General features: G+C 33.8%; 62 protein-coding genes and 1 pseudogene (1 of these 63 running past the window's edge). 21 read left to right on the top strand and 42 right to left on the bottom strand.

Going from position 1 to position 57,671, the window contains the following annotated elements; genetic code table 11:
* The first annotated feature begins 105 nt into the window (after positions 1–105).
* Positions 106–849: a UMP kinase gene (gene pyrH, locus MKY70_RS09250; RefSeq protein WP_002012233.1), complete on the top strand. Its 744-nt coding sequence runs from the start codon at positions 106–108 to the stop codon at positions 847–849.
* A 53-nt stretch (positions 850–902) separates the two neighbouring features.
* On the opposite strand, the gene MKY70_RS09245 is transcribed toward pyrH, so the two are convergent.
* The 6 genes from MKY70_RS09245 to MKY70_RS09220 form a co-directional block, all read right to left on the bottom strand.
* Complete coding sequence (locus MKY70_RS09245; protein ID WP_341024018.1) at positions 903–2,114, bottom strand: phospholipase D-like domain-containing protein; 1,212 nt, start codon at positions 2,112–2,114, stop codon at positions 903–905.
* Between the two features lie 129 nt (positions 2,115–2,243).
* Positions 2,244–3,389: an ABC transporter permease gene (locus tag MKY70_RS09240; RefSeq protein WP_002086373.1), complete on the bottom strand. Its 1,146-nt coding sequence runs from the start codon at positions 3,387–3,389 to the stop codon at positions 2,244–2,246.
* 1 nt (position 3,390) lies between these two features.
* Positions 3,391–4,500, bottom strand: coding sequence for an ABC transporter permease (locus tag MKY70_RS09235; RefSeq protein ID WP_341024016.1), 1,110 nt, complete (start codon positions 4,498–4,500; stop codon positions 3,391–3,393).
* Between the two features lie 36 nt (positions 4,501–4,536).
* Positions 4,537–5,475 (bottom strand): ABC transporter ATP-binding protein, encoded by a 939-nt coding sequence (locus MKY70_RS09230; protein WP_341024015.1) that lies wholly within the window; start codon positions 5,473–5,475, stop codon positions 4,537–4,539.
* Between the two features lie 136 nt (positions 5,476–5,611).
* The gene (locus MKY70_RS09225) at positions 5,612–6,712 is read right to left on the bottom strand and encodes a sensor histidine kinase (RefSeq protein ID WP_002126710.1); all 1,101 of its coding nucleotides are present in this window, start codon (positions 6,710–6,712) and stop codon (positions 5,612–5,614) included.
* Positions 6,713–6,716: 4 nt separating this feature from the next.
* Positions 6,717–7,355 carry a response regulator transcription factor gene (locus tag MKY70_RS09220; protein ID WP_002012250.1) on the bottom strand — a complete coding sequence of 213 codons (639 nt, stop codon included), beginning with the start codon at positions 7,353–7,355 and terminating at the stop codon, positions 6,717–6,719.
* 219 nt (positions 7,356–7,574) lie between these two features.
* On the opposite strand from MKY70_RS09220, the gene MKY70_RS09215 reads away from it, so the two are divergent.
* The 4 genes from MKY70_RS09215 to exsE are packed head-to-tail and all read left to right on the top strand — an operon-like array spanning position 7,575 to position 10,576.
* Positions 7,575–8,120, top strand: coding sequence for an RNA polymerase sigma factor (locus MKY70_RS09215; protein WP_307897080.1), 546 nt, complete (start codon positions 7,575–7,577; stop codon positions 8,118–8,120).
* Positions 8,117–8,560 (top strand): hypothetical protein, encoded by a 444-nt coding sequence (locus tag MKY70_RS09210; RefSeq protein ID WP_002126705.1) that lies wholly within the window; start codon positions 8,117–8,119, stop codon positions 8,558–8,560. Before MKY70_RS09215 ends, MKY70_RS09210 begins: the two co-directional genes overlap by 4 nt.
* On the top strand, positions 8,553–9,623 hold the full coding sequence (locus tag MKY70_RS09205) for a hypothetical protein (protein WP_016119984.1): 1,071 nt from the start codon (positions 8,553–8,555) through the stop codon (positions 9,621–9,623). The genes MKY70_RS09210 and MKY70_RS09205 overlap by 8 nt, the downstream gene beginning before the upstream one ends.
* Positions 9,620–10,576, top strand: coding sequence for an exosporium protein ExsE (gene exsE / locus MKY70_RS09200; protein ID WP_002189124.1), 957 nt, complete (start codon positions 9,620–9,622; stop codon positions 10,574–10,576). Before MKY70_RS09205 ends, exsE begins: the two co-directional genes overlap by 4 nt.
* Before the next feature lie 30 nt (positions 10,577–10,606).
* Here exsE and MKY70_RS09195 read toward each other — a convergent pair whose 3' ends face one another.
* Together MKY70_RS09195 and MKY70_RS09190 are read right to left on the bottom strand one after the other, a co-directional pair.
* The gene (locus MKY70_RS09195) at positions 10,607–11,854 is read right to left on the bottom strand and encodes a DUF445 domain-containing protein (RefSeq protein WP_088031589.1); all 1,248 of its coding nucleotides are present in this window, start codon (positions 11,852–11,854) and stop codon (positions 10,607–10,609) included.
* A 154-nt stretch (positions 11,855–12,008) separates the two neighbouring features.
* Complete coding sequence (locus MKY70_RS09190; protein ID WP_341024014.1) at positions 12,009–13,346, bottom strand: D-serine ammonia-lyase; 1,338 nt, start codon at positions 13,344–13,346, stop codon at positions 12,009–12,011.
* Between the two features lie 149 nt (positions 13,347–13,495).
* Here MKY70_RS09190 and MKY70_RS09185 point away from each other — a divergent pair, with 149 nt between their 5' ends.
* On the top strand, positions 13,496–14,041 hold the full coding sequence (locus MKY70_RS09185) for a helix-turn-helix domain-containing protein (RefSeq protein ID WP_002012259.1): 546 nt from the start codon (positions 13,496–13,498) through the stop codon (positions 14,039–14,041).
* A gap of 48 nt (positions 14,042–14,089) precedes the next feature.
* Here the strand turns inward: MKY70_RS09185 and MKY70_RS09180 are convergent, their stop codons facing one another.
* The 6 genes from MKY70_RS09180 to MKY70_RS09155 all read right to left on the bottom strand — a co-directional run bounded on the left by MKY70_RS09180 (position 14,090) and on the right by MKY70_RS09155 (position 17,883).
* Complete coding sequence (locus tag MKY70_RS09180) at positions 14,090–14,773, bottom strand: prolipoprotein diacylglyceryl transferase family protein (protein WP_341024011.1); 684 nt, start codon at positions 14,771–14,773, stop codon at positions 14,090–14,092.
* Positions 14,774–14,787: 14 nt separating this feature from the next.
* The gene (locus MKY70_RS09175; RefSeq protein ID WP_002031090.1) at positions 14,788–15,342 is read right to left on the bottom strand and encodes a TlpA family protein disulfide reductase; all 555 of its coding nucleotides are present in this window, start codon (positions 15,340–15,342) and stop codon (positions 14,788–14,790) included.
* Positions 15,343–15,360: 18 nt separating this feature from the next.
* On the bottom strand, positions 15,361–16,074 hold the full coding sequence (gene ccdA, locus MKY70_RS09170) for a cytochrome c-type biogenesis protein CcdA (protein ID WP_131929307.1): 714 nt from the start codon (positions 16,072–16,074) through the stop codon (positions 15,361–15,363).
* A gap of 54 nt (positions 16,075–16,128) precedes the next feature.
* Positions 16,129–16,941 carry a M56 family metallopeptidase gene (locus MKY70_RS09165; protein WP_113735570.1) on the bottom strand — a complete coding sequence of 271 codons (813 nt, stop codon included), beginning with the start codon at positions 16,939–16,941 and terminating at the stop codon, positions 16,129–16,131.
* 1 nt (position 16,942) lies between these two features.
* A complete protein-coding gene (locus MKY70_RS09160) occupies positions 16,943–17,359 on the bottom strand; it encodes a BlaI/MecI/CopY family transcriptional regulator (protein ID WP_107887733.1) in 417 nt (138 codons plus the stop codon).
* A 125-nt stretch (positions 17,360–17,484) separates the two neighbouring features.
* On the bottom strand, positions 17,485–17,883 hold the full coding sequence (locus MKY70_RS09155; protein ID WP_002031084.1) for a DUF3942 family protein: 399 nt from the start codon (positions 17,881–17,883) through the stop codon (positions 17,485–17,487).
* 543 nt (positions 17,884–18,426) lie between these two features.
* Between MKY70_RS09155 and MKY70_RS09150 the strand changes: the two genes are divergently transcribed.
* Complete coding sequence (locus MKY70_RS09150) at positions 18,427–19,125, top strand: peptidase E (RefSeq protein WP_002031081.1); 699 nt, start codon at positions 18,427–18,429, stop codon at positions 19,123–19,125.
* A 53-nt stretch (positions 19,126–19,178) separates the two neighbouring features.
* Here MKY70_RS09150 and MKY70_RS09145 read toward each other — a convergent pair whose 3' ends face one another.
* The 3 genes from MKY70_RS09145 to MKY70_RS09135 all read right to left on the bottom strand — a co-directional run bounded on the left by MKY70_RS09145 (position 19,179) and on the right by MKY70_RS09135 (position 22,112).
* A complete protein-coding gene (locus MKY70_RS09145) occupies positions 19,179–20,588 on the bottom strand; it encodes an MATE family efflux transporter (protein ID WP_002086395.1) in 1,410 nt (469 codons plus the stop codon).
* Between the two features lie 228 nt (positions 20,589–20,816).
* A complete protein-coding gene (locus tag MKY70_RS09140; protein WP_341024010.1) occupies positions 20,817–21,581 on the bottom strand; it encodes a DUF2087 domain-containing protein in 765 nt (254 codons plus the stop codon).
* Positions 21,582–21,923: 342 nt separating this feature from the next.
* Positions 21,924–22,112 (bottom strand): hypothetical protein, encoded by a 189-nt coding sequence (locus tag MKY70_RS09135; RefSeq protein ID WP_341026447.1) that lies wholly within the window; start codon positions 22,110–22,112, stop codon positions 21,924–21,926.
* 132 nt (positions 22,113–22,244) lie between these two features.
* Here MKY70_RS09135 and MKY70_RS09130 point away from each other — a divergent pair, with 132 nt between their 5' ends.
* Positions 22,245–22,667 (top strand): PH domain-containing protein, encoded by a 423-nt coding sequence (locus MKY70_RS09130; RefSeq protein WP_088291342.1) that lies wholly within the window; start codon positions 22,245–22,247, stop codon positions 22,665–22,667.
* A gap of 230 nt (positions 22,668–22,897) precedes the next feature.
* Positions 22,898–24,247: an FAD-dependent oxidoreductase gene (locus MKY70_RS09125; RefSeq protein ID WP_088031596.1), complete on the top strand. Its 1,350-nt coding sequence runs from the start codon at positions 22,898–22,900 to the stop codon at positions 24,245–24,247.
* 205 nt (positions 24,248–24,452) lie between these two features.
* On the opposite strand, the gene fumC is transcribed toward MKY70_RS09125, so the two are convergent.
* The 5 genes from fumC to MKY70_RS09100 all read right to left on the bottom strand — a co-directional run bounded on the left by fumC (position 24,453) and on the right by MKY70_RS09100 (position 30,429).
* Positions 24,453–25,841, bottom strand: a complete 1,389-nt coding sequence (fumC, locus tag MKY70_RS09120) for a class II fumarate hydratase (protein ID WP_002035171.1) — start codon at positions 25,839–25,841, stop codon at positions 24,453–24,455.
* 126 nt (positions 25,842–25,967) lie between these two features.
* On the bottom strand, positions 25,968–27,371 hold the full coding sequence (nhaC, locus tag MKY70_RS09115) for a Na+/H+ antiporter NhaC (RefSeq protein ID WP_002135474.1): 1,404 nt from the start codon (positions 27,369–27,371) through the stop codon (positions 25,968–25,970).
* 395 nt (positions 27,372–27,766) lie between these two features.
* Positions 27,767–28,426, bottom strand: a complete 660-nt coding sequence (locus tag MKY70_RS09110) for a class I SAM-dependent methyltransferase (RefSeq protein ID WP_002030981.1) — start codon at positions 28,424–28,426, stop codon at positions 27,767–27,769.
* A 112-nt stretch (positions 28,427–28,538) separates the two neighbouring features.
* Positions 28,539–29,423, bottom strand: a complete 885-nt coding sequence (locus MKY70_RS09105) for a TIGR03943 family putative permease subunit (protein ID WP_060751567.1) — start codon at positions 29,421–29,423, stop codon at positions 28,539–28,541.
* A gap of 13 nt (positions 29,424–29,436) precedes the next feature.
* Entirely contained in the window at positions 29,437–30,429 is a 993-nt protein-coding gene (locus MKY70_RS09100; protein WP_193663028.1) for a permease, read from the bottom strand.
* 170 nt (positions 30,430–30,599) lie between these two features.
* Here MKY70_RS09100 and MKY70_RS09095 point away from each other — a divergent pair, with 170 nt between their 5' ends.
* Positions 30,600–31,787, top strand: coding sequence for a GTP-binding protein (locus MKY70_RS09095; protein WP_341024008.1), 1,188 nt, complete (start codon positions 30,600–30,602; stop codon positions 31,785–31,787).
* Positions 31,788–31,825: 38 nt separating this feature from the next.
* On the opposite strand, the gene MKY70_RS09090 is transcribed toward MKY70_RS09095, so the two are convergent.
* Positions 31,826–32,137: a DUF3784 domain-containing protein gene (locus MKY70_RS09090; RefSeq protein WP_060751569.1), complete on the bottom strand. Its 312-nt coding sequence runs from the start codon at positions 32,135–32,137 to the stop codon at positions 31,826–31,828.
* Positions 32,138–32,303: 166 nt separating this feature from the next.
* Between MKY70_RS09090 and MKY70_RS09085 the strand changes: the two genes are divergently transcribed.
* Both MKY70_RS09085 and MKY70_RS09080 read left to right on the top strand, forming a co-directional pair.
* Positions 32,304–33,269: a DMT family transporter gene (locus MKY70_RS09085; protein ID WP_341024007.1), complete on the top strand. Its 966-nt coding sequence runs from the start codon at positions 32,304–32,306 to the stop codon at positions 33,267–33,269.
* A 16-nt stretch (positions 33,270–33,285) separates the two neighbouring features.
* Positions 33,286–33,957 (top strand): GntR family transcriptional regulator, encoded by a 672-nt coding sequence (locus MKY70_RS09080; RefSeq protein WP_002030983.1) that lies wholly within the window; start codon positions 33,286–33,288, stop codon positions 33,955–33,957.
* A 52-nt stretch (positions 33,958–34,009) separates the two neighbouring features.
* Here MKY70_RS09080 and fbpA read toward each other — a convergent pair whose 3' ends face one another.
* Both fbpA and MKY70_RS09070 read right to left on the bottom strand, forming a co-directional pair.
* Complete coding sequence (gene fbpA, locus MKY70_RS09075; RefSeq protein WP_002012091.1) at positions 34,010–34,180, bottom strand: Fur-regulated basic protein FbpA; 171 nt, start codon at positions 34,178–34,180, stop codon at positions 34,010–34,012.
* A gap of 193 nt (positions 34,181–34,373) precedes the next feature.
* Positions 34,374–35,273 (bottom strand): cation diffusion facilitator family transporter, encoded by a 900-nt coding sequence (locus tag MKY70_RS09070; RefSeq protein ID WP_002012090.1) that lies wholly within the window; start codon positions 35,271–35,273, stop codon positions 34,374–34,376.
* A gap of 268 nt (positions 35,274–35,541) precedes the next feature.
* Here MKY70_RS09070 and MKY70_RS09065 point away from each other — a divergent pair, with 268 nt between their 5' ends.
* On the top strand, positions 35,542–36,615 hold the full coding sequence (locus tag MKY70_RS09065) for a glycosyl hydrolase (RefSeq protein WP_088031598.1): 1,074 nt from the start codon (positions 35,542–35,544) through the stop codon (positions 36,613–36,615).
* 38 nt (positions 36,616–36,653) lie between these two features.
* On the opposite strand, the gene MKY70_RS09060 is transcribed toward MKY70_RS09065, so the two are convergent.
* Together MKY70_RS09060 and MKY70_RS09055 are read right to left on the bottom strand one after the other, a co-directional pair.
* Positions 36,654–37,799 (bottom strand): DUF4179 domain-containing protein, encoded by a 1,146-nt coding sequence (locus tag MKY70_RS09060; RefSeq protein ID WP_088031599.1) that lies wholly within the window; start codon positions 37,797–37,799, stop codon positions 36,654–36,656.
* The gene (locus MKY70_RS09055; protein WP_088031600.1) at positions 37,796–38,362 is read right to left on the bottom strand and encodes a sigma-70 family RNA polymerase sigma factor; all 567 of its coding nucleotides are present in this window, start codon (positions 38,360–38,362) and stop codon (positions 37,796–37,798) included. The genes MKY70_RS09060 and MKY70_RS09055 overlap by 4 nt, the downstream gene beginning before the upstream one ends.
* A gap of 268 nt (positions 38,363–38,630) precedes the next feature.
* On the opposite strand from MKY70_RS09055, the gene asnB reads away from it, so the two are divergent.
* A complete protein-coding gene (gene asnB / locus MKY70_RS09050) occupies positions 38,631–40,454 on the top strand; it encodes an asparagine synthase (glutamine-hydrolyzing) (protein ID WP_088031601.1) in 1,824 nt (607 codons plus the stop codon).
* Between the two features lie 46 nt (positions 40,455–40,500).
* Here the strand turns inward: asnB and MKY70_RS09045 are convergent, their stop codons facing one another.
* Entirely contained in the window at positions 40,501–41,328 is an 828-nt protein-coding gene (locus MKY70_RS09045) for a protein phosphatase 2C domain-containing protein (protein WP_088031602.1), read from the bottom strand.
* 124 nt (positions 41,329–41,452) lie between these two features.
* On the opposite strand from MKY70_RS09045, the gene MKY70_RS09040 reads away from it, so the two are divergent.
* The 3 genes and pseudogenes from MKY70_RS09040 to MKY70_RS09030 all read left to right on the top strand — a co-directional run.
* Entirely contained in the window at positions 41,453–41,863 is a 411-nt protein-coding gene (locus MKY70_RS09040) for a MarR family winged helix-turn-helix transcriptional regulator (RefSeq protein WP_002030991.1), read from the top strand.
* The gene (locus MKY70_RS09035; protein WP_002086410.1) at positions 41,847–42,176 is read left to right on the top strand and encodes a DUF3147 family protein; all 330 of its coding nucleotides are present in this window, start codon (positions 41,847–41,849) and stop codon (positions 42,174–42,176) included. The genes MKY70_RS09040 and MKY70_RS09035 overlap by 17 nt, the downstream gene beginning before the upstream one ends.
* Positions 42,177–42,195: 19 nt before the next feature.
* A pseudogene (locus tag MKY70_RS09030) lies at positions 42,196–42,408 on the top strand (alpha/beta hydrolase); the annotation flags it as partial.
* Positions 42,409–42,447: 39 nt separating this feature from the next.
* Here the strand turns inward: MKY70_RS09030 and MKY70_RS09025 are convergent.
* The 6 genes from MKY70_RS09025 to MKY70_RS09000 all read right to left on the bottom strand — a co-directional run bounded on the left by MKY70_RS09025 (position 42,448) and on the right by MKY70_RS09000 (position 45,941).
* Complete coding sequence (locus MKY70_RS09025; protein WP_000461762.1) at positions 42,448–42,819, bottom strand: hypothetical protein; 372 nt, start codon at positions 42,817–42,819, stop codon at positions 42,448–42,450.
* An 89-nt stretch (positions 42,820–42,908) separates the two neighbouring features.
* Positions 42,909–43,484 carry a histidine phosphatase family protein gene (locus MKY70_RS09020; protein ID WP_088031604.1) on the bottom strand — a complete coding sequence of 192 codons (576 nt, stop codon included), beginning with the start codon at positions 43,482–43,484 and terminating at the stop codon, positions 42,909–42,911.
* Positions 43,485–43,607: 123 nt separating this feature from the next.
* Positions 43,608–44,699 (bottom strand): serine hydrolase, encoded by a 1,092-nt coding sequence (locus tag MKY70_RS09015; RefSeq protein ID WP_002086414.1) that lies wholly within the window; start codon positions 44,697–44,699, stop codon positions 43,608–43,610.
* A gap of 100 nt (positions 44,700–44,799) precedes the next feature.
* The gene (locus tag MKY70_RS09010) at positions 44,800–45,435 is read right to left on the bottom strand and encodes a cupin domain-containing protein (protein WP_002193122.1); all 636 of its coding nucleotides are present in this window, start codon (positions 45,433–45,435) and stop codon (positions 44,800–44,802) included.
* Between the two features lie 162 nt (positions 45,436–45,597).
* Complete coding sequence (locus MKY70_RS09005; RefSeq protein WP_000109008.1) at positions 45,598–45,759, bottom strand: hypothetical protein; 162 nt, start codon at positions 45,757–45,759, stop codon at positions 45,598–45,600.
* A gap of 65 nt (positions 45,760–45,824) precedes the next feature.
* A complete protein-coding gene (locus tag MKY70_RS09000; RefSeq protein ID WP_002031004.1) occupies positions 45,825–45,941 on the bottom strand; it encodes a hypothetical protein in 117 nt (38 codons plus the stop codon).
* Positions 45,942–46,072: 131 nt separating this feature from the next.
* Here MKY70_RS09000 and MKY70_RS08995 point away from each other — a divergent pair, with 131 nt between their 5' ends.
* On the top strand, positions 46,073–46,495 hold the full coding sequence (locus MKY70_RS08995) for a YfmQ family protein (RefSeq protein WP_002011948.1): 423 nt from the start codon (positions 46,073–46,075) through the stop codon (positions 46,493–46,495).
* A 53-nt stretch (positions 46,496–46,548) separates the two neighbouring features.
* On the opposite strand, the gene MKY70_RS08990 is transcribed toward MKY70_RS08995, so the two are convergent.
* The 5 genes from MKY70_RS08990 to MKY70_RS08970 are packed head-to-tail and all read right to left on the bottom strand — an operon-like array spanning position 46,549 to position 52,340.
* Positions 46,549–47,382 (bottom strand): hypothetical protein, encoded by an 834-nt coding sequence (locus tag MKY70_RS08990; RefSeq protein ID WP_088031605.1) that lies wholly within the window; start codon positions 47,380–47,382, stop codon positions 46,549–46,551.
* 20 nt (positions 47,383–47,402) lie between these two features.
* Positions 47,403–48,665: an MBL fold metallo-hydrolase gene (locus MKY70_RS08985; RefSeq protein WP_140152323.1), complete on the bottom strand. Its 1,263-nt coding sequence runs from the start codon at positions 48,663–48,665 to the stop codon at positions 47,403–47,405.
* Complete coding sequence (locus MKY70_RS08980; RefSeq protein WP_002031009.1) at positions 48,662–50,332, bottom strand: ABC transporter permease; 1,671 nt, start codon at positions 50,330–50,332, stop codon at positions 48,662–48,664. Before MKY70_RS08980 ends, MKY70_RS08985 begins: the two co-directional genes overlap by 4 nt.
* A 12-nt stretch (positions 50,333–50,344) precedes the next feature.
* On the bottom strand, positions 50,345–51,370 hold the full coding sequence (locus MKY70_RS08975) for an ABC transporter substrate-binding protein (protein ID WP_002086426.1): 1,026 nt from the start codon (positions 51,368–51,370) through the stop codon (positions 50,345–50,347).
* Complete coding sequence (locus MKY70_RS08970; RefSeq protein WP_002141170.1) at positions 51,348–52,340, bottom strand: ABC transporter ATP-binding protein; 993 nt, start codon at positions 52,338–52,340, stop codon at positions 51,348–51,350. Before MKY70_RS08970 ends, MKY70_RS08975 begins: the two co-directional genes overlap by 23 nt.
* A gap of 161 nt (positions 52,341–52,501) precedes the next feature.
* Here MKY70_RS08970 and MKY70_RS08965 point away from each other — a divergent pair, with 161 nt between their 5' ends.
* Positions 52,502–53,395, top strand: a complete 894-nt coding sequence (locus MKY70_RS08965) for a LysR family transcriptional regulator (protein WP_002126660.1) — start codon at positions 52,502–52,504, stop codon at positions 53,393–53,395.
* Between the two features lie 40 nt (positions 53,396–53,435).
* Here the strand turns inward: MKY70_RS08965 and MKY70_RS08960 are convergent, their stop codons facing one another.
* Positions 53,436–53,960 (bottom strand): DUF4398 domain-containing protein, encoded by a 525-nt coding sequence (locus MKY70_RS08960; RefSeq protein ID WP_002086429.1) that lies wholly within the window; start codon positions 53,958–53,960, stop codon positions 53,436–53,438.
* 109 nt (positions 53,961–54,069) lie between these two features.
* Positions 54,070–55,338: an MFS transporter gene (locus tag MKY70_RS08955; RefSeq protein ID WP_002031019.1), complete on the bottom strand. Its 1,269-nt coding sequence runs from the start codon at positions 55,336–55,338 to the stop codon at positions 54,070–54,072.
* A 117-nt stretch (positions 55,339–55,455) separates the two neighbouring features.
* Between MKY70_RS08955 and MKY70_RS08950 the strand changes: the two genes are divergently transcribed.
* Together MKY70_RS08950 and MKY70_RS08945 are read left to right on the top strand one after the other, a co-directional pair.
* On the top strand, positions 55,456–56,670 hold the full coding sequence (locus tag MKY70_RS08950) for a helix-turn-helix domain-containing protein (protein WP_002086431.1): 1,215 nt from the start codon (positions 55,456–55,458) through the stop codon (positions 56,668–56,670).
* 66 nt (positions 56,671–56,736) lie between these two features.
* Positions 56,737–56,916 carry an H-type small acid-soluble spore protein gene (locus MKY70_RS08945; RefSeq protein WP_001025736.1) on the top strand — a complete coding sequence of 60 codons (180 nt, stop codon included), beginning with the start codon at positions 56,737–56,739 and terminating at the stop codon, positions 56,914–56,916.
* Between the two features lie 55 nt (positions 56,917–56,971).
* Here the strand turns inward: MKY70_RS08945 and MKY70_RS08940 are convergent, their stop codons facing one another.
* Positions 56,972–57,671 carry the 3' portion of a class C sortase gene (locus tag MKY70_RS08940; protein WP_088031607.1) on the bottom strand. It continues 128 nt past the right edge of the window, so only the last 700 of its 828 coding nucleotides appear in the window; its start codon lies off the right edge, out of view — the gene reads right to left on this strand; the stop codon is at positions 56,972–56,974.

Genomic DNA, 57,671 nt, shown 5'->3' with positions numbered 1-57,671 from the left:
AGAAGTTCATCATATCTATTTCTTTTCTATTTCATTTTCTTACGAAGGAACAAAGGCATTCGCCTTTGTTCCTTTTTTATTGCAATCTATATAGGGGGAATTGTTATGAAACCATATAAACGCGTCCTAATTAAACTAAGTGGCGGCGCACTTGCTGATCAATCTGGAAATAGCTTTAACTCCAAACGATTAGAACATATCGCAAACGAAATAATATCCATTATTGACCTAGATATCGAAGTATCCATTGTCATCGGCGGCGGTAACATTTTCAGAGGTCATCTAGCTGAAGAATGGGGAATTGATCGTGTAGAAGCTGATAATATCGGTACGCTAGGTACGATTATTAACAGCTTAATGCTTCGCGGCGTTTTAACAAGTAAAACAGATAGAGAAGTACGCGTTATGACTTCCATCCCTTTTAATGCAGTAGCTGAACCATATATTCGCCTACGTGCAGTACATCATTTAGATAACGGTTATGTTGTCATATTCGGTGGTGGTAACGGGCAACCATTCGTTACGACAGATTACCCAAGTGTACAAAGAGCCATTGAAATGAATAGCGACGCCATTTTAGTCGCAAAACAAGGAGTAGACGGTGTCTTTACAAGTGATCCGAAACATAACAAATCAGCGAAAATGTACAGTAAACTGAACTATAACGATATTGTTAGGCAAAACATACAAGTAATGGATCAAGCAGCTTTATTGCTTGCTCGAGATTATAATTTACCGGCACACGTCTTTAACTTTGATGAGCCTGGCGTTATGAAAAGAATTTGTTTAGGTGAACATGTTGGGACGTTGATTAATGATGATGTTTCGATGCTTGTGCATGAAAAATAGTATTTTTCATTAACAAAGGGTGCCTTTTATAGACACCCTTTGTTCGTTAATCGTCACAAATAAAAATCAACCCATCCAACTACTTTCTCCTTACAACGCTCCCAGAAAGATAAGTTGTCAAAAAATTCTTCTGTCATCTCTTTCGAATCATCAATGTCTTGCGTTAACGCCGCATTCACTTGCGCTATAATAGATCCACCATGAATATACAAATTCATCTCATCATTTATATAGAAGCTACGCGCAGTAAAGTTTGTAGTACCGATAACAGTTAATTCATTATCAATAAGCATTAACTTTCCATGAAACATCCCTTTTTTATAACCGTATACCGTAATCCCATTATTAACAGCTTGACGGATGTAAGGGTATGCAGCCTCTTTAATGAGAGGAATATCTGGTTTATATGACCATAGTATTTTTACTGTAACACCACGTTTTTGCGCTCCAATTAAAGCATTCATTAATTCTTTATTTTTCGCTATAAAATAAGGTGTTGTAATTACAATTGAATGCTTCGCTTGTTTTATTAACTCTACATATTTTTCAGCGACATGATGCCCATTGTAACTAACCATAGTATGTAACGTGTTCCCTTTACTAGCCTTATTCGTACTCCTCTTTATATCTTCTTTCGCATCTCGTTTCCAATCTAAAGCGAATTGCTCTTCTAAATCTTTTGCTCCTTCTCCTCTGAGTCGTACATGATAATCACGCCAGTATCCAAATTTCTTATCTTTCCCTAAATATTCATCTCCTATATTAAAGCCACCCGTATAGCCAATTTCCCCATCAATCGTCGTAATACGACGATGATTACGATGGTGAAGTGAATAAAATCCGAATGGCAATTCAGGTTTTCTACTGTATGTAAAATGAACACCACTTTCCTGTAATTCTTTTTTCATCTTTCTTTCAAATGATAAATCATTAATTAAATCAACCGATAAATATACGTTTACTCCTTCTTTCGCTTTCTCTTTTAATAAGTTTAAAAAAGTATGGCTACTTTTATCATCCGACAAAATAAAAAAATAAGTGTAAATGGAACTTTTCGCTTCCCTTATATCAGTAAACAACTGTTTATAAAACGACTTCCCTTCTACATATAATTGAAAGTCACTATAATGAGGTGCATACTCTGTCGGCATATTTTTCCCAGCTTCCATTTTCCTTCCTAAAGTAACATCGATATGCATCCAAATTAAAATAAAAACGAAAATAGCAATAATAATAGAAGTAACTCGCAATATTTTTTTAATCATTTTGATTTCCTTCCGCTCATATTACTTACTATTTCGTAGTGTTTCATTAAATTATTTTTTCATACGAAATGTCTTTCTTACTTTTATTTGCGAATACAAAAAGGCGTGGCATTACGCCACACCTTTTCATTAAATGAAGTTCCTTGCATCATTATTTCTTCCAAATTTATAAATAGCAATTAAGAAGAATGCTATCGCAAAAGCAAATAAGATTAAAATATTTAAATACAACTCAGAAAATGGAATGCCTTGCTGTAGTTTTGAAATCGTATCTAGTAACCAACGCTGCGGAAGGAAATCAGCTACTTTTTGTACTGCTTTCGGCATAATGTCGTACGGGAAATAACATCCAGCAAGTAAACATGTTGGTACTATTACTATATTTTGCATTGCATTTGAAGCAGTTGAACTTTTTGAAAAAGACACAATGACTAACGATAAACCAATTGCAATTAAAGCGAATATCATAAGCACACCAATCATAACTATGAAAGGCATATTTATAGTTGTGTGAAAAACATTCGTCATAAAGAATACTGCAATTACAATTTGTACTGTTAATATCATCATATTTACTGCGACATTAGATAATATAAATTTCTTTCCGTCAATCGGCGTTGATAATAATCTAAAATACGTTCTGTTCTCTTTTTCTTTTAAAATAAATCCTGATAAGTTCACTGCTGAAAATAACATAAACATAATAAGATAACCCATCGTTTGATTTGTCATATCTTTATTTTTTGAAGTATCTTCAAGTGTCTCAGACTTTACTTTAAATGAACTTTTTTGATAACCAGCGTACATACTATTAAACGTACTTTGATCGGCCCCTGCCACTTTACTAATCGCAGCGATGTTATCAACATAGTTATATAAATACGATTTTATAAATCCTGTTACTTGATCGCCTTTAATCGATGAAATCTCAATATGACTCGGTTTCCCTTCTCGAACACTTTCAGAAAAACCAGACTGTAATGTAATAACACCATCAAGTTTTTTTGAAGTGAGTTTATCTTCCACTTCAGATTCCTTAATTTTACTAACATTTACATGATTGAGTCCTTCTAAAAATTTCACTGTATCATTTGCGATAGGTTGATTTTCTTTATTTATAACCCCAATATTTAACGTTCCTTGCCCTACATTCCCATATATCGAAAAGGAAATGAGCGTTCCTATTATCGGCAAGCTAATAATAATGAGTAGCCCCTTTTTATTTTTCAGAAGCACAGATAACGTTTTTTGTATGAGCCATAAAATATCTTTCATACTATAGCCCCTCCCGTCTACGTAATGCAATAATCGCAATTAATAAGAAGATTGCTGAAATCCCAAGATTTAAAGATATTACCGGCAGTGCCGCTCCTACATCATTTGCATAAATGATTTTCATAATAGCTGTGTTTGCCCACGTTAATGGTGATAAATTCGTAACGGAATTTTCTTCCACTACGAAATACGCACCACCAAAAATAGAAGCTAATTGCACAACAACCATAATAATCGCTCTAGATGCCTCACCTGTTTTTGTAATATATCCGATTCCTAAACCGAAGCTAATTGCTAAAAAGACTTCTGTTAGTAAAATAATAAATATGATTCCAATATGGTCGCCCCAATTCGCTTGAAAAACAAATTTACTAAATAAAACGACAAGTAATAGACAAAGTGCATTCGCTACAAGACTACCGAGCACTTTCCCAATGAAAATTTCAGCCTTACTTATAGGTGCTGCAATTAAACGATCTCCTGTTTTACGTATTCGTTCTCCTCTAATTAAAAAACTCGCCCCCATTGCAGCGTACAGTGCAATCATCGTCGTCATTACAACCGCATAGTAATCCATAGAACCTGGTTTTTTAGCCGCTTGTAAAGATGTTTCTTTAATATAATCATTATGATTTCCGTTTGAAATAACTGCGCTAACCTTACTCGGATCTACTTTTGCAACTTCGGCCACTACGTTGTACTTATCAACAAATGTTGTAAGCATGCCTTCCACAATACTTCCCTCAATACTACTTTTGTCACTTCCATAAAATTTTGCACCATCTTTATTTAACTCTACATAAGCAGCATATTTATTTTGCTTCACTTCTTCTTTCCCATCTATACCTTCGGAAGCTTTTTTAAAATGAATACCTGATTTATCGACTTCTTTCGTAAATGCTTCAAATAATTGAGAAAACGTGCTACTTGCTTCATCTTTATATAGCACTTGTATATCCTTAAACGATTGACTATCGCTATTAAATGCATTCGTTAACGCTGTTCCTAACACAAGCATAAGTACAATCGGAAATGCTAACATAAAAACTAAAGTTCTTACGTCCCTGAAATCTCTTTTAATGTGCATCACTGCAATGTTAAAGATGTTCAATTGATGAACCTCCCTTTACCTTTTCTTCATTTACCTTTATTTATCTCGTAAGTTTCTTCCGGTTAACGTAAGAAATACTGTCTCTAAGTTTGGAGCCTGCTCCTCTAACGAACGAATTTCAATGTCATGATTAATGAAATGCTGAATAATTTTATTTAAATTATTTAATCCTGCATCCGAGTTTACCTTGATTACGTTATCTTCAATTTGAACAGCTTTCACACCATTTATCTCTTTTAAATTTTCTACATCTAAATTTTCTACTGACTTTACTTCAATCCAAATATCTTTCGTATCTGTAATAATCGCTTTTAACTGTTCTTTCGTTCCTTCTGAAATTACTTTACCGTGATCGACAATTGCTATTTTCGTACAAATCTCTTCTACTTCTTCCATGTAGTGACTCGTATAAATAATCGTACTTCCCATTTCATTTAATTTTCGGACAGACTGAAGAATGTAGTTCCTTGACTGCGGATCAATTCCAACTGTCGGTTCATCCATAATAATTAACTTCGGTCTATGAGCGATTGCACAAGCGATATTCAGTCTTCGTTTCATCCCGCCAGAAAAGTTTTTCGGATAACTTTTATGTTTATCACTAAGGCCTACAAATTGAAGTGCTTCCTCTACTCTCGCTTTTAGCTCGGCTCCTCGTAATCCATACAATCCAGCAAAGAATTTCACATTTTCATAGGCAGTTAACTCTTCATAAATCGCAATATCTTGCGGAACGATACCGATATTCATTTTCGCAAATCGATTATGTTTCTTTATATTTTTTCCTAGTATGCTAATTTCACCTTCATTACTTCTTAACAAACCAGCAATCATATTAATTGTTGTACTTTTACCAGCACCATTTGATCCTAAAAAGCCAAATATCTCTCCTTCTTTAATAGATAAAGACATATTATCTACTGCGATGAAGTCACCAAATTTTTTCGTTAAATTTTTAATTTCCAATGTATTCATCATTTCACCCCTATTTCGGTTTCTCTGCTTTTATTATAAACAAAAAGAATGAACCTGCTCAGTGCAGAAGTTCACCCTTTTCACATGAGATTATTCACTTTTTTCATATGAGATGATTCATCCTCGTCTCATCCTCTTATATCGGCAATAACATTGTTACTGAAAAACCACTTGTTCCATCTACAATAATTTTTCCGTTTACAGACGCTGTTCGCTCCTCCATCCCCATAATACCGAGACCTTTCTTAACAAGAGCTGCACCTTTACCATTATCCTTCACTTGTACTTTCACCATCTTGTTCAGTACATGAATATCGATTGAAATGACTGTCGCATCAGCATATTTCATCGCATTTGTTAACGCCTCTGTAACGTTTTCACCGATAATTTTCCACTGAATGGGAGAAATCATATCTAAGTTACCTTTATAAACGAAAGGAATATTCATATCATGCTTACCGGCAAATTCCTCTATGAATAATTTCATACGATGAATGCCAATTTGCTCAGTTGATGGCTTCATATTTTTTAATGTAATCCGAATGCTTTCAATTCCATCTTTTGAAATATGAATGGCATTTTGTAATAACTCCGCAGATTTTTCTTTATCTATTTCCATTAATCTCTTTGCTGCTTCCATTTGAATTAGTGCACCTGTCATTGAGTGACCGATTTTATCATGAATTTCTTGAGATAGTCGATTTCTTTCCTCTAATTTAAATGTGTATTCAGATTGCCTTATGTAATCTTTATTTTCATTTAAGCTTTTCGTAAGTCTTTGTATGTCTTTTCTCATTTTATCATTTTGCATTTCTAGTTTTAATAATCGTGCTATATAGCGATGAGCTATCGTTAAGGAAAAAAAACAAAATGCACTAATAAGTCCATACGTCATTTGAATACCTTCACCTATAAAAATAATAGGAAGAATCATAATGAAAAAGATTAACCATTTCTTTTTTATGTAATAATTTGCAATTTCATATAAGTTCAAAGGTAAAAACAAAATAAAAAACGGATGAACCTTCCATGTAAATAACATAACTACGCCAATTGACACACAAGTTAATATGTTTTTGTACGTATCTTTTTTAAATATAGAGATCAACACATTGACAGAAAGATATAAAAGCAAAGTAAGTATAATCCACGGTAAGTTCGTAACATTTAAATGAATGTAGCTAAACACTATATATAAAAAGACAATAAGTTTACTTACAGTTAACCAAAATTCCATAACATTAATCTACTTTCCCTGTTAAGTAATAAATCGCAATTTGCGTGCGATGTTCTAGTCCAGTTTTCCCTAAAACTGATGTAATATAATTTGCAATCGTTCCTTCAGATATGAAAAGTTGCTTCGAAATTTCTTTATTTGAGAAACCTTTCGCAATTAATGCGATAATACTAAGCTCTCTTTCTGTGAAAAGGCTCTTATCAATTTTAGATTCTTCCTCTTTACTTTCCATTAAATTAGACTTAATTTTATCAAGCACTACATCTTGCATAACAGTTTGACCGTTATAAACTCCTTTTATCGCATCACGTATACGCTCCGGATCATTATTTTTTAATAAATAACCTTTCGCTCCGTTTTTTACTGCGTCCAAAATATATTCATCATCATCAAATGTCGTTAAAATGAGAGGCTTCGTTTTTGTCTCTTCACAAATTAACTTCGTCGCCTCTACCCCGTTCATGTTTGGCATACGAACATCTAAAAGCGCAATATCAACTTCATACTTTTTACAATACGCTACAGCTTCTTTTCCATCATTTACGGTATCTAATACTTCAAACTCTTCATATGTATTTAAAATAATTTTCATACCTTCTCTAATAAAAGAATTATCATCGGCTATTAATATTTTAATTTTCATGTTTGTTAGTATGGACCTTATCCTACTAACATTCACATCCTTTCTCCATGTAGCATTTCCTCTTTGCTCATTATATACTTCTCTTTACCATTTTTTCACACCTTTTTCATATAGCCCTCCTGCTAAAAATATATTATTCTTTTTTTATAACATGTGTAGGGTGACTTATCATTTCTTACGTCTATATAATAGAATGCGTCAAAAAGGAGGGAGAGACCGATTGAGGAAAAACAATTAGTTGCAAAAGCACAGCAAGGAAGCGAACATGCTTTTCGTATCCTTGTACAAACATATCGTCATTATATTTTTCAAGTTATCTTTTCCATTTTAAGACATGAAGAAGATGCTAAAGATGTTACACAAGAAGTATTCGTAAAAATTCACGCCTCTCTCCCAAATTATCAATTTCGCGGATTAAAAACGTGGATGGCACGTATTGCCACCAATCACGCTATTGATTATAAGAGAAAAAAAGCTAGAGAAAACGAAGAACTCTCCTTATGTAAAGAAACTGCGGAAAATATAAAATCCTCTCATAATATTGAGGCATTATTATTGACGAAAGAGCAAAAATTACTCATTGCTCAAAAACTGCGAGAACTTCCCGACAATTACCGTGACGTCGTTCTCGCACATTACTTAGAAGAAAAAAGTTATCAAGAAATTGCTTTGCAAGAAAATATTGAAGTGAAAACAGTCGAAATGAAACTGTATCGGGCAAGAAAATGGATTAAAAAACATTGGAAGGAGGAAGAGTTTCTATGATGCATTATTCAAAAGAAGATTGGCGCAATTATACATTAGATGTTATATCAAACAATGAACGTGAATCTATGGAAGAACATCTTTATGAATGTGATCATTGTTTAGCACTTTATATGGAAAGTATTGATGAACAACACGAAAACCTTCCAATGATAAATGATGATTCATTTACGAACGAAGTTATGACGCAAATTAATTTTGAAACGTTACAGCCTAATGAAAATATAAAAACAAACTCACTAAAGCGCACAATTATTCACTACATAATTGCGACTGCGGCTACAATTATTTTTATGGTAAGTGGTTTATTCCAGTATATTTTCACAGCGACATCAAATTTCGAGAAATCTTCAAAACATAACGAGTCTTCTATCTCACAACAAATTGTAAACAAATCGGTAGACACATCAAAAAAGGACGGAGGTTCAAAGCATGAATAAAAATCCCTTTTTAGCACTTGTGTTAGGGCTAATTCCTGGGCTTGGACATTTATATTTAAAGAAATTCGGACGATTTATTTTATATAGCGGCGGGGCTTTATTTCTATTTATCTTTGCAGCATTTTGTACAATAGCATTAGGAGCGCGTGATATTGCTTTTCTTTCTCTATTTTTACTAGTCGTGTTATGGGCGATCAATTTATTAGATTTAGTTATCACTATTATTAATCAATCGAAAAAACAAGCAGCCGGAGAATTTACAGAGTCCTCTAAAGAAAGCGAACGATTTTATATCATTCTTCTATCAATCATTCCTGGGCTTGGTCATTTTCAATTAGGACTTATGCAGCGAGGACTTACATTTTTAGTAGCTTGTACAGGAATAGGAAGTATGATTATATTCGTTGCACTCTTAACATCTCAAGAAAGTTTTCTCATCTTCCTTATTACGCTACCTGTTTTATGGATTTATAACTTCTTTGATGTTGTTCAACAACTACAGAAAAAAGAACGCGGAGAGCAACTAGATGACCGTACTATTTTCGAAGAGTTTGAAGAGCACCGAGAACAAGGAAAGAAAAATAAAACATTCGCTTCCATTTTAGCAATGTTTCCTGGAGCAGGACATATGTATTTAGGCTTACAGCGCCGTGGTCTTCAGCTTATGGCAGCCTTTTTACTATCTATTTATTTGCTCGACTTATTAAGACTTTCTGCGTTTTTATTTTTAGTACCAATCATTTGGTTCTATAGCTTTTTTGATGCGTTACAGCAAACTGCAAAATACGGAAAAGAACGTGTAAATGACGAACCTATCATTGACTATTTTATAAATCATCAAAGATGGATCGGTATTGGGTTAATTACACTCGGTGGTTATTATTTATTAGATCAAACAGTCCTTCCTATTTTGAATGACTATTTTGCAACTATATTTAATATTCATCTTAGCGAACTATATTATCGCTATTTCCAAACATCTATCGTTGCTCTCCTTTTAATTGGTGGCGGCTTTAAATTATTACTTGGAAATAAAGAAAACAAAGGTGGTACAAACGAATGAGAACATGGCGCGTTGGAACATTCTCAATGGGGCTCTCCATTATTACATTAGGTTGCTTTTTACTATTTTCAGTCGTAAAAGGAGTTCAAGCATTAGATACATTAACAGCATGGTGGCCTGTTTTACTTATCATACTTGGCGCTGAAATTTTACTATACCTTCTATTTTCTAAGAAGGAACATTCATTTATTAAATATGATATTTTTAGTATTTTCTTTATCGGAGTTTTAGGAAGTGTTGGAATTGCTTTTTACTGCTTATTATCAACTGGATTGCTAGAAGAAGTTCGTCATTCTATTAACACAACTAGACAAACGAGTAATATTCCAGACGGACAACTTGATATACCTGAATCTATCAAAAAAATCGTAGTGGATGCGGGGCATCACCCTCTAACGATAGAGGGAAATAATACAAATCAAATTCATCTTTTTGGAACATATGAAATGACGACAAAGGCAAATGAAAAACCTAATTTAAAACAAGAGGATTTCCTTTCAGTTCAAACGGCTGGAGAAACGATGTATATAACGTTAAAACCATTACCGGTTCAGCATACGTTTTTTAACTTCGCACCACAGGTGAAACAAACACTCGTTCTTCCGCAAAATAAAAATGTAGAGATCCGCGCTTCGAATAACGAACTATCTCTTTATCCAGGTCAATTACAAAATAATTGGTTTGTACAAAACAGTTCAAACGTATCTGTTCATTTAACTAAAGAAAGTGATGTTTCTTTAACAGCCGTAACAAATCAAAAAGAAACTCACGGAAACACACCTTGGGAACAAGTAGAAGATTTAGCGAAAAAAGAAAATAATTCTTCAGAAGAAAATCCAGAATTAAATGGGCAAGAACATTGGTATAAAAACTCGATAAAAACAGGAAATGGAACGTACAAATTAAATATTGAGAAAGCTTATAATTTAAATATGAGCGTTATCGAAAAATAAGAAACCTTCCACAATTGTGGAAGGTTTTTCTCATATAATCGCTTTTATTCCTTCTAAAATTAATCCAATCATAAAACCACAAACAGCCCCGTTCACACGAATCCACTGCAAATCTTTACCGACATTATTTTCAATCATTTCGATTAATGTTTTATCATCTAACTTATCAAGGTTTTCTTGCACAAGCTTTCCAATTTTCGAATGATTCTTTTCAACAATAGTAACAACTTGTTTTTGTAACCAATCTTCTATTTTTTGAACAGTCAATTCGTCTTCTTTTATTTTATTCATTTGTGTTTGTAAGAATGGAACAACATATTTATCAGCAAATTCTTCATTCTTCACAAAAGTAACTGCCCTACTCTGTACTTGCTCTAGCATCTCTTTTATTTTGTCAGTAGCATCCCAATTTGCAATCCATTTTTCTTTCCACTTCTCTAATTCCTGTAATAAAGATTCATTTTCTTTTACATTTATAATCTCTTGACGAATTTTCGCTAATATAAGTTGCCTTGTGCTATTATCTGCATCTTGTAAGCTGTTAATATTGCTAATGATAAACTTCTGCAAAATGCCGCCGATTTTATCCTCATCAACAATATTCATAAACGATTTCAAAGTAAACTGTAGGAATCCATCTACTTTTATGTTTTCCATCGCCTTCATGCCTAAGCTTCCGAGCTGATAACGTGCTTCATCTTGAGCTGTCCAATCTTTCACTTTTACTAATATGTAATCAAGTGTTTTTTCATCATATTCTTGCACTACTAATTGATCCACGAGAACTTGTAATATGTTACTTGTATTAATTGTATGCAAATACGTTTTTAATTCTTTTTCAATAATAACTGCTAATTTTTCCGTATCTATTTGAAGAATCGCTTTCTCAGCAATTGTTACAATCCCTTTTTTCACAGCGTCAGACTGTAACTCTTTCTCAGCAATTTGCAGTACCATTTGCGCTAGCTGCATTTCTTTTACTTTACTTGTAATACTGTCTTTCGTCAGCCATTCATTTTCTAACGTAGAAACGAGTCCCTTTGTTACCCGCTTACGATTTTTCGGTAATAATGCTGTATGTGGAATTGGGATTCCTAACGGATGACGAAATAAAGCTGTAACCGCAAACCAATCCGCAAGTCCACCAACTAACCCAGCTTCAAATCCACCTTGTATAATTTCTCCAGCTACCGTTCCTTGAAAAGGGATTGAAGCCGCAAAACCTACGCCCATAACCCCAAGCGAAATACCCGCTATATATTTAGTCTGTAATGACATCGTATACACATCCTCTTATTATGTAAAATAAAGCTTTTTTGTTATATTTATTCGATATTAGCAATCCTTTATATCTATACTATAATGAACTAATGCGAAAATAACAAAGAATTTTATGCACATGAAAAAAATGAGGCTGTAAATAGCCTCATTTTTATTTTAACGTTAATTCCAAACCTTTCTTATAATACCCATTCATCACGTCTTCCGGAACCATACTCCCACCAGTTCCCCACACAATATGAGTACCTTTCTTCACCTTCTCTGTTAACTGTTGTTTTTGTAAATACTCATTTTCAGCTTTACATACATTCAACGGCCCTATCATACCCGCTAATGCAGAAGGCTCTAAATAAATATTTTCAGTATCAGCCAGTTCTTTTAATAATCTATATAACTCCTCATCACTTACTGTGTAATTTCCACTCAAAAATGGTTCCATCGTTTTACCGACAAATCCAGATGGTCTTCCTACCGCAAGTCCATCCGCATCGGTTACATTATCAATTCCGATATCTTGAACGGCAATTTTATCGTGAAGCCCTGTCATTAAACCGAGTAACATACACGGAGAGTGCGTAGGCTCCGCAAAGAAACAGTGTACGTTGTCTTTATACAATAACTTTAAACCAAATGCTACTCCGCCAGGCCCACCACCTACCCCGCACGGAAGATAAACGAATAAAGGGTATTCTTCATCTACTACAATCTCTAACTCTTCTAATTGTTTTTGTAAACGTGACGCTGCTACTGCGTATCCTAAAAATAAATCATGCGAGTTTTCATCATCAACAAAATAACAGCTAGGATCTGCATCTGCTTGCAGTCTTCCTTCTTCTACTGCTTTACTATAATCAGCTTCATATTCAATAACGTTTACACCTTTACTTCTTAATAAATCTTTTTTCCATTCTTTTGCGTCTGCCGACATATGAACAGTCACATTAAAACCTAATTTCGCACTCATAATACCGATGCTAAGCCCTAAATTTCCAGTAGAACCTACTGCAATTGAATACTTCGCAAAAAAACCTCTAAATCTATCACTATCTAAAATTGAATAATCATCTTTCCCTGTTAACATTCCATGCTGAAGTGCCAGTTGCTCTGCATGTTTCAGCACTTCGTATATTCCGCCTCTAGCTTTTATTGATCCTGATATCGGAAGCCCGCTATCACATTTTAATAGTAATTCCCCTAAAATAGGCTTCCCATAACTTTTCTCTAAAGATTGTTTCATAGAAGAGATTTTCACTAAAGGTGATTCTATAATACCGCCTGTTTCTTTCGTTTCAGGAAATACTTTCGCAATATATGGTGCAAAACGCTTTAATCTCTCTTCCGCGTCTTTTACATGTTCTTCATTAAGTGGCGAATTTTTTATTGCTGTTTCATACTTTTCCATATTCGGGTTTATCCAAAATACTTCTTCTGTTGCGATTAAGTTATTTACTAGTGGATATTGCTCTTTTAATGCCTCTATCTCCTTCATTCCTCTTCCTCCTCATATCCTTGTAGATAGCCATATAATAAATTATAATTAATTTAATTTTAATATAGTTTAACATAAATAATTCATTTTAGTTAATTTCAATTTAATTTATTTAAATATAATTTAATAATTATTAAGGAGCATTTATAATGGAAAATATAGATATTGGTAAAAAGATTGAAAAACAAAGAAAAGAAAAAGGATTAACTAGTAAAGAATTAGCAAAGATGGCCGAAATCACACCATCAATGCTTAGTCAAATTGAACGTGGTTCTGCTAACCCTTCTATTCAAACATTAAAGGTACTTGCAAAAGCTCTTGATGTTCCAACATTTAGTTTTTTACTTGAAGAAAATAATACAGACGATTTAATTGTACGTTCTCATAAAAGAAAAAAAATGATTATCGATAATTTATCATATGAATTGTTATCACCTGATTTCACAGGAAATTTAGCAACAGCAATTATGACTATCCCACCGAATACTGCTTCATCAGAAAATGTTCTAGAACATAAAGGAGAAGAATTAGCATTTGTATTAGATGGAAAAATCACATTGCACTTAAATGAAGAAGAATACACATTAGAAACTGGTGATAGCGTAAAAATACCAGCTTATTTAAAACATAAATGGGTAAATCAATTCGAGAAAAATGCGATTGTTTTATTTTCTGTTACTCCGCCGATTTTTTAATTCATATGATGATACAAAAATAGCCATGCTCTCCGTGCATGGCTACTTTTATTTTTTTGGTACTAACAAAATCCCTAAGCTAATAACAAAAAAACTGAGTATTTGCTGTATTGAAAGACCAAATAGAACTGAATTTTGTTCACTAATAAGTGAAATAATGATATGAGCAATTCCCTCGCAAATTAGAAAAAAGCTTATATTCTTTCCATTTCCTAATCTTTCATTTTTAATCCATAACGAGCCAATTATACCGAGTGCGAGTATAATCTCATACATAAAAATAGGATGATACAAAAATTTTGATTCATATATTTTCATCCCCCACGGCAGTGTCGTTTGTGCACCTACTTCTTGATGGAATATAAAATAAAAGATTATACTCACGCAAAATCCAAAAGGTAATATATCAAGTAAAATCCGAAGAGAAAATTGCTCTTTTTTACTTTTCCAAACAATATATATACTCGCAATTACGCATCCTACTATAATATGCTGAATACTTCCTACAGCTAATAATGCTGGCATTGGCGCCCCAATGGCCCATACCGGATTTAAAATTGCCGGTGCGAATTTCCATACTAATACAATGATAAGAAAGCCATTCGTTACTGCATCCATCATTTTTTCATATTGAATATTTTGCTTTTTCATCCTTAGTTTCATTAGAGTAAATCCAAATAAACTTCCTATTATAAGAGAAACGGGTTGTAACCTCACCATCCACTCCATCACTATGAAATCCCCTCTTAATTCTCAATTATTTTCTTAAACTTCTCTTCTAATTGATCTGGAGGTAATACACCTCGTGCATGATCTACAATAATTCCATCTTTATTAACAAAAAATGTCGTTGGTAAAGAGAATACTTTATAATCTATTCCAGCTACTCCGTCCATATCTAATAGAACAGGAAATTTAAATCCGTGACGATCTGCAAATGCGCTCGCTTCTTGTACTGGATCCCCGATTGTTGCATTTACCGCAAAGATTTCAACATCCTCCTTATATTTATCATACAAACGAACTAGATCAGGAGCCTCCATTTCACATGGACCACACCATGATGCCCAAAAATTAATAACATATGGTTTTCCCTTTGCATCATTTAACGAATAAAGCTTCCCATCTAATCCTTTTAATGTTATGTTCGGCGCTTTAAATCCCACTTGTGGTAATACTTCCTTCTCTTGTAACTCCGCTTGTTTCGCTTTTCTTTCTTTTTCTTCTTTCTTAGTATTATAAAAGTTAACTCCTGCCCAAATTAGTGCCCCAGCTAGTATAATAGCAATTAGTTTCTTCACTTTTCTTCCTCCTCATTTCTAAAATCCCGTAAATCCGCCGAATAGACGAATAAAGAACGCTGTAATTTTCGTCATTTGATTTGTATATAATAAAACCCCTGTTAAAATCATCATTCCACCGCCGATTTTCATCATGACATTGGCATAAGTAACAATCCATTTTACCTTTCCAATAAAAAATGCCATCACGAAAAACGGAACTGCAAAGCCAAGAGTATATGCCGTAATATAAAGAAGCGCACTTTCAGGATTGGTCGCTCCGAGCATAAGTACTGCAGAAAATATCGGACCAACACACGGTGTCCATCCTGCTGCATATGTCATACCAACCAAAATCGAGCGAATATAGCCTGTCGATTTACTTCTATACTGCACTTTTTTCTCTGCCATAAGCCACTTAGGCTGAAACAATCCAGTCATAAATAACCCCATCAAAACAATAAAAATTCCACCAATTTGCTGAATCAATCGTTGATTAGATGAAAAAGTAATCCCAATCCAACTCACCGATAAACCTAACGCATAAAATATAACCGAGAAACCGATCATAAAAAATACTGTATGTATAATCGCTGATTTTTGCATAATTCCACGATTTTCTTTTAAATCTTGAATAGACACACCTGTAATATATGATAAATAAGATGGATATAGCGGTAAAGAACATGGTGATATAAATGAAAGTATCCCAGCCCCTACTACTAGCCAAATTGTTAAATCCGCCGCATTCATTTTATTCCTCCTAGATACACTACAATGCGTAGTGTTAATTATTAAAAAAAGAGGCTATATACACTCTCCGACAATAAGTACAATCGACATACAAAATAGCCCTAACGTTACATATACTGAATTTGTATGTAATGGCATATTCAGCTTAACAACTTTCTCATTCAACACTTGCTCAATTCGTAAATTAATTGCGGTTTTTGCAAACGACGCTGTAATACATTGATTTTCCATCGTTTTTATTTTAATTAACTTTAATAATGCACTACCTAGCTCAAATGAAGATTTCATTTTTTGCATCGCATATTTATCAGCTGATAGCTCTTGATATACATGATAACGCTGCAGCATCCCTTTTAATATAGGAATATACATCATTCCCTCAGCTAACAAGGTAAAGAAAAATAACTTTAATGGATCTCGATTTTTTTGATGATATTCCTCATGTAAAACAATCGCATCAATTTCTTCCTCAGAAAATGTCTGAAACATTCCTTCTGAAATGACAATTTTCGGTCGAAATAATCCAATTGTAAATGCCGTAATCTGTAACGTTGATAATACGTACACTTGCTTTCCTTTTCTAGTAATAGACACGAGATTTCTTTTCAATTTTTTACTATAAAAAAATTGCTTCCAAATTCTTTTACTCATAATGATTACAGTAAATAACAGTAATCCGGCTATCATTATACGAAGTATTGATAGTTCCCTCATATGTTTTTGTAATTCAAATAAACAAAATTGCGAAAGGAAAAATGCTTTATTTTGAAAAAGAAATGGGTATGTAACGTAGTATACTAACATGCTTAAAAAAAGCACACTAATAGTCACTGCTAACAAAACGATTTTACGCATTTGCCACTTCATTTTATCGGTCCTCTTTTTTTAGCTGACTTAATTTCTCTTCTAATTTTTTTATTAAAGATGGATCAGCTTGTTCTAACTCATCTATCATATGGTTCACAACAAGATCTCCAAATTCACCCATTAATTCCTGTGTCATTTTCTTCGTTTGATTAGATAAAAATTCTTCCTTCGTTTGTGTAGTACGATACATACCACTTCTTTTCACGATATGCTTTTCTAAATGTGCTTTCTCTACTAATCTGTTCATAACTGTCATTACAGTATTAAAATTCACCGGGGATTCTTCACTTAATTTCTGTTGCACATCTTTAATGGTAATACCCTCAGTAGCCCAAACAATCTCCATTATTTTCGCTTCAAGCGGTCCGAAAAAGTGATTTAACCCATGCTCATTTAACTTGTAGTTTTGAGTAAACATCGTATGGCCCCTTTCACACTACAAATTGTAGTACAAAATATATAGAAGGTCAAATATAAATGATATTAACTGATACTTAAATGAATCCTAATCTCCACTAATTAGTTATCTGTACCACGTTCGATTCATTGTAGACCTAACTTCTCTCCAAATGTATCATAGAGATAATATTCTAATATTTGTACACTAAATTTCTCATTACGCCCAAGTGCAAATAATTCCCGATCTTTAGCTACGATAGTATCTAATGGAATCACCACATTATCCACTATTTTTGTAATTTCAATTATATTACTTTCTACGTTTACTTCTGTTTTAAATTCAATATTTTCTAATACTATATGTGAACGTCTTCCTGATGCAAAAAAAGTAAAGTTAGGGTTTTTAAAAATTCCAATTTCACTCTCTAACGGATATAAATATTTATAAATTATATCTCTGTGTCCATCTTTTATTATTTTTTCATCTTTTTCATCATCTAAATATTCTTTCACCTTCGCTGCGAACTCAAATCGAAAATCCACTCTTTCACGCTCCCTCTTTTTAGTCTACGCTAATAAATATATTAATATAATTTAACTATATTATAAAATAAGTTCCTACAAAAAGTAAAAAACACTTTTGTAAAACTTTTGGTATTCCCTGTACTTTTTAAATATAAATACTCTTTCAACATTCATTAGTACGTCGTTATATTCATTTAAACATATTGTTCCCATATTTTGAAACAATATTTTCCAGTATTATATATCAATAAAGTGAAACTTTAATCAATTGGGATTTTGTTCATCCCCCATTGATTATTAGCCCACACCAATCGGGCGTTTACGGGCAGCAGGGCTCCCACCTAACTGCTTTGCTCCAATCGAATTTTGAGGCGGGAGTTTACTGCCCGCAAATAGCGGGATAAACTGCTTCTAATTCCTTTCTATCCACAGCTATCGACTCCTTATGCTATTTCAATATATTGTTCACTTTATTTCCCCTTATTCATTAAATCACAGAAGGAATGTAACTCCCCACTATCGAATTTTTACATAACAAATATTATTAGGTGGTGCTTTACTATGAAATTAGCTGTCATTGGTGGCGGTGATTTACAAGATCCAAATCACTTGCATATTAATGAACGACTTATAGAATTAACGAATAAACAATACCCAAAAGTATTATTCATTCCTACAGCTAGTCGTGATGATGAAGGATATATAAAGTTATTTTTAGCAACATTTGAAAAGCAATTACATTGTGAGGTTCAAATTTTACGCATTTCAACCGAAACACCTACTAAATATGAAATAGATGAGATGATTCATTCTGCCGATTTAATTTACCTTGGCGGTGGAAATTACGTTCACATGCTTGAACAATGGAAAGAACATAAACTAGATGAAAAGTTACTATTTGCTTTAAAACGTGGAACACTTATTGCAGGATATAGTGCCGGTGCTATGTGCTGGTTCACATCTAGCATTCGTTCAGATTATGAAGGTTCCGGTTATATAGAAAGTAGTGGCTGGGGTATTGTTAACAAAAGATTTTGCCCCCATTACAATCAATTAAATAGAATGAATGCCTTCCATACGTTTTTACAAACTCACCAAGGTAATATAGAAGGTATTGCATTAGAAGATAATTGCGCTTTATATATTACAGAAGGTTCATTTGAAATTATCGGTGAGCCAGATACAGCTTGGGAGTTTTATATGAATAATGGAGAACTCATTAGACAACATTTTGACATAACTTTAAAAAGTTATTTATAAGCATTCATAAAAAAATGTCCCTAAGTATAATGACTTAGGGACATTTTCATCTTTTAACTCACTAATCGTGTAATTCGTTTCTTCTGCCATGAAAGCTTATAATATGCATACTGTAATATTAAGCTGACGATGAATGCAGCTGGATACCCAATCCATATCCCTTCTATTCCAAGGCTCGTATGGTAAGAAAGATAATACGCCACAGGTACTTCAACAAGCCAAATTGATACAACACTGATTACAGTTGGCCATAGTACAGTACCACTTGCTCGCATTGTCGCACTAATAATTTGTGCATGACCGAAAATTAAGTAGCTCCATAATGTAATCATGATTAGACTATGAGCAATGTCAATTGTATTTTGACTTGTTAAAAATAGTGCTAAAATATCTCTTGAGAACAAGTAAATAAGAGATATTAATACACCACCAATTATATAATTCATAATAATTCCGGCCTTAACAACTTTCTGCAATCGATCAAATTGGTTCGCACCAATTGATTGCGCTGCAAAAATTGATACTGTAATACCGAGGCTAACCGCTGGCATTTGTACATAACTTGCAACTTGGTTCACAACGCCATACGCCGCTGTTGCATCTGAACCGTACCGATTTACAAATGCGATTACCGCGATCTCTGATAATGAAACTAATATCATATTAATACTCGCTGGAATACCGAGGCGTAACAATAATTTTAATAACTCCCAGTCCATACGAAGATATTTTCTTACTGTCCCGTCTAATTGTAGTGGATGATTTTTCTTCTTTAAATACACTAGCATGACAATAAACGTAATAACTGTAGATATAACTGAAGCATAGGCTGCTCCGTAAACATCTAATTTCGGAGCTCCTAACCAGCCAAAAATAAGAATTGGTAATAAAATCATATTTAGCGCTGTACTTACGATTAAAAAGTAAAATGGCGTTTTTGAATCTCCTGTACCTCTCATAAATGTTGTATATGCAAAATATAAGAATAACACTGGCATAGATATAAATAAAATTCTTGCGTAATGCACACTTATTTCAATAATATTTTCTGGCGTTCCCATAAGACGCATAATATCCATCGCAAAAATACTACCTATTATCGCCAACACGACTCCGATAATAAAAGTAAACGTAAGCGTCGTACCAACGATAGCTTTTAAGCGCTCCTCATTTTTAGCACCAAATGCCTGACCAATTAAAATTGAACTACCAGAACCAATTCCAATTACAAATGAAACGAGTAAGAAAAATAACGGGAAAAATGCCGATATAGCTGCTAGATCATTTACGCCAAGCCATCTTCCTACTACTACCATTCCAAATAACTGTCCAACTGACTGTAATACATTACTTAAAAGTAACGGTACTAAAAACATGGACATCGATTTCCATATCGGCTTATGTTCCGTTTCTGACTTCTGTGACTCTACACCTTCTTTATTGTTATCTGTAGGTGGTTTCAAATTTCATTTCTCCTTTTATTTAAAATCTGCACGGTTAAATCGGTGCTCAAATAGTTGTAATTACTCCAACCATTTCTATACTGTTTGCTCGTCAAAGTAATTGCCTCTTCCACTCACTATTTTCAAATTCATCATAGAACTTTAACATATTTTTCGTATCTGTAATCCTCTATCTCTTTGTATAGTTGTTTTTATTATGTGCATCTATTCATTTTCTTCTCTTCATTCTTATAACTTCACCCAATATTGGCTTCCATCAGCTGTTCTATCTAAAAAACCATATTCGATTAAATATCTTCTCAAAGTTACAAAATCCGGATATATATTTTCTAAAACTGTATTTACTTCTTTTTCAGTATACTTTTTATTACTATCGAATTTCTTCACTAAATGACGTAATATAATCAATTTACGCTTTTGCTTTTTCGGAAATTTAGAAAGCGGTCCATCCAAACCTTCTGTAAAATGCACTGTTAAAACTTCAGCATTTTCTTCCTCTGTAATATTGTATCTATCATCCACCATCGTAGCTGTTCTATGAATCGGTACAAATTTAGTTTGAACTTTTGATTTTTCTTCTGACAATTCCATTAACGCTAAAAATACTTTCGCTTGCTTCATTTTCTCGCGCAATGTAAATCGATGATTGCGAATCGTCGATGTGCTCCCGCCATCCATTTCTTTTACAATCTCTTTATCGTTAAGTCCCATATGGAAAAACTGAACCATTTTCTTTTGCAAATCAGTTAAGCCTGTAAACTTTTTATCAAGATTTAATAAATATTCAAACATAGATGTATGCTCATTTTGAATATGCAACTGTACAAACTTCTTTGCTTCATACAAAACTTGATTTTCTTGATAAATAACCCCTTTAATAAACGTTTCTCCACAAGCTAAACAAACATACTCCTCTGCTTCCTCGTCAAATACATACCCTTTCTTCAATTCCTCTATCGACGCATCCCAAAACTTCTCTGAAATATCACTCATACTAAACATTCCTCCAAAAGGTTTATTAAAACCATAAACAAATTACGATACTGTTTATTACCACTCCATCATCTTACCATACCAAAAGTAAACAATTCAATATTTCGTTTACCTATTTTACAAACTTTTATAAAAATATCTATTTATACGTTATAAAAAGGACTTATCCCAACAAACAGCGAATGTGTTTTTAGAAACCACTTATTATTAAGATGTGAAATATGCTGTTCAATATTTAAGTGATACAAACCTAATTCAACATGGAACCGGCATTCACACATTCCAAAACTTCAGCATTCAATTTTAACTACAAAAAGGTGTTTCCATATACGAAAACACCTTTTACCTTTTATATATTTTATAAACAACCTCTACTAAAACTTTACTTGCTTTTACAAATACATGTTTTCGATTTCCATCCTCAACGAATCTATTTGAACAACCACTAAGCATCATACAACTAATTATGACTATTACTTTAATACTTTTTCTGCAAATCATTTTATGCAACTCCACTTTTGAAAACTTCATTCAAATTTACCCCATCAAAAAAAGTTTACACGAATAATGAAACGTAAGAATATGTAATGTTGCATATTTTTACGTTTCATTACAATATTGTGATTTAATTATTTTAATGACTGGTATGCCGAGGTGATTTACTTGAAATTTAAAGCGAAAAAAAATCCATTTCATATCATTTTAATCTCATTGTTTTTAGTCGTTTTTTTCATTTCTCTATTCTTTCAAAATGAGAATTCTATTTTTTTCACTCTCATGATGCTCTTAAATATCGTGAATCTCTCTTCTTTCTATTTTTCTCATTACAAAATAACAGAATCTGCCCTTATTGTTAAACATGGTTTCATACTCCGTACTGAAATTCCATTTGAAGATATACGCCACATTAAATACTCTGGTAAAAAGCTTCGTTCAGAAAATTGGACAAGACAACAAATAGAAATTCATTATAATTTATTCGACTCAGTAACATCTTTCGTACCACAAGAAGAGGAGAAATTCATTTCACTCTTAAAAGAAAACTGGCCAAATGTGAAAATAATCAATAGTACCTCAAATGAATAATTTTGTTTGAGACAGTTCAATGCTATTAAGATAACTATATAAGAATTGAATATCCTCCCCAAGTAAAACCGCCGTTTACATATCTATTCTCCCCTCAGGCTAACTCCCCAATAGTTAGTCTATTTTTTATTACATAAAGATACTACGCCTTCATCACAAACAAACGATACGAACATACACTATTTCTAGAAAAACAAACTACTACACAAAATGAATGAAAGGTGCTTATTATGTATGAGTTAAGTTATGAAGGATTAACAGGTGAAATTATTACAAGATATGATTGTGAGTACGAAGAAGCTAGACAAGAATGGAATCGGGCTATTCAAAAGTTTCCTTTAGCTATCATTTATTGTTTTACGAAATGGGATGTTAGTAATGCGATTATTTGGGCGAGAAAAAATGAAATTGCTATTCGCATTCGTTCTGGTGGACACCATTACGAAGGATATTCTGTCGGAAACAATGTCCTCGTAATTGATATAAGTAAAATGAACTGTATGCAGCTTAATGAACATAAAAATACATTAGTCATTCAAGGTGGTGCTCAAAATAAACAAATCTATGACTTTATCTCTTCAAAAGGTTATCCATTTCCGGGAGGAACTTGTCCAACTGTTGGAGTAAGTGGATACACTTTAGGTGGCGGTTGGGGCTATTCTAGTAGGTATTTCGGCCTTGGTTGTGACAATTTAATAGAGTTAGAATTAATTGACTATAAAGGTAAAGTAATTACAGCTAATGAAACTTGCCATAAAGACTTATTTTGGGCTTGTCGCGGGGCAGGTGGCGGACATTTTGGCATCGTTGTTTCGCTAACTTTTAAGCTCCCTCCAATAGTTGATAAAGTTACTTTCGTTGAACTATATTGGCCTAACGCTTCAGTAGACATCCAAAAGGAATTTCTTCACACATGGCAAAGCTGGCTAGTAAATTTAAATAGTAAGATGACAATCGGTGCGAGCATATACAACTCTGCTGTGGAAGGACTTGCAATATATGGACGAGGTTTATATTACGGTACCCCAGAAGATGCAGCGTTCATTCTACAAGATTTACTCAATATAAACGGGGTGAAGATGAATTTACAATATATCAGTTTTCTTGAAGCAATGGCCATTGTAGAATCTTCATATCCCTCGTCTGAACAATTTAAATCTACAGGCCGGTTCGTTCATAAACAATATAACGAGGAAGAAATCGAAACAATTATTAGTCTTATTGAAGATAGAGCTTCCGGTAGTATTTTTGCAGCTATAAGTCTCTATCCCCTTGGAGGAAAAATTCAAGATGTAGGTAAAGATGCGAGCGCTTTTTATTACCGCGATGCACATTATATTCTAGGCATCCAAACTATATGGGAAGATCCGATTGTTAAAAAGGATAATTCCCAATGGTTAGAAAGCCGATTTGACTATATAGAATCTATAACAGAAGGCTCATTCATCAATTTCCCATACAGCGATTTGAAAGATTATATGAACGCTTATTATGGGACACATGCGAACAAATTAAGAAAAATCAGTAAAAAATATGACCCTTTATGTGTATTTACTTTTCCGCAAGGAATTAAAAATTAATATGCGATAAAGTGAAACTTTAATCAGTGGGGGTTTTGTTCATCCCCCACTGATTATTAGCCTTCACCAATCGGGCGTTTATGGGCAGCAGGGCTCCCACCTAGCTTCTTTGCTTCAGCCGAACTTTGAGGTGGGAGCCCTGCTGCCCGGCAAATAGCGGGATAAAAAAGCCAAGATTCTAAATTAAGAATCTTGGCCTCTTCTATTATTCTTTCGGAGCAATCATTTTTTTCGGATCTACAATCTCATCAAATTGCTCTTCTGTTAGTAGTCCAGATTGCAATGCTGCTTCTTTTAAAGTTAACCCTTCTTTATGGGCATGCTTTGCAATTTTCGCGGCATTTTCATACCCGATATGTGGGTTTAGCGCTGTTACAAGCATTAATGAACGATTTACATTTTCATTAATTACTTCTTCATCTGCTTCAATACCAACTGCACATTTATCATTAAACGAAACGGTTGCATCAGCTAATAAGTGAGCAGATTGCAGGAAGTTGTAAGCAATAACTGGTTTGAATACGTTTAGCTCAAAATTACCTTGGCTCGCAGCAAATCCGATTGTTGTGTCATTCCCCATAACTTGTGCTACAACCATTGTTAATGCTTCACTTTGCGTTGGATTTACTTTACCTGGCATAATAGAGCTTCCTGGTTCATTTGCAGGGATAATAATTTCCCCAAGACCACTTCGTGGACCACTTGCAAGCCAGCGCACATCGTTAGCTATCTTCATTAAATCAGCAGCTAATGCTTTTAATGCTCCATGTGCAAATACAACTTCATCATGGCTCGTTAACGCATGGAATTTATTTGGTGCAGAAACAAATTGTTTACCTGTAAACAGACTAATTTCTTCTGCTACCATCTCACCAAATTTAGGGTGCGCATTAATTCCAGTTCCAACCGCAGTACCACCAATTGCTAATTCTTTCATATATGTATTGCTATCTGCAATCATACGCTCTGTTTTTTCAAGCATACGGTGCCATCCGCTAATTTCTTGTCCTAACGTTAAAGGTGTTGCATCTTGTAAATGCGTACGACCGATTTTAATAATATGTTCAAATGCAGTTACTTTTTCTGCTAATGTTTCTTTTAATTTCGTAATAGCTGGCAATACATGATTTTCTACCGCAATTACACACGCTACATGAAGTGCTGTTGGGAACGTATCATTGGAACTTTGAGACATGTTCACGTCATCATTCGGATGAATATGTACGTCAGATCCCTTTTCTTTCAAAATTTGATTACCGCGGTTTGCAATTACTTCATTTACATTCATATTCGATTGTGTACCACTACCTGTTTGCCATACGACAAGTGGAAAATGTTCATTCCATTTTTCTGCGATAACTTCATCAGCAGCTTCCACAATTGCTTGCGTCTTCTCTTCTGATAGCTTTCCTAATTTTTGATTACTAAGCGCTGCACTCTTCTTTAAAATCGCAAATGCTTTTACAATTTCAAGCGGCATATGCTCTGTTCCAATCGGAAAATTTTCCTTACTACGCTGCGTTTGTGCTGCCCATAATTTATCAGCTGGAACTTTCATTTCTCCTAATGTATCTCTTTCAATTCTGTACTCCATTTTTTCATCCCCTTGAAAATAAAATACCTACATCTTTTATTTTAACAGACTTTCCATCAAATGATAAGAATTCTCATTGATACATATAAAAAAAATTACCTTCCGCCACCGCAGAAGGTAATTTTTTTATGATGCTTGCTTTCCTTTATCCGCATCATCTACATACCAAATGAACTTGCCTGTATATCCATAAATAACTGCTAAAATGAGTGATACGAAGCTTAGCCACATAAATGGAACGTATGATAATGTTGATACACCTAAAATACCAGCCATAAAAATACCATTATCCGACCACGGAACCATACCAGAAGTTAACGTTCCACCTACTTCTGAGTTACGTGCTAATACACGGCGATCTATTTTTAATTTATCATAACTTTCTTCCATAATTTTTGGTGTTAAAATAAGTGATACGTACATCGCACAACCAAATATGTTAGCTAAAAACGCAACGATTAATGTAGACAATGTTACATTACCTGCAGAATTTAATTTCTTCTCAAATTTCGATACGATTACCTTTAGAACACCTAACTTTTCAAGTAATCCACCAAAACCTAAGCCGAAAATAATAACAGCTACTGAACCAAGCATACCATTAATTCCACCACGGTTTAATAACTTATCGACAAACTCGACACCAGATTGAATTGAGAATCCGTTATATGCTGTTCCAATTGCCTCTCCAAAGTTCATTCCTTGGAAAAGTGTTGCCCAAATTGCACCAATTAAAGCTCCCATAGCAATTGTTGGCATAGATGGTTTCTTCATCGCCAATAGCACAATAACAATTACCGCTGGAACAAGCATCCATATTTTAATATCAAAGTGCTTTAATAAAGATTCTTTTAAAAACTCAACTCTATTTAAATCTACATTATCCCCGCCATACATCCATCCAGCAACAGTAAACATAATGCTGGTAATAATATAAGCTGGAACGTCTAATACGAGCATAGCTCGAACGTGAGCAATAACATCTACTTTCGCCATAGAAGCTGCAAGAACTGTGCTATCAGAAAGTGGTGATAATTTGTCTCCGAAATAAGCTCCTGAAAGGACTGCACCCGCAACAAGCGGAAGTGGTAATCCAAGCCCTTCACCTATCGCCATCATAGCAATACCTGCAGTTCCAACTGTTCCCCATGATGTTCCTGTCGCGATAGAAGTGATTGAACAAATAATTAAAGTTGCCAATAAGAATATGCTAGGGTGAATGAATTCTAATCCATAATAAATTAATGTAGGTACAACCCCACCAGCAATCCACGTTCCAATTAAAGCCCCAACTGCAACTAAAATAAGAATTGCTTCTAATCCATTAGAAATCCCTTTCGTAATTGCATCTTGCAATTCTTGATAACGAAATCCTAATCTTAATCCAAGCGCAATAACTAAAAACCATGAAATAAATAGCGCTAATTGAATTGGGAGATCAAAAATCGTTTGGAAGGAAAAGACGACAGCAAGAAATAGGCATAAAAGAATAATAATTTCTAGCATCGATGGTAATCTTACACTTTTCATTTTTTTCTCTCCTTACAAGTCGATAACATGATGTATGTAGTCTTACGTGTATGTAGTATACAATTAGCGAAGACAAAACAAAATTTTCATATTATTTCGATTTATTTTTTCAGTATAATATATTCACAACCCTTTCTATTGTAAAAGTAGATTGCGCTTTTCGCAATGAAAAATATAAAAAATGTTGTATTTTTATTTATTTAGATAAAAACACCTAATGAAATAAAACTTTAATCAATGAGGGTTTTATCCATCCCCACTAATTATTAACCGATAATAACCTTTTTAATATTTGCCTCAACAAAACTTTTTACTACCGCTTTCACCTCATATGTAATAATATATTTCCACATAAAAAAAGAGCACACATCATTTAATCGATGCATGCCCCTCTTTTATTTATACATATTTTGTATCTCTTCTTTATTTTTAAGTATTTCCGAAAACTTATCGCTACAACCTTTCGGAAATAAAACTCCGAGTCCATATGAATGCCCAAACTGAAAATGAGGGTATTTCACCTTGACCTCATCCCAAAACTTATACACACCGAAATCACCGTTTTTAACTTCAATATCATGAAATAATACAATACCATTTTTCGCAACTTTAGGTAACCATGTTTTATAATCATGAGAAACAGCTTCATACGTATGATAGCCATCAATATGCAAAAGATTTATCGTTTCATCTTGAAACTCATCCAGAGCATCATCAAAAGTAGACCGAATTAAATTCCCTATATTCAGGTAGTTATCCCTCACCACTTTTTCTACTATTTGAAAAACCCCTTCTCCATATGGACCTGTATGCCCATCTCCAGCCCAAGTATCTACAGCAAAACATTTTGTTGCTAACCCACCATCTTTTACCCCCTGGCAAAAACTAAAAAAGGAAGCACCTAAATGCGTACCTAACTCAACTAAAGTTGCTGGTTCTTCAAATCTTACTAAATCATATGCGAAATCTAAATGCCCACTCCACGCAGATTGTGACCGAATAATAGGACTAAAATTTTCAAATTCAAACGATGGTTTATGAGTAACCCAGTTCATCGCGTATCTCCTTATACACATATTTTTAACAAACCAAATTACTCTTATCTTTATTTTTTTGGCGTCGTGATTATGATTATATTTCATAAAAAGATGAAGAATTAATTCTATCTTATTGAGGTAAAGCATCATATACATATGGATCTGTTGGCTTATTAATCTTCTCTACTTTACTTATTTTCACAAGTGGAAATAGCGTTCTTTTATATGTTGTTCGATCTAATAACCCTGTTACTTTCACCCATGTTTCTTCTGGAAATTTTTCAACGTTTTGTCCCGTAGCAATCATCCCCCAGACTGATGCATCCGCAATACAACAAGTTATGCCATATCGAGCCACTACTACTTTATTACCCGTCACATCTTTATCATTATATATAAACCCTGAGAATGTAATTTCTTTCCCTTTAAACCCATTAACATCTTGGCCAATTATATTCATTGTTTGAACATAATCCTTATCTTCTACTTGTATTTTGCGCTGTCCTAACATACTTTTTGCTAATTGCTCTTCCGTTTGATAAGTCGCTGGTGAATTTTTGGGTTCTTCTTGATCAACTAATACTTCTCGCCAATCAGAAGTTACCTGCCTTCCCTCTTTTTCGTTCTTTTCCATACTTATCGCCTGTGCACTTTGATTCATGCCCCTTTTTATCGCTAAACTTCCGTCAATTGTTACACTTCCAAATAGAAAAGCGCTAATAATTGGAACAACAAATAAAACATATACAAAGAAACTTTTCATCCTTGATTTTAATATCCTATGATGCATACAACAATTACAATCATCTTCTTCCTCTCTCCCATTTCCCAAAACTTGTAAAGAGCCAAGAAGTAAAATTACTACAAAAGTTATATACGTAAATTTAATCATTTTTGGAGCGATAAAATTATAAATATTTCCTGTTACAAGTAGTTTAAATAAGAGCATTGCTAAACCAATTAAAATAATGCCACGAATATAGCCATGATATGCCTTCTGCTCCTCTTTCTCCATTCTTTTTCACCTCCTATAACATTATGATTTGCAGGATAGTATACACAGATAAAATGACAATTCCCATCAAAAAGAATACGAATCTTTTTTGAAAATATGCAAATAGCATTAACGTATTTTTCATATCAAGCATCGGCCCAAACACAAGAAATGCGAGAAGCGCCTTTACTGAGAAAACATGTCCAAAAGATGCCGCTATAAACGCATCAGCTGCTGAACAAATTGATAAAACATAACCAAATCCCATCATAACAATTGGGGCAATTACTTCGTTATGTGCTACTGTATCAAGTACATTCCGGTCAAAAAACGTTTGAAATACGCTCGCTAAAAAAGCTCCAATTAATAAATACTTACCAGTATCAAAAAACTCATCTACAGTGTGATTCACAACATCCTTCCAGCTCTTTTTTTGTCTTTTCTGAACCGGAACCTCTACGCTTTTTAAAACATTTCTCCCACGATAGCAATAATACATAATTAGACCTATGAATAGAGCAACAAGAATTGTTATCCCAAAGCGTGCATATACAACGGCATCATTTCTTTGAAACGCATATACAGTAGATAAAAGAACAACTGGATTCATAATAGGTGCACTCAGTAAAATGACTATTCCTACATGAAGAGGGAGCCCTTTTTGAATAAGTCTTCTTACAATTGGTATAATGACACATTCACACATTGGAAAAAGGAGTCCGACAAATACCGCTGGAATCATTGCAACAATCGGAGATCTCGGCATTACCTTTTGAATCATATCTTCTGTCACAAACAGTTGAATGAGAGAAGAAACAATTACCCCTAATAAAATAAAGGGGATTGCTTCAAAAATAATACTCAAAAACACCGTATTCACATTCAGCCATTCTTGCGGCATACTTTTATGCAAATTTGCTAGACTTGTAAAATCTACAAAAAATAATAAAAAGAGAAAAATAGCCATGAGAGCTATTCCTATTAATTCTTTTGAAACTCTATTAAAGACCAACATTTCCGCCTCCATTTTATTTATATTTAAACGTGTGCTTGTCCAAATACTTCATACTACTACAACACAAATTTTATAGTCTATTCTATTCTTAAATCGTAACCATTATGATTTATTATTGATTTTTTCTTTTTTATCATTTAATATAAAACGTAATAATTACGATTTAAAGGAGAGATTATTTCATGAAAAAAGTACCTATCACTGTATTAAGCGGCTTTCTAGGCGCTGGAAAAACCACTTTACTACATCATATTTTGACTAATAAGAACAACTTAAAAGTAGCTGTTATCGTTAATGATATGAGTGAAGTAAATATTGACGCTTCTCTTATCAAAAAGGGAGGTTTTTCACGTACGGAGGAAAAATTAGTAGAAATTCAAAATGGTTGTATTTGCTGTACACTACGAGAAGATTTAATAATAGAGGTGAATCGTCTTGTTGAAAACGGTGATATTGACTATATTGTGATTGAATCTTCTGGTATAAGCGAGCCTATTCCAGTTGCTCAAACATTTACTTATACTGACGAAGTTCTTAACATTGATTTAACGAAAAATTGTCGTCTCGATACGATGGTTACAGTTGTAGATGCAAATAGATTTTGGGATGATTTTGCAGATGGAGATAGTTTATTAGACCGTAAACAGGCAATCGATGAAAATGATACTCGGGAAGTTATTGATTTATTAATAGATCAAATTGAGTTTGCCAATGTCATTATTCTTAATAAGATAGATTTACTAGAAACAGAAGATATGATAGAACTCCATCATTTACTAAAGAAATTAAATCCTGGTGCAAAAATTATTGAATCTTCATTTAGCAAAGTACCATTACAAGAAATTTTAAACACTCATTTATTTAATTATGAAGAAGCCAGTCAATCGGCGGGATGGATGCAAGAATTAAATAATGAACACCATACACCAGAAACGGAAGAATACGCTATCAACTCTTTTGTGTACCGTCGTAAACATCCTTTCCACCCTGAACGCCTTATGAATTGGCTAGAAAAATGGCCTTTAGATGTTGTAAGAGCGAAAGGATTTTTCTGGCTCGCCTCTCGTAATAATATGATAGGACTTCTGTCTCAAGCAGGTTCCTCAATTACAATTCAAGGAGCTGGTGAATGGATATCAGCATTACCTGAAACTGAAAAAAATCAAATCATTACAGAAGAACCAGAAGTATTGAAAAACTGGGATGAACGATACGGAGATCGAATAACTGAACTTGTATTTATCGGCATTGACATGGATCGTTCTTTAATTGAACAATCATTAGATGACTGTCTATTAACAGAAGCGGAAATGCAACAAGACTGGCATACTTTTGCTGATCCCATTCCAGCTTTTACTTATACTTCATAATCCAAAATAAAAAGGCTTCCGTAGAATGAAGCCTTTTTTCACTTTGTAGTACTCTTATTTAAAAAATTTACTTTAATAAGAAACACAATTGTACCTAAAACAATCAATATAGCATATACGATACCAACTTCATCACCTATTTTTTCTAATCCAAACGGTAATATTATAGTAGCAACTCCGACTGTATAGGAAAATACCCCTGAAAGCTTCGCTAATTTATTTTTATCTCCAACAAACGTTTCTTCCTGATAACCTGCCAACAAAAACAATCGCTTTTTCACATGTATTTGATATCCTAAAAAAATAATAAGTAATCCAACAAATAAACAAATTAAAAATCCCGCTAGCATATTAACACCACCCCTACAATATTTTACCATATCCCCAAAAAGAGATTATCGTTCTTACTAAACAATTTTATTATTAATTAGAAATTTCAGTTTATTAACACTCCATTATGTGATATATTGCATATTGTATCCAATATATTTTTTTGAAAGGAGGACTATATATCTTATGGAGCCACATCGATTAAAAGGAATTATTATGGTCATAATAGGCGCTTGTTTATGGGGGTTGTCTGGAACAGCCGCACAACAACTTTTTCAATACGAAAATGTTTCTACCGAATGGTTAGTTACGATCCGTTTGCTTATTTCCGGCATCATCTTACTCCTCATTTCATCATTTGGAAAGAACAAAAAGGAAATATTCGGGATCTGGAAACAAAAATCTGATGCGAATAAAATGATTTTGTTTGGCCTATTAGGTATGCTTGCTGTACAGTATACGTATTTCGCTTCCATTAAAGAAGGAAATGCTGCCGTTGCAACATTATTGCAATATTTAGCTCCTATATTCATCACTGTGTACCTACTTTTCAAATGGAATGTTCGTCCATCAAGAATTGATTTTATTTCAATTTCCCTCTCATTATTAGGGACTTTCCTCTTACTAACAAACGGTTCTGTTCATAACTTAGCTGTATCTACACCTGCTATCATTTGGGGCGTTTTATCTGGACTATCTCTTGCATTTTATAGTTTGTATTCAAAAGAATTGTTAGAAAAGTGGTCTTCATCCGTTATCGTTGGATGGGGGATGATCATTGGGGGGATTGGCGTAACGATTTTACACTTTATTTCCACAAACGAATTCATTTTATTATCAACTATGAAATATGTAAAACTAAGTACCCTCCCGCTCATTACATTTGTCGTCATTTTCGGGACACTCATCGCATTTTATTTATACTTAGATAGCATAAGATACCTTACGCCTAAAGAAACAACATTATTTGGCTGTACAGAACCACTCGCAGCTATTATTTCTTCTGTGCTTATTTTGCACGTACCGTTTCAATCTTTTCAGTTATTAGGTGCTTTTTGTGTAATTGTAATGGTGCTCATATTAAGCCAAAAACCGGATAAAGGAAAACCAAAATTAAAGCTTGTTAATACGAAAAAGAAATATATACAATGAAAGGATTGAATTCACTATGCCTGTCCCTCAAAATTATAAAAAACCAGGAAGAGTTTCAGCAAAGTCACTCGTTTTAAATCAACTGCAAGATTGGATTATAGAAGGTGTTTTACGACCTGATGAAAAAATAAATGATGGGGAATTGGCAGAAGCACTAGGAGTAAGCAGAACACCTGTTAGAGAAGCTTTACAAATTTTAGAGCTTTCTGGATTAGTTGAAATGGTACCTGGGCAAAAAACGAAAATCGCGCCTATTAAGTTAGACGACGTATCTATCATTTATGAGACGATAGCTGGTCTTCACTCAATTATAGGAAAGCAAGCACTTCAAAAAGTTACAGACGCTGATATTAAACTACTTTCCGAGATAAATGATGCTTTTCAACAATCTATACATGAAAAAGATTCAAAAAAAGCTTTAGAACTAGATATACGATTTCACAATACAATTACTTCTATTGCTAAAAACCGATATATTGAACCTTTTCTAGAAAATATGCAACTTCACATTTTACGCCTTGAATATTTATTTTTCCAAAACTTCGTGCCTGCAAGTCAATCTATTAAAGAACATCACTCTATAATTCAAGCACTACAAAAACAGGATGAAAAACGAATGGAACAAATGATGTCTCAAAACTGGCTCCGTCCAATGAAAGAAATACAAAAAATAATTTCTATGAAATAATAAAGCTGGTTACACAAAAGTGTAACCAGCTCCTTCTTTAATAATCTATATGCTATGCCTGAATATTTGCGTAATCTTCAATATGCTCGTACTCTTTTTCCAATTCCTCTAAAGATAGCTCGTATAATTGTCGGTCGCGAATTTTAAACACCCCTGCTCCAATTAACTCATCAATTAAATGTCTCTTACGATTTTCAACAGCAAAACGGAGTTGACTACTCATCTTTTAAAAAACTCCTTTCTACGATCATTGAAAATGATAATCTTTATCAATTACCACTTTTGATTATAAAAGATGATTCTTAATAAGTAAAGTAATCTTATGAAATATTTACCTTACAAAGTATTTGTGGCCACATTATATATATGTATGCCACGCGAAAAATGTTATGACATTTTTTCATACCCTTTTTCTTTCATACTTTGCAAGTTGTCTCATTATGGTTAAATTCACCTTCTATTTCAACTTGAATGGTGACATGTTCTACATGAAATTTCCCCTTTAATACATCCGTTGCTTCTTTCAATACGCTTTGCGTTTCATTACCTTCGATAATAAGATGGCAAGTTAATACTTGAAAATCTGATGTTACAGACCATATATGTAAATCATGAACTTCTTTTACAATAGTAATATTTAATAATGTATTTTTCACCTCTTCAGCATCTATGTGCTGCGGTGCACCTTCCATTAATATATGAACTGTATCACGTGTTACACGCCATCCACTTATAATGACTAAAATAGACACAAGAATACTAGCAACCGCATCTGCAGCAGTCCATCCAAAAAATTTAATAAGTAACGCAGCAATAATCGCTCCAACTGAACCTAATAAATCGCCTAGTACATGTAAGAACGCACTTCTTAAATTTAAATTACCTTTCACATCTCCGCCTCTCATTAATATCCAAGCTGATACAATATTAATAAGCAGACCAAGCACAGCAATAATGAGCATTCCATTACTAGCGATTTCAACTGGTTCCTTAAAACGACGAATTGCTTCAATAAAAATATATACTGAAATGACAATAAGAACGACACCATTACATAATGCCGCTAACATTTCGACTCGCTTATACCCATATGTTTTCGCGGCCGTTGCCGTTTTTTCCCCAAGCTTGAACGCAAGTAAACTTAAAGCTAAGGATACTGCATCACTTAACATATGCCCTGCGTCAGACAATAGTGCTAAGCTATTTGTTACAAATCCGCCAATAACTTCAGCAATCATAAAGCTTGTTGTTAATAAGAAGGCAATTAATAACGCTTTTTTATTTTTTGAATGACCGTGATCATGTGAGTGTCCCATACAAATGCTCCTTTAAGTGCAATATCTGTATGTTAGTATGAAACAAATTCCCTATCTTTATCCCCCATTAACGCCCGATAGTGAATGCTACTAATCCGTAGAAGATGAACAATATCCCACTGATTAAAGTTTCACTTTATCCCGCTTCCTCTGTATACAAACTTCGCTACTTTTCAAACAAGTCCTTTTTCTCAACTAAAAACAAGACTACTTCTTTTTTATTTTCATATTGTTTACTAATGAAAGAATTTTTAAGGGGGTTACAAAATTGAAACGACTATTTCTCTGCATGGAGCGTGAACTTGTTGTAGTAAAAGAACAATATGGTAACTATGAAACCACATATCATTTACAAAATATGCAACCTACCTGTATTGTGGTTGATCCATTCCAAACAAATCGTGTTTATTGCGGCACATTTGGACGAGGTTTATGGCTAAGTGACGATGGCGGGGATTCGTGGAGACCAATTGGAGATTCATATCGTTACTTTGATTTCCCTAAAGAGGATGGTATTTTACACTCTTCTATTACTTCTATAACGATAAGCTCAAATGAACAAGTTAACGGCTACGGCGTCGTTTATGTAGGTACAGAACCTAGTGCTTTATTCCGTTCAGAAAATGGTGGTGAAACGTGGACTGAACTTAAAAATATGAAATCATTATTATCTTCCTATACGTGGGCTTTTCCGCCTAGACCTTTTACCCATCACGTACGCTGGATTACAGTTGATCCAAACAATCCAAATACACTCCATGTTTCAATCGAAGCTGGTGCTGTTATTCAAAGTAATGATAAAGGGCATACATGGATTGATAAAAAATTCGGTGCTCCTATCGATGCTCATCAATTACTCATGCACCCTGAAGCCCCAAATCGCCTTTATGCATCATGTGGTGACGGATTTATGGGCGGACCTGATCGTGCATATCTTGAAAGTTATAACAGTGGAAACAGCTGGATCTCATGTAGTGACGGACTTGAGCATCATTATTTATACAGCATGGCTATCGATCCGGCTGATTGCGATACAATTCTCGTTTCTGCCGCACCAAGTGCCGACCTTGCTCATCACCGTATTCCTTATGAATCTTATATTTATCGGAAAACGAAAGATACTCCGTTCCAGCAAGTACAGCAAGGTCTACCATCTGCAATTGGTACAGTCATTTCGATGTTTGCTACAAATCCAGCCGAACCACATACGTTTTACACTTTAAATAACAATGGCATCTTTCAATCCACTGATAGCGGTGAAACGTGGGAACAACTAAACGTTACATGGAAAGATGAGTATAAAACGCAGCATCCGCATGCGTTACTCGTAACTAGTTCTTAACAAAAAGAGACTGCCTTCATTTAAGGCAGTCTCTCTATTTATTTCTTTAAATCAATGACAATATCATCTAACACAATACCCTTATTGCCTCCCAGTTTTCGAGACACGAAACTCTCCTTTACCTGTCCTCCAACTATTGTTACCGAGCCATAATTTTCAGGAGTGTGAATTCTTAAATTAACGTGAGGCGTTATTATTAGCTTGGTTGCATTCTCATTGAGTTGTTGGAATGTTTTACTCCAATTAAAATTATAAGAATCCTCACCTGAGCCTCCATTTCCTTCCCCAGAATACTGATTACCTAAATCATCCCTCACTTCTAAATCGATATCCATTCCATCCCATACACCCCTTATTTCTTGAGATACTTCCTGGTTGTAGTATAAAATAAACGACATTGGTGTTATTTCCATTCTCTCCATATTTACTTTTACACCATCTTTTTCTGTACTACCTCTAATCAATTGCTCTTTATTTTCTATTCCTTTTAGATTAATATTAAAATTCCAATCCCCTTTTATCTCTTCTTCTGTTTCTAAAATGTCTATACTTTTTATACTCCATTCAACGTTCACTGTAGTTTCTTTACTATTAACTAGATCGCTACTTGTTTTTATTAAACCTGTATATTTTCTATCAGCGACTTTAGTAATTTTATTGCTTCCTGATTGGGCACCTGCTCCTTTAATAGTTAAAAAATCCAACGTACTTGGATTTTTGCCTAAATCCCTGTTACTTTCTATAGAATAGTTTATTGATACTGTCTTCCCATCGAAAATCGCATCATTAATCGTTATCTTAATTCCCTTGCTTTCTTTTGTCATATTTAGTACTGTAGCGTATTGTTTATAATTATAATGAAGCCCCGTTTTCTTCTCTACGTCAGCTTTATAGTTTTCATATAACCCTGTTCTACCATTATCTAAAAATCGGAATATATCACCTACAATCGGCAATCCCCCGGCATATGTAGGAAACCCGATACCAAGCGTTGCAACTGATAATCCTACTAAAATAGATGCAGCAGCGACACCCTTTTTCCAACTTTTCATCTTTTTCTTCATACGTATCGATTGTTTTACATTACGTTTTACTTTTTCTTTTTCAATTTCAGAAGCCTCAATTTCCTCAAGTTCTTTTTCATCTATGTCAATGTCATTTAATAGTTCATAAATGTCTTTCATATTGCACTACCTCCAAACCTAATATTCGTAGCATTTTGTTGTAGTTTCTTTTTTCCCCGGTACACACGATTATCGATCGCCGCCCTGGTTAATCCTAACTTGTCACCGATTTCCTCTGTCTTCATACCGAGAAGATATTTCATAATGAACACCTTTTGATCTAACGGTTTTAATTGATTAATAAGCTTCAATAACTCTTCCCTATCTTCCATAACGATTAATTCATCTTCTGCCGATTTTTCTGTACTAATATGAAACTCATCTGAAATAATTTCTACTGTTCTAGTCGCTTTCCGGTAATAATCAATCGCCTTAAACTTTGCAATCGCCGCAATCCATTTTTTAAAATCATTCGGCTCTCCATGAAATTTATTTGCATTATTCCAAATGGAAAGAAATATATCGTTTACACATTCCTCTATGAGTCCATCATTTTGAACCGGAAGAAGAACTTTGTGCGTGATTCCTTTTATGAGTGGTAAGTATGTATCGACAACGAATTCTAGCGCATCTTCTTTTTGTCGCTGTAATCTTTTTATAAAATTTTTCTCATTTGATTTCATGTAGCGATTCCCCTTATTTTTTTGTAAAAGCTTTTACACCCTATATAACGTTTTGGAAATTTTTTTCTCTCATCTTTTTTATTTTTTGTATGTAATGGAATACTTTTCCTTAACCATTGTCTCATATAAATATAAGCTTGAAGAAAATTTTCTCAAGTCTGTAATTCAATTAGTGTAGTACACTATTTATGCAGACACTCTTTAACCTGGTGTACATTTCATTTAATTAATCTACTTTTATAATTTTAAATTAGGAGATGAGATTTGTATGTGTGGAATTACAGGTTGGGTAGATTGGAAGAAAGATCTTTCAAATGAACATGTTATTTTAGAAAAGATGGCGAATAGTATTCAGCATCGCGGTCCTGATGCTGAAGGATTTTGGTTTTCACCTCATGCGGCCTTTGCACACCGACGTTTAATTGTTATTGACCCAGAAGGCGGGACGCAGCCAAAAACATTCCGTGCCGGTGATTATACGTATGCTCTTACTTATAATGGAGAAATTTATAATTTTCGTGAACTGAGAGAACAGCTTCGAAAATGTGGGCATGCATTTGAAACGCATTCAGATACAGAAGTATTACTACATGCTTATTTAGAATGGAAAGAAGACTGCGTACAACATTTAAACGGAATTTTCGCTTTCGCCTTATGGGATGATCAGAAGCAACAACTGTTTTTAGCACGTGATCATTTAGGCGTAAAGCCACTCTTTTATACAGAAAGAAATGACAGTATTATTTTCGGATCTGAAATAAAAGCATTATTAGCTCATCCATCTGTTCCTGCTGAAATTGATGCGGACGGCATAAATGAAATATTTGGATTAGGCTTATTTCGAACTCCAGGATGTGGCGTCTTTAAACATATTCAAGAAGTTCGTGCTGGACATTCTATAACATTCACACGTGATAAAAAAGTAGTTAAGAAGTATTGGAATTTAGAAAGTAAGATCCATACAGACTCTACCCAAGACACATCTTCTCATATTTTATCTATTTTACAAGATACAGTAAAAAGACAATTAATTGCTGATGTTCCCCTCGTTTGTATGTTATCAGGCGGATTAGATTCTAGTGGTATTACTGCACTGGCAGGTAAAGAATTTAGAGAGGAACACAAAACACTTCACACATATTCAATCGATTTTTTAAATAGCGCGAAAGATTTCGAACTGACATTTGCTCGAACTGGTTTAGACGCTCCTTGGGTAAAACGTGTTTCTGAACATGTAGGGACATCGCATCATGACATTATTGTGAATGCTGAAGAGTTAGCAAATCACTTATTCGTTCCCCTTCACGCGAAAGACTTACCCAGTGCTGGCGAAATGGAAACTTCACTTTATTTACTATTTTGCGAAATGAAAAAAGATGCAACCGTAGCTTTATCTGGAGAATCTGCTGATGAAGTATTCGGGGGATATCCTTGGTTTCATCAAGAAGAACTATTATATGTAGATAAGTTTCCGTGGTTAACAAACTGGAAAAACACATCTTCTCTATTATTAAACGACGTAACAACTCAATGTAATCCTGAGCAGTATATTAATAAACGATTCCATGAAGCTGCTCTTGAAGTACCTACTCTTGAAGGTGAAAGTAAAAAATCCGCGAAACAACGTCAAATGTTTTATTTATTTTTAACACGATTCCTTCCGTTCTTACTCGACCGTAAAGACCGTATGAGTATGGCTGTAGGATTTGAAGTTCGTGTACCGTTTTGCGATTATAGATTAGTTGAATATTTATGGAACGTTCCTTTCAACATAAAAAGTATTGATAATATTGAAAAAGGAATTTTACGTAGGGCACTGAAACCAGCTTTACCTGATGACGTACGAAATAGAAGAAAAAGTGCTTATCCAACTTCACAAGATCCACACTACTTACAAACAATCCGTAATTTAACACTTGATATGTGTAGTAATAAAAACAATCCTGTTTTCTCACTCATTAACCATTCCATATTACTTGCAATTGCTGATCAAAGTAACAAAGAGATTACCAATTTTGAAGCAAGAAGTGCTATGGAGTATATGCTACAAGTAAATGAATGGTTAAAAACGTATCATATTCATATTGCTTAACAAAAAAGAGTTCAAGGACAAAAACCCTTGAACTCTCTTTCATTTATTAATTGGCACATTGTCTATTTTCAGTATCGATGGACCATCCAATAATAGTGGCACAATCTCTACCTTTCCACTGAAGTACATTTGTTAATACAGGCTCAATCTGTAAACAAGATCCGTCGTGTAATATTTCTACTAAAGATTGATCATCATCAAACTTTAGTTTATCACACTCTAAAATACCATCCGTTGCCATTACAATGTGATTCTGACCTTTTTCTAATCCCCTTACCCCTGATGTAAAACAAGGTGTATTCGCTGCAAAAACATTTTTTCTTCCTATGTATTCATAGTTCTTACGCTTATTTAGCCTACCTTTTCCATTTTTCGTTTGCTCTGAATGGAATAAATACGCGAAGCAATCACCAACTGATAGCCAATATAAGAACTCACCTTTTCGTAAACAAATTAAACATGCAAGTTCCTCATCATCTTGGTCACATTTCTCGATAAAGAGCTCATCTGTAAATAACGCTAATAAATACATATGTGTATGATGAAATGCTAAATGGATTGGGTATGAAAATAACTCTTTTAGTTTTTCTTCTCTTTCTAAAATCGCTTCTATTATATAATGTATATTTTTCGTTTTATGATGTGTATCAAAAATCATAACAAATTCAAATTCTAATTTCGGATCCCACCAAGCTAGCACTGCATCTCCTCTTTCATATGCATCACTCTCTTGATTTCCTCCATATACGCCGACTGAAAGAGGACCACATTTTTCAACATGTATTTGATCTACATACATCTTTTCATGACTAATCCATTTAAATGTATTCACAGCTATCATCCTCTCTCTTGCTAAATGTATACCTTTACACATAGATTACCTTATATTTCAATAAAAATAAACTTTTTCAACATTTTTAATGAAAATAAAAGGATTTTACCTCTGAATCAACGAATATATCTTACTATACGATATAAAAATAGGAGGATTTATCATTATGAAAGACATTAATCAACATTGGGAAAGTATTTATTATCACTTACGATATGAATATGAAGACAACCTTTCTCACCAAGCTATTCGTATTTTACAAATCGTTTCTCGTGAGAAAGATATAACAATTGGAAAAGTTGCTACTGAGCTTAGTCTCTCTCATAACACAGCATCTGAACACGTAAAGCGCCTTATTCAAAAAGGATTTATTATAAAAGAAAGAAACAAACACGATGAAAGGGTTGTAAACCTTACTTTAACGAAAGAAGGCATTGAAGTATTAGAAAAGCATACTTTACTAGATAAAGAAAAGATAAAAATATTAGAATCACAGTTATCAAAAGAAGAACAACAATTAATTGAAAAAGCCTTTTCGTTATTAGCGAAGGAGGCAAAATATGCATTTCCTCGTTAAAGTAATCGTTTCGGCACTTATTATCGGCGTTATTACTGAAGTCGCTAAACATTATAGTACGATAGGCGGCTTTATTGCTGCCCTTCCACTCGTTAGTTTACTAAGCCTATTTTGGATTTCTTTCGAAGGTGGGAGTAAACAAGAATTAAGTCAATTCGCTTTAGGCGTATTATATGGATTTCCTGCATCCGCACTACTATTATTTATTGTTTATATCGGTTTAAAGAACTCCTTTTCACTTAGTACATCTATACTCTTCGGCATATGTGCCTGGTGTATCGTCTTTACTTGCCAAAAAGTATTTCAAGCTTAGGGGGAATTACTATTAATAGATCAGTAGAGATCCTCAATATTCTATTGCTCAATTGATTGAGGGCGGTATGCCAAAAGAAGAAGCTACACAACTTGAAGATATGTGGCAAGAACTTATTCGTGAACAATTAAATCTCTCAATAAACAGCCAATACATTTTGGCTGAACATGCTAGTCACGGGATAGAAAACGATCGTCCAGATGCTATCATTGAAGCCATTCACTTATTGTAAATAAAAAAAGGAAGCAACTAAAGCTGCTTCCTTACTTATCTATTCATAGTCTTCTTCATCATCGACTTCTTCATAATACGAACTCCCATTGCTTACATATATAGGACCGTTCGCAACATCAATACGTAGTACCCATGCCCATGGCACAGCTAAACGTTTATGTATTGCTCTCCAAAAGTTCATTGATTTTCTTTCGTACTCCTGGAACTCCTGAAGTAACTCTTTATAGGAGGAACCGTCTAACTGAATATTTGCTTCTAATAAACGAGAATGGGCATAGTACTGTAACTCTAGTTCAGCAGCAATCTCCATTTCTTCTTCCGTTGCCATACCTATAATTGCTCCATCTGCTGGTGCGATTTCATATACGTTGTGAACTTCAATAAGCCCTTCTTTCTCTTTCTCAAACATGTAAACAGCCTCCTTTAACCAATATTTTTTATGTTACAAAGTCATACTTCTACAATACCTTCTCCCTTTCCTCTTTTTTTGATAAACTTTTACAAATTATTTATCTGATAATCTGTAGACTGTATTCTTTCAGCAGAACTGAAACAATTATTATCAAAAGTTAATTTATACACATCAGGCATATGAAGGGTTTTCCAAAACTGAAAATCATATTTCGAATCAAAATAATTCATTAGTAATACCATAATATTCCCATGAGTGCCTATTACAATATTCTTCCCTTTATATTTTCCCAATATATTTTGCATACATAATACAGCACGCCTCTGCGCTACATCATTTGATTCCCCGCCTTCGTATGCAAAAGTCCAGTCTTCCCATACCTTCTGAATAGCATCGTTAAAATCTGTTACTGGCTCTTTACTTAATAACCTTTCCCGTAAATCTTCTTCCAGTTGTATTGATAAATTATATGTATTCGCAATTCCTTGCACGGTTTGAATCGCCCTTTTATACGGGCTAGAAATAACAACATCAATGTTTTTATCCTTTAACAAACTTGTTACATTACCTGCATCAATCTCTCCTTCTTCAGATAAGGGACGTTCCCTTTCTTCCTTTGTATATGTAGAGTGAGCGTGGCGAACGAAATATACTGTAGTCATTATTCAACTTCCTTTCTTAGTTTCAATCTATATTCCATGCAGTAAATAGGAAATCCTGTATCATGAATAGAAAAGAGCGCCTTTTAAAAAGCGCTCTTTTGTTTACATAATAAAATTATTCCATTATAACTTTCTTCTGAATTCTTCATCTGTTATAGCATCTTGAATAAAATAATCTATATTATTTCTCAGCTTTTGATATGCAACTTGATCTTCTATATCGTTAAACATAATTACAACTTCTACCTTATTCCCTTTCTTATCTGTAGTATACAAACTTTTTGTCAATACGAATGCGGTAGAACCACCTTTTTGACCAGCATATTCCAACTTACTATTTTCAACTGTTCCTTTAAAAACATTATCAATTTCATCTTGCATTGATTTTGGAAAATAATTTCTACTATTTATCTTTTCCATTAAACTCAAATAATCTTTAGCATTTGCACTCACTAATCGATCTGACCAAATACGCTGGAATTCCATATCTATTTTTAATGGTATATCACGTTTCTTCCATTCACTTTCATCTTTCATCCATTCATGTATTTGTAACACGTGTTTATTATATTCATCATTAGACATGTTACGTATCATTTCTAACGATTGATTTTCTGGCTCATTAAGCTCTTTTTCTACATACCCTCTCATATATAGTGAAGCAGTATACGAAGAGAACTTGTCATGACTAGTAAGTTCTAACTCTTTTAAACTATCATTTACTCTTTCTATTCCAAGCTTATCTAACAAATACGTTGTATTCGCATTAGAACTATAATGAATCATCCCTTTAGCCACTTCTTCTAAAGCAATCTGTCCATTTTGCACTAACTCCCTTACTTTTGAATCTTCTAACCAGTCAGGATGCGCTCCACCATCAGTGTTTTTAACATAATATTTTTCTAAATCCTGCAATGAAATTTGTTCATCTCGACTTATTTTTCCTTCTGACACTTGCTTAGCAAATTCAACTGCTATTACGATTTTTGCCGTACTTGCTAATGGTAATTTTTTATTTTCATTTACAGATGTTACTACTTCACCGTTTTTTCTAATAAGTAATGAACATGTTTCATCACCTTTATGTTCTTTTATGTAGTTTAATACGTAATCAGGATCTTCTTTTGACAAATAGTACTTCATAATAACAAAGAAAGCTATAACAGCTACTACAATCACTCCTGCAACAATTCCTATAATCTTTAATATGTTCACAATATGCCCCCTCTATAAATTCCCTTCTATATAATAAATATAACGAATAAAAATACAAAATTATACAAAATAGAGTAACTCTTCCTAAAAAAAGAAAGAGTTACTCTATTTCACATGATGTTATTTGTCCATTTAACGTAACAACTATATTTGAGTCGTCACTTTCTTTAACGCTATTTAGTCGATTTGAGTTAGGAGGACCAATTACAACTGACTCCTTAATTGGCGAAAGGTCCTTTCCTAATTTTTCTGCACTTACACCGTATGCAGCTTGAAATACTTCTGGCGGTGTTAATCTAAGTATGTCTGATCCCTCTGCTGTTTCAAACTGATCGTTATTAAAGAACAAATGTAATTGTACTTCTTCTGTTACCGCTGTAATCCAATGCCACCATCCCATTGGAATAAAGACAGTTTGCCCCGCTTTCACATGATAATTTTGCAATTGATTCGTTTCGGGATTTAAAATGGATGTAACTGCTTCTCCTGATACAACAACATCTAATTCCCACGCATTCGGATGCCAATGTGGTTCCCGCATATGCCCTTTCGTCATAAATAAATCAACAAACGCCCCTCCTATCATCGCAGGTAACTGCGTTGAGGTAACTTCATATGCAACGTTTTTCTCATCTCTTTTAAAAAAGACATTTTTTCTCGAATCAAAGAAAAGATTTGGCGTTCCTGAGCTTTTCTTTAAATTTTTATTATCTGGAACATAACCTGAACTACTCATTTTATCCCTCTTTTCCACTCCGAACATTTCTACTTTCACACTGTATCGTATGGAAAAAATGTATGAATGTGCCTATCATTCACATAACAAAAAAAACATGCCTTCATGATGAGAGCATGTTTTGTGATTTTTTTCACATTATTTAGTTAAAAAATAAACTTTTTACTTACCATGATGTAACATTAAATCACTAAGTTCTTCTTCAATGTGATTTAATTTCGCAACTCCTTCTTTCCACTTATGAATATAACGCGATACCCCGACAATAAATAAAACAATAATTGTAGAAAGAATAATACCATATACGATTGTTACAGTACTCATAGTTACACTTCCTTATAATTAGTAATGTTGTTATTAGTTATATTTTTATTATAAACCTTTTTCTTTTAAAATACTTCGATTTCAACTTTTTGTAACAAAATTGATTTTTCTAATATTTCGTTCATAAAAATGGAATATTTTTCACAAATTATACAAAACTTCACCATATGTACTATTGCCACATGAGTTATATTGTTAAATAGGATAAAGTGAAATTTTAGTCAGTACGGGGTATCTATCCCACACTGATTATTAGCCCGCACCAACCAGGATTTTACGGACCGTTACTGTGGGATAAAGGGGATGAAATACTATGACGACTTGGTTTATTGTAATGTTAGTTGTATTTGGAGCATTTAAAATTATTGTTTCTAGCCTTCCTAACTCTGCTATTGAATCCATTATTAGCAAGTACGAAACACATCCACAACTTGAAGAAGAGAATGTGACTGTTACAATCAATGGAAATAACTTAGAAGGCGAAAAGAAATCCAAAATTATTCATGATTTTAACGAAGGATTATTTTTAGATCGCTATTATGCACCACCACACAATGAAGGCACTCCTTTAATTATCAATGCAAAACGTGGCAAAAAAGATTTTACATTTTATATTTATAGTCATGAAGAGCATGTTGATGTAGTAAAACAACATAAAAAGAAGGTAGTTGCTTATAGTTTACGCTCTAAAAACCTTCAAAATAATGATATGTTCGTGTCAGCTGATTTAGCTTAATACTCATATATTAGAAGAAGGAATCCATGGCACATGGATTCCTTCTTTCCTATTTACTGAAAAATAAGCTCTGTCTTCAAACTATCTTTCGGTAACAACCATCCTTTTTGTCCTAAACTCTTCATTAATAATTCTCTTTGTTTTGTTGCAATACTTTCCTCATTTGTTTTAAACGACACTTCTATTACGAAGTCATCTTCTATCTTCCCGGTATTACTTAATGGCCAAATTTCAATATTCGTTTTTATATTTTCAAATTCACCTGTATACCGTTTCATTAATACAGGACCATAAATGTGAGAATCCTTCAGCATCTCTTCTCCCCAATTCGTATACAACCATTTGTTCATTTTCCCTGGTAACTTTTCTATTAACATATTTTGAGCAGCTTGCTCATTTGGTAAATCAAGTATCCCATATCCTTTAGCACTATAACTTTTCTTATTTGAAATACTTAATGTTTTCTTCTCAAATCCCCAATCTATTTCTGCCTCATAGTTATCAGTTTTACTATCAAATCCATCCTTCTTAGCTACTTCTAATGCATCTTGAATCATAACATTTTGAATCGGGTATCTCTTTTTATATGTTAGCTCAAAATCTTTACTAAATTCTTTCTTTCGAATTCTCGCAAACCAACCTTCATTACTTAAACTTTTATTCGCTGTATCTAAAAATTGCACTTGTATTCTTTCATAATTTGTACCAGCCTGGAAATATTCTAGTACCTCTTGGTTCATCTCTTTGTTATAACCTAATACTTGTTCTGGCTTTAATAATAACTTCACTTCAAAACTGGGTTTCATTGGACTAGCAGCAAACCCTTCCTTAACGTTATAAAGGAAACAACAAAAGAAAATGTTTACGAATACAAATACTTTTTTCATATACCAATCTCCTTTACATTTTATATGACTTCTACACATTCCATTGCAAGTGAATACACATTTTCATATCCTGCTATGCTAAGCTTTTCCTGCAATCGATCCGTATCCTCTTTCAAAGCATGTACTAACACCGTATGTTCTGGTAATAGTGTATTTAACATTTCCTTAACGTCACTTATACTTTGATGAACTTTATATGGAACTCGCTTCACCCTACATTCTTTACCTACACGTTCCTTCAAAACTTTTTCTGCAAAACTTCCTTTAGCAATATGTCCAGTAAAGATAATCGAATTTCGTTCTTCATGCCGAAGTTGTTCATAATACAACTGTGCTCGTTTCGTTTGCATATTCGCATCACTCATTACAACTATTCCGTAACTATTTTGCATACAAATTTCCTTATCCATAACTATTATGTTTCTTTTTAAATCCTCCACAACCCGTTCAAGTTTTTCATTATTTTTTAGCCAATCTTTATATATGAACATTTCTTCAAAACCAACCAAAATTTCTTTATCTACTATAAGCGGAAACTCTTTATATCGTTCATATAAATACAATACTATATCTTGCGCCCTACCAAGTGAGGGCAGTGGTAGTAATGCCGTTCCTTTATTTTGAGCAACTCGTTCAATTTCTGCACATAATTCGTCTACTCGTTCCTTTTGTGAAACATCATCAGTGTGATAAGCGGCATCTACAATTGCAATTTTTATATCGCTTCGCAAATTTTCAGGTAAATTAGCTCGTAGTATATTAGATTCTGCTGAATAATCACCAGAATAAAATACGTATGTATTACACATATCCACTAAAAACCAAACAGCTCCTAATACATGCCCACTATACCCCCATTGAAACCGCAACGTTGGTGTAATCTGTATCCATTCATTTGGATTACTAATCTCATCAATACATACATAATTTAGATCTTTAATATTTTGATCGTTATAAGGTAAATTCCACCCTTTTGAAAGATTGTAGTTTCCCCATTTTTCAAAATAAGCTGGAAGTTGCTCCTTCGTATAACGAGTCGTCCAAATTTTTTTCTTATATCCATACTTCGTCAATAAAGGTAAACCCATCGTATGGTCTTCATGAATATGTGATAAAAATACTGCATCCAAAAATGGAACAACTTCTCTTTCTATTTTAGGATAACTATCCTCATATGATCGATTAATACCACAATCAAATACTATTTTTGTCTCTTTATTTTTTACAAAATAGCAGGAACGACCGTATTCTCCCGCTCCTCCCCATACTTCCATCCTCATCATGCTACCCCTTTTCGTTTTTGCTCCATATGTTGCAGAAGTAATAAGCACATTGTTGTAAGCCCAACAGAAACAACAGCCATTGCCATTCCTATAGATACTTCTCCTTGTTCAAATTGAGCAAAAATAAACGTTGCTGACGTTTCTACTGATGGAGGTAGTACGAGAAGCGATGCTACTAACTCTCTTATCGAAATCGTAAATGTCATCGCCCATCCAGCAAGAATTCCTGGAATAATAAGCGGCAATATTATTTTTCTAAAAATATAAATATAATTCCCAGAAAAAATACTTCCTGCCTGTACAAGAGAATCATCAATTTGTCCGAGCGATGCTTTTACATACTGCACCGTATAAGGTAAAAAGAGAACAACATACGTTACGATAACCATGACTGGTGTATTGTAAATTGACATAGGCATATAGGGTGAATTCCAAAATAAAATAAGCCCTACAACCATCACTATTCCTGGTACCATATTCGGTAACATGCCGCACATATCAAGCCATTTTTCAGAGGACTTTTTCCCCTTTCGAATCATAAGCGCCAAAAATACGCCAATAATTACAGCAACAATCGCCGTTACGAGTGAAAAAAGAAAACTGTTCCATAAAGCTTCTAATCCCGGAGAACCAATTGTAAATAATGCTTCATAATGGCTTGTTGTAAAGTTATTAAAATGTAAGCCACCGCCTCTTAACTTCGACAAAGAAGCAATAAGTATAGAAAAGTATGGGATTCCAATTGCTACTATTAGTAAGCCAATTACATAAACCCATGCTATAACGCGCGCAAATATAGACAAAGTATACCTTTTAGATTTCACACCTTTTCCACTAACCATTGCATATGTATACTTTCGATTCAATACATTTTGCATATACCAAATGAGCATACAGGCACTAAGTAATAAAGAAGATAATGCTGTGGCACTGCCAAAATCAATCGGCCAACTAGAGATAAATTTATGAATCTCAGATGTTAACACATGGAATCCTATTCTACGTCCGAATGTAGCTGGTGTTCCAAATTCAGCAATCGTCTTTACGAAAATGAGTAAAGCACCCATTACATAACTTGATAACAATAACGGTAGTATTATTTTTCTTAAACGATAGAAAAAACTTCCACCATGAACTGCTGCCGCTTCTTCTTTACTACTCCCAATCTGAAGTAACGTGTTTTTCAACATGAAGTAAAGGAATGGGAATAAATGCAGACTCATAATTAAAACCATACCGCCTAAACTAAAAAACGATGATGAAATCGGCTTTAAAGCCGGAAAAAATTGTTCAAAATAACCGTTAGGTTGCATGAACAAAATCCAGCCCATCGATCCGATATAGGGCGGGGTCATAAATGGGATCATAAAAACAATATCTAACTTACTATACTTTCCTACATCTGTTTTGCTCATAATGAACGCCAATGGAAACGCAAATATTGTAGCTCCTATTACAACGAGTACACCTAGAAGCATCGAATTTAGAAAAATCCCAGCTAATCCACCACTCTGCATGACTTCAAAAGGCTTTAAAAAATTCCAACTGCTATTTTCATATACACTAGAAAATAAAATGAGAAAAAGCGGAATGACGATTAACATCGCCACAAGTAACAACGCTACTGTCATTCCAACTTGTCTTACTGATACGAATCGATTTACCATGTAATCACCATCTTATTGAAATACTTTCTTAAATTGTTTTGCTATTTCATCTTGTTCTTTCTCAACTGTTTTCCAATCAATATTTAATACTGGAATCTCTTCTACATTCGGTCTATTTTCAGCTTTTATATCTTTTCTACCTGGCAACAAATACGCTTTAGAAACTTGTTTTTGCACATCATCTGATAATAAATAATCAATAAACTCTTTTGCACCTTCTACATTTTTACTATCCTTCATAATGCCTGCTGCACGTGGACTAATGACTGTTCCGCTTTTTGGATATACGATATCAACCGGTTCACCCTTTGCTTTTGCACTGTACGTCATATAGTCAACACCCGCAATTACCATATCTTTCGCACCTGTTACAACTGGGTCTAACGCTTCTTGGTTTGCCCCAGCTACTGTAACTTCATTTTTCTTAAGCTGTTCAAATAAATTCCATCCATCTTGTCCATTCTTTTTCACATATCCTGTTACAAAGTCTAAAGCTGAACCTGAAAGTGCTGGATCTGGAAGATTCACTTTCCCTTTCCATTCTCCTTTCGTTATATCGCTCCAATCTTCAGGTGCTGTCTTCACATTTTTTGTGTTATACACAATTCCTAATGCTGAAGCACTATATCCAAAATAATGTCCTTTATCATCCGACCATTCAGAACGAAGCTTATCAGCTTGTTTTGCTTCTTTATAAGCTAACGTTTGCCCATCTTTTTTTAATCCTTCCATCGCTGGTAAAGAAGCAAGTACGACAACGTCAACGACTGGATTTTTCTTTTCAGCCTCCATTCTTGCTAAAATCTTACCTGTTGTTCCTTGAAACATTTCTACTTTTATCCCTGTTTTCTTTTCAAAGTCCTTTTGAATTTTTTCTGCTAATCCTTTTGGTCCTGCACTATATACAACGATTTTCTTTTCATTAGCGTTTTTATTTTTTGCATCTACACTGCCTGTCTTTGAGCTACAACCTGTTACTACAGCAGAAAATAGTAAAGTACATACAAATAAAGACTTAAGCGAACTGAATTTCTTCATACGATTCTCCCCCTATATGATGAATACATTTTTTTGGTACATATAACGATACCGGTTTACCAACGCTTAGCTTACTATTGTGATAAGCTGTCCATACACCGAGTGTCCCCATGTTTACTTTCACTTCATAACGTTCTCCTACATATGTAACGTGCTGAACTTCACCTGTATACATTTCGCACAAGTCATTTTTTGTCCAGCTCACATGCTCTGGACGAATCATTTTTTTCCCCTCTACAAGCCAATTTGCCTTACCAACAAATTTTGCAACAAATTCATGAGACGGTTTCACATAAATGTCTTCTGGTGTTCCTTTTTGTAATACTTCACCCTGCTTCATGACAATAATTTGGTCTGACATTGACATAGCTTCTGTTTGATCATGTGTTACATACAATGCCGTTAAACCAATTGAATGAACGATGTCCATAAGTTCTAATCGCATTTCTTCTCGCAAAATTGCATCGAGTGCACTTAACGGTTCATCGAACAAAATAAAATGAGGTTTCGTTACAATTGCTCTAGCAAATGCGACACGTTGCTGCTGTCCACCTGAGAGTTCATGCGGATATCTTTTCTCCATACCTTGCAAACGAACTCGCTTTATCGCATCTTCTACCTTTTCTCTTAAGTGATTCGTTTGCTTTGTAGCCCTTAAACCAAATGCAACATTTTCAAATACAGTCATATGCGGCCATAAAGCAAAATCTTGAAATACCATGCCGATATTCCGCTCATGAGGAGATGTTTTTATCTTTTTAGCAGAAGAATACATGCACTTATCTCCAAAATATATTTCACCTTTATCCGGTTCCTCAAGCCCTGCAATCATTCTAAGTAAAGTCGTTTTCCCGCATCCTGAAGGTCCTAAAAGTGTGGTGAATTCCCCTTTTTTCATTACAATCTGTAACGGCTTTAACGCCTGTGTTTTCCCAAATGCCTTTTCTAATCCATGAATTTTAATATCCATCGTTTCACCTCTCTCCCCTCATTCTTAACCTGCTTTCATTCTATCTGGAAGTTTTATACTGAATGTTAATGTACTGTAAAGATTAAATTAAAAAATCTCTAATAAACTATTTATTTCTATAGATTTTTTCTATAGTTAGAAGAAAAAGGGGCCAACTTATCATGAATCTCTTAAAATTAGAAATTGTAGTGCTTATTAAGAAATACAAAAAGCTTACTATCGTTGCAGAAAAACTTGGCGTTAAACAACCTACTATTACGTTTCATATAAAAAGCTTAGAAGAGGAACTTGGTGTGCCTTTATTTGAATTACGTTCCGGAAGGTATTTCTTAACAGAAGCTGGCGAGGCATTGCATCATTATGCTTGTAAAATAGATGCACTTATGAAAGAAGCTAGGCGGGTCACACAAGAGTTTAAAGATTTTAATAAAGGCGCTATAACAATTGGTGCTAGTTATGTACCCGCGACTTATCTTTTACCAGAAGTTGTTCACCAATTTCAATGCGAATTTCCAAATATAAAAATAACACTCATAGTAAAAACAGCTCCTGAAATTCGAACGATGCTACAAAATCATGAAATTGATCTCGGGGTAATTTCTGCGGCACCGTTTGACGAACCACTTCTAAAACAAATGAATGTAATGCCTGATACACTTGTTCTTGCCTTTTCCAAAGAACATCATCTTTCTAAAAGAACAAATGTATCATTACAAGATATCGAAAAAGAACGTATATTATTGCATCGTAACCCATCTACAACGAGAGATTTACTTACACAATGGACGTTAGCACATAACATTACATTCCAATCAGAAATTGAACTAGATTCATTAGAAACGATGAAACAAATTTTAAAATATGGTAATGGGGTTGCCTTTATTTCAAAACTTGCTATTGAGCAAGAAGTACAACGAAATGAGCTATGCTATATACCGATCCCTGATTTTGAATTTCAGCGTAATATTTATACCATTCATCATGAGGACAGATGGAATTCTAAAATAATTTCTTTTTTACTACATAGCATTACTTCTTTTGCAGAAAAAAATTAAAAGGCTGTCGTTATACACGACAGCCTTTTAAACTATAACTCTATTTGTTTTTCTTATCCTCAATTTTTGCTTGTGCCTCTTCAGCCTTATCTAATGCTTCTGAAACTTTTTTCTCTTTTTCTTTTACATCATCTATACTATCAACAGCTTTAATTAATTTATCGATTCCTTCTTCATTTACCTTTTTTCGTTTCGCTACTCTTTCATTTACTTTCTCTTCCACATCTTTTGCTTTTTGAAGCATATTCTCTGCATTTGATGTCACAGCTTTTTCAAGTGCATCATCTTTTTTCTTTTGTAACACTTCATTTGCAATATCTTTCGTTTCTAAATACTTACCGTCTTTTAATGCTGTCGCACCGCGATCTAGTAACTGAGCGACTTCTTTATATGCCTTCGCTTCATTTCCTGATTTCTCTTTTTCCGCTTTTTCAAACCACATAATCGCATCACTATATTTTTCATTTTTCAATGATTGCATACCTGTTTCAATATACGTGTCATAATTACTACATCCAGTCATTACGACTAACAGAAAAAGCATTACAAAACTTAATTTTCTCATGATGTTTTCTCCTTTTCTTTGCCTGCTCACTTTACTGTAACATACATGAAAAGGAGTTTCAAAAACTAAAATACTAATATGGTCATTTTTATATTGTTAAAATTTTCTTTTAAACCGATACATCCACTTGTTTTTTCGCCATATGCTGCTTTACTCCAACTAATACAACTAACAATAATCCTCCACCTAATGTCATCATAACAATGCTAGTCGGTAACATATCTAATAATAATCCATATACAATCATTCCAAGCGGTGCGATTGCAGTAGAAATTGTTTCAAGTAGACCGAATACACGTCCTAAATAGTTTGGATCTGTCGTCTTTTGCATATGTACTTGCATCGGGATATTTACAACCATCATTGATATACCGGTTAAAATCATAAAAGTGATATAGTAAATAAAACTTGCTACTTTCGGAATGATAACTAACAACGGAAAGACTGTGCATAAACTCAAGCCCGCAAATAAAAACAGTCCAATATAAACAGAGCGAAACGGATTATTCACTTCTTTACGTACTGATAAAACAATTGCACCAATTAGCATCCCGACTGCTAACATTCCCTCTACAACACCGAGTTGCTTCGAGGATAAATGCAAATTTTTAATAATAATATATGGAAGCGAAACGAAAAGTGCACTCGCAAAAAAGTTTACCCCTACTGCAATTTTCATTAAACCATATATTTCATGCTGTCGTTTCACATATGAAAAACCTTCTTTTATACTCGTCAAGAAATGCTCTTTACTTTCGGCCAATTCTTTTTTATATAAATCAAATACGATGAATAATTGTACAATAACTGCTAAAAAGAATGTAATACTATTTAACAGGAAAAATGTTTTGATTGAAAAGAAACCAAATACAACTCCTCCAATAATCGGCGCTAAAATATTCGATAAAGATGATGCCGTCTGATTTAAAGCACTCGCTTTTTGAATACGCTCCTCATCTACTAAATTAGGAATAGACGAAGTTAATGAAACAGAATAAAAACTTGCACAAATTGATAATAATGCCGCTGATACATAAATAAACAGAAGTGATGGTCCAAATATAGTAGCAAGAATAAACATAATAAGCATTGTTAAGCTACTTAATAAATCAGTGCCAATTACAAGCCATCTTCGGTTCACACGGTCAGCTACAGCACCTGCAATTGGGCCACAGATCATTCTTGGTATTGATCCGCAAATAAGAGTAGTTGCAAACCCCATTCCTGAACCAGTTGTCTTTAATACGTATAATCCCATTGCAAACGTATAAATACCCGCCCCTAACAAGGACGTCATTTTTCCAATCATCATTAAAATAATATTTCTCGTTGCAATCTTCATTTTCCAATCATTTTGACCTATACTTACATCCCCCATTATGACACTCTCCCTTTAAAAGTTAAATTGTGTTAAACTTATTATATATACAACTTTCCAATTTTTACAACGAAAAGTTTAATTATATTTAACTTTTTGATTATAAAGGAGCATATGATGGCTACTCTCGGCGAGAAAATTAAAACGTTACGAAAAGAAAAAAAGCTTACTCAAACTGAATTAGCAGGTTCAGAACTGACAAAAAGTATGTTAAGTCAAATTGAAAATGGAAAAGCTACACCTTCCATGAAAACATTACAATACATCGCTGAAAAACTTGGATGCGAAACGAGTTTTTTACTAGAAGAAGATGATGTAGAAATTGTAGAAATCATTCAACAAATGGAACAACTAATAAAGGCAAATAAATGTGATGAAGTATATGAGACTTTACTACCTATCGTTCAAAAAGAGCTACCTTCTACTTTAAATACCGCTCGTTTATATAAACAATTTGTAACAGCTGCGGCGATTATGAAAGATTACAACATTGAATATTACGTTGAAAAGGCTACTTCTATTTTTGAAAAATATACGTTATACCGGGACAGTACGGAAACAAAATTAAAATTATCCTTTACGATATTCACACGTAAAAAGTATGGTGAATGTTTACAGCTTATAGCTAGTATTAGAAATGATTATGAGGAGAAACATTTAGAAATGGATCTCATTATACATATCGAGTTATGTTTATATGAAGCCATCATTTTACTAGCATGCGGCGATTATGAAACATGTGAAAAAACAATATTAGAGGCACTCGAGTTTTCAAAAAAGCATCAAGTATATTTTAAAACAGACGAATTTTATCGGATTTTATCTTACCAAAAAGTCATTACAGCTGATAAAGAACAATATTTATATTACATAAAAAAATCTGAGCAATTTGCCATTTTTACAGAAGATACTCTATCCATTGCGATTATTGATATTTTAAAAGCTTACTACTACAACACGATTACTAATGAATATACAATCGCATTAAAACATCTAGAACAATTTCGAGAGAAACTAAAAGATGAGCCACTTTTTCAAGACGACGGATTGTATTATCTTGAAAAAGGAAAAGCTTTATACGGATTGAAACATTACGAGGAAGCTTTACAAGCATTGCAACGTGGTATCATGCCGGATTATATGAACCATCCACTTGATCAAGCGTGGCTTACAACAGCAGGTGCATATCGTGCCCTTTGTTATGTAAAACTTAACGATAAAAAAAGGGCTCTGGAGGAAGCTACAGAAGCCGCTCAAAAGATACAATCCTACCCGGATTCCATCTTTTCTTCTTTTATTAAAGAAACATTACAAATAATACAAAAACTTTAAAAATGTCTCTAAATGGTATATTATTCCTCCTTTTTTGCAAAGATAATAATGATGGGAGGAATATAAATGAATATACAACGCGCAAAAGAGCTTTCCGAGTCATCTGAAGAAGCCAATGTCAGTTTTCAAGGCATGCCTGTTATGATTCAACACGTCGATGAAAGCAACGAAACCGCCCGCATATATGAAGTAACAAATCCAAAACGCGAATTAACGGTTCCAGTTAATAGCTTAGAGGAAATATAAAAAATGCCACTTCTTTTTTTTGAAGTGGCATTTTCTTTTATTATATATTTCATCACTAGTTTTTCTTTTTTAGTAAACCATACAGCCCAATACAAATTACAATTAGACCTACTATGCCAAAAGCCAGTTTCTCAAATAAATCTCTTGTTTCATGACTCCTAACTTCTACTATACTTTTGTTTTGTCGTTCAATTTCATTTTGGTCTGTTTCTACTCGCTCTCCATATACTAACAATCGATATTTACTAGATGTATATGGTTCACATGTAAGTAATGTAACTCTATCTTGTCCTTTTATTACACTCAATTTATCAACTTGATTTGGATTAATTATCTCACGCCCAATTACTTTATAAACAAGTTGTTTCCCTAGTACACTGACATAAAATGTGTCGCCATCAGCTAATCGATCCAGGTGGCGAAACATCGTCGCGCCGTGATATCCACGATGTCCTGCTAATACAGCGTGCGTATCTTGTCCACCGATTGGTAAAGAAGTCCCTGCAATTTGTCCGACTCCTTTACTCAAGTTATCTTGACTTGCTCCTAAGTATAATGGTAATTCTTCATCTATTTTCGGAATTGTAATTGTACCAAATACTTCATCTTTATTTATAAAATCTAACTGTTCGTTATTTACTTTTATATCATGAACAAATGGATCATTCATTTTAAAAGTAGTTCTACCTAATAAGCTATTATATGCTTCCATCCTACGAAATTTCTCATTAACATCTTCTACTTTTAAATTATCA

Origin of the sequence: Bacillus sp. FSL R9-9492 (genome assembly GCF_038007365.1) — a bacterium.
In the GTDB taxonomy this organism is placed as follows: Bacteria; Bacillota; Bacilli; order Bacillales; family Bacillaceae_G; genus Bacillus_A; species Bacillus_A mycoides.
The sequence above is the reverse complement of the archived record's forward strand: the minus strand, read 5'-3'. Positions and strand labels throughout refer to the sequence as shown.

What these genes read in the sequence shown, in the direction of transcription:
- pyrH (WP_002012233.1), top strand. Translation starts at nt 106, where the DNA reads ATGAAACCATATAAACGCGTCCTAATTAAACTAAGTGGCGGCGCACTT.
- MKY70_RS09245 (WP_341024018.1), bottom strand. Translation starts at nt 2,114, where the DNA reads ATGATTAAAAAAATATTGCGAGTTACTTCTATTATTATTGCTATTTTC.
- MKY70_RS09240 (WP_002086373.1), bottom strand. Translation starts at nt 3,389, where the DNA reads ATGAAAGATATTTTATGGCTCATACAAAAAACGTTATCTGTGCTTCTG.
- MKY70_RS09230 (WP_341024015.1), bottom strand. Translation starts at nt 5,475, where the DNA reads ATGAATACATTGGAAATTAAAAATTTAACGAAAAAATTTGGTGACTTC.
- MKY70_RS09225 (WP_002126710.1), bottom strand. Translation starts at nt 6,712, where the DNA reads ATGGAATTTTGGTTAACTGTAAGTAAACTTATTGTCTTTTTATATATA.
- MKY70_RS09220 (WP_002012250.1), bottom strand. Translation starts at nt 7,355, where the DNA reads ATGAAAATTAAAATATTAATAGCCGATGATAATTCTTTTATTAGAGAA.
- MKY70_RS09210 (WP_002126705.1), top strand. Translation starts at nt 8,117, where the DNA reads ATGATGCATTATTCAAAAGAAGATTGGCGCAATTATACATTAGATGTT.
- MKY70_RS09205 (WP_016119984.1), top strand. Translation starts at nt 8,553, where the DNA reads ATGAATAAAAATCCCTTTTTAGCACTTGTGTTAGGGCTAATTCCTGGG.
- exsE (WP_002189124.1), top strand. Translation starts at nt 9,620, where the DNA reads ATGAGAACATGGCGCGTTGGAACATTCTCAATGGGGCTCTCCATTATT.
- MKY70_RS09195 (WP_088031589.1), bottom strand. Translation starts at nt 11,854, where the DNA reads ATGTCATTACAGACTAAATATATAGCGGGTATTTCGCTTGGGGTTATG.
- MKY70_RS09190 (WP_341024014.1), bottom strand. Translation starts at nt 13,346, where the DNA reads ATGAAGGAGATAGAGGCATTAAAAGAGCAATATCCACTAGTAAATAAC.
- MKY70_RS09185 (WP_002012259.1), top strand. Translation starts at nt 13,496, where the DNA reads ATGGAAAATATAGATATTGGTAAAAAGATTGAAAAACAAAGAAAAGAA.
- ccdA (WP_131929307.1), bottom strand. Translation starts at nt 16,074, where the DNA reads ATGAATGCGGCGGATTTAACAATTTGGCTAGTAGTAGGGGCTGGGATA.
- MKY70_RS09165 (WP_113735570.1), bottom strand. Translation starts at nt 16,941, where the DNA reads ATGAAGTGGCAAATGCGTAAAATCGTTTTGTTAGCAGTGACTATTAGT.
- MKY70_RS09160 (WP_107887733.1), bottom strand. Translation starts at nt 17,359, where the DNA reads ATGTTTACTCAAAACTACAAGTTAAATGAGCATGGGTTAAATCACTTT.
- MKY70_RS09150 (WP_002031081.1), top strand. Translation starts at nt 18,427, where the DNA reads ATGAAATTAGCTGTCATTGGTGGCGGTGATTTACAAGATCCAAATCAC.
- MKY70_RS09140 (WP_341024010.1), bottom strand. Translation starts at nt 21,581, where the DNA reads ATGAGTGATATTTCAGAGAAGTTTTGGGATGCGTCGATAGAGGAATTG.
- MKY70_RS09135 (WP_341026447.1), bottom strand. Translation starts at nt 22,112, where the DNA reads ATGAAGTTTTCAAAAGTGGAGTTGCATAAAATGATTTGCAGAAAAAGT.
- MKY70_RS09125 (WP_088031596.1), top strand. Translation starts at nt 22,898, where the DNA reads ATGTATGAGTTAAGTTATGAAGGATTAACAGGTGAAATTATTACAAGA.
- fumC (WP_002035171.1), bottom strand. Translation starts at nt 25,841, where the DNA reads ATGGAGTACAGAATTGAAAGAGATACATTAGGAGAAATGAAAGTTCCA.
- nhaC (WP_002135474.1), bottom strand. Translation starts at nt 27,371, where the DNA reads ATGAAAAGTGTAAGATTACCATCGATGCTAGAAATTATTATTCTTTTA.
- MKY70_RS09110 (WP_002030981.1), bottom strand. Translation starts at nt 28,426, where the DNA reads ATGAACTGGGTTACTCATAAACCATCGTTTGAATTTGAAAATTTTAGT.
- MKY70_RS09105 (WP_060751567.1), bottom strand. Translation starts at nt 29,423, where the DNA reads ATGGAGAAAGAGGAGCAGAAGGCATATCATGGCTATATTCGTGGCATT.
- MKY70_RS09100 (WP_193663028.1), bottom strand. Translation starts at nt 30,429, where the DNA reads ATGGAGGCGGAAATGTTGGTCTTTAATAGAGTTTCAAAAGAATTAATA.
- MKY70_RS09095 (WP_341024008.1), top strand. Translation starts at nt 30,600, where the DNA reads ATGAAAAAAGTACCTATCACTGTATTAAGCGGCTTTCTAGGCGCTGGA.
- MKY70_RS09090 (WP_060751569.1), bottom strand. Translation starts at nt 32,137, where the DNA reads ATGCTAGCGGGATTTTTAATTTGTTTATTTGTTGGATTACTTATTATT.
- MKY70_RS09085 (WP_341024007.1), top strand. Translation starts at nt 32,304, where the DNA reads ATGGAGCCACATCGATTAAAAGGAATTATTATGGTCATAATAGGCGCT.
- MKY70_RS09080 (WP_002030983.1), top strand. Translation starts at nt 33,286, where the DNA reads ATGCCTGTCCCTCAAAATTATAAAAAACCAGGAAGAGTTTCAGCAAAG.
- fbpA (WP_002012091.1), bottom strand. Translation starts at nt 34,180, where the DNA reads ATGAGTAGTCAACTCCGTTTTGCTGTTGAAAATCGTAAGAGACATTTA.
- MKY70_RS09070 (WP_002012090.1), bottom strand. Translation starts at nt 35,273, where the DNA reads ATGGGACACTCACATGATCACGGTCATTCAAAAAATAAAAAAGCGTTA.
- MKY70_RS09060 (WP_088031599.1), bottom strand. Translation starts at nt 37,799, where the DNA reads ATGAAAGACATTTATGAACTATTAAATGACATTGACATAGATGAAAAA.
- MKY70_RS09055 (WP_088031600.1), bottom strand. Translation starts at nt 38,362, where the DNA reads ATGAAATCAAATGAGAAAAATTTTATAAAAAGATTACAGCGACAAAAA.
- asnB (WP_088031601.1), top strand. Translation starts at nt 38,631, where the DNA reads ATGTGTGGAATTACAGGTTGGGTAGATTGGAAGAAAGATCTTTCAAAT.
- MKY70_RS09045 (WP_088031602.1), bottom strand. Translation starts at nt 41,328, where the DNA reads ATGTGTAAAGGTATACATTTAGCAAGAGAGAGGATGATAGCTGTGAAT.
- MKY70_RS09040 (WP_002030991.1), top strand. Translation starts at nt 41,453, where the DNA reads ATGAAAGACATTAATCAACATTGGGAAAGTATTTATTATCACTTACGA.
- MKY70_RS09035 (WP_002086410.1), top strand. Translation starts at nt 41,847, where the DNA reads ATGCATTTCCTCGTTAAAGTAATCGTTTCGGCACTTATTATCGGCGTT.
- MKY70_RS09025 (WP_000461762.1), bottom strand. Translation starts at nt 42,819, where the DNA reads ATGTTTGAGAAAGAGAAAGAAGGGCTTATTGAAGTTCACAACGTATAT.
- MKY70_RS09020 (WP_088031604.1), bottom strand. Translation starts at nt 43,484, where the DNA reads ATGACTACAGTATATTTCGTTCGCCACGCTCACTCTACATATACAAAG.
- MKY70_RS09010 (WP_002193122.1), bottom strand. Translation starts at nt 45,435, where the DNA reads ATGAGTAGTTCAGGTTATGTTCCAGATAATAAAAATTTAAAGAAAAGC.
- MKY70_RS09005 (WP_000109008.1), bottom strand. Translation starts at nt 45,759, where the DNA reads ATGAGTACTGTAACAATCGTATATGGTATTATTCTTTCTACAATTATT.
- MKY70_RS08995 (WP_002011948.1), top strand. Translation starts at nt 46,073, where the DNA reads ATGACGACTTGGTTTATTGTAATGTTAGTTGTATTTGGAGCATTTAAA.
- MKY70_RS08990 (WP_088031605.1), bottom strand. Translation starts at nt 47,382, where the DNA reads ATGAAAAAAGTATTTGTATTCGTAAACATTTTCTTTTGTTGTTTCCTT.
- MKY70_RS08985 (WP_140152323.1), bottom strand. Translation starts at nt 48,665, where the DNA reads ATGATGAGGATGGAAGTATGGGGAGGAGCGGGAGAATACGGTCGTTCC.
- MKY70_RS08980 (WP_002031009.1), bottom strand. Translation starts at nt 50,332, where the DNA reads ATGGTAAATCGATTCGTATCAGTAAGACAAGTTGGAATGACAGTAGCG.
- MKY70_RS08975 (WP_002086426.1), bottom strand. Translation starts at nt 51,370, where the DNA reads ATGAAGAAATTCAGTTCGCTTAAGTCTTTATTTGTATGTACTTTACTA.
- MKY70_RS08970 (WP_002141170.1), bottom strand. Translation starts at nt 52,340, where the DNA reads ATGGATATTAAAATTCATGGATTAGAAAAGGCATTTGGGAAAACACAG.
- MKY70_RS08965 (WP_002126660.1), top strand. Translation starts at nt 52,502, where the DNA reads ATGAATCTCTTAAAATTAGAAATTGTAGTGCTTATTAAGAAATACAAA.
- MKY70_RS08960 (WP_002086429.1), bottom strand. Translation starts at nt 53,960, where the DNA reads ATGAGAAAATTAAGTTTTGTAATGCTTTTTCTGTTAGTCGTAATGACT.
- MKY70_RS08955 (WP_002031019.1), bottom strand. Translation starts at nt 55,338, where the DNA reads ATGGGGGATGTAAGTATAGGTCAAAATGATTGGAAAATGAAGATTGCA.
- MKY70_RS08950 (WP_002086431.1), top strand. Translation starts at nt 55,456, where the DNA reads ATGGCTACTCTCGGCGAGAAAATTAAAACGTTACGAAAAGAAAAAAAG.
- MKY70_RS08945 (WP_001025736.1), top strand. Translation starts at nt 56,737, where the DNA reads ATGAATATACAACGCGCAAAAGAGCTTTCCGAGTCATCTGAAGAAGCC.